Source organism: Enterococcus sp. DIV0240d, assembly GCF_051711245.1.
Lineage (GTDB): Bacteria > Bacillota > Bacilli > Lactobacillales > Enterococcaceae > Enterococcus_D > Enterococcus_D casseliflavus.
This window is the reverse complement of the sequence record NZ_JBIOMG010000001.1, coordinates 1,226,030-1,282,143: the sequence shown is the minus strand read 5'-3', so window position 1 is coordinate 1,282,143 and position 56,114 is coordinate 1,226,030. Positions and strand designations below refer to the sequence as shown.

The 56,114-nt window shown below is 44.0% G+C and carries 62 protein-coding genes (2 of these 62 running past the window's edge); 15 read left to right on the top strand and 47 right to left on the bottom strand.

The features are described 5' to 3' along the window. The 4 genes from IGJ25_RS06080 to IGJ25_RS06065 form a co-directional block, all read right to left on the bottom strand. Window positions 1–105, bottom strand: partial view of a DUF438 domain-containing protein gene (locus IGJ25_RS06080; RefSeq protein WP_225000985.1) — the start only. Its footprint begins 1,209 nt before the window's first position; only the first 105 of its 1,314 coding nucleotides appear in the window; it begins with the start codon at window positions 103–105; its stop codon lies beyond the left edge, outside the window. Further along, window positions 102–335 (bottom strand): DUF1858 domain-containing protein, encoded by a 234-nt coding sequence (locus IGJ25_RS06075; protein WP_010747746.1) that lies wholly within the window; start codon window positions 333–335, stop codon window positions 102–104. Before IGJ25_RS06075 ends, IGJ25_RS06080 begins: the two co-directional genes overlap by 4 nt. 113 nt (window positions 336–448) lie before the next feature. Further along, window positions 449–1,183, bottom strand: a complete 735-nt coding sequence (locus IGJ25_RS06070) for an ABC transporter permease (RefSeq protein WP_225000986.1) — start codon at window positions 1,181–1,183, stop codon at window positions 449–451. Further along, window positions 1,180–1,899, bottom strand: a complete 720-nt coding sequence (locus IGJ25_RS06065) for an ABC transporter ATP-binding protein (protein ID WP_225000987.1) — start codon at window positions 1,897–1,899, stop codon at window positions 1,180–1,182. Before IGJ25_RS06065 ends, IGJ25_RS06070 begins: the two co-directional genes overlap by 4 nt. 96 nt (window positions 1,900–1,995) lie before the next feature. On the opposite strand from IGJ25_RS06065, the gene IGJ25_RS06060 reads away from it, so the two are divergent. The 3 genes from IGJ25_RS06060 to IGJ25_RS06050 are packed head-to-tail and all read left to right on the top strand — an operon-like array spanning window position 1,996 to window position 4,178. Then, on the top strand, window positions 1,996–2,748 hold the full coding sequence (locus IGJ25_RS06060; RefSeq protein ID WP_225000988.1) for a polysaccharide deacetylase family protein: 753 nt from the start codon (window positions 1,996–1,998) through the stop codon (window positions 2,746–2,748). Continuing rightward, window positions 2,745–3,722 (top strand): ABC transporter substrate-binding protein, encoded by a 978-nt coding sequence (locus IGJ25_RS06055; protein ID WP_010747742.1) that lies wholly within the window; start codon window positions 2,745–2,747, stop codon window positions 3,720–3,722. The genes IGJ25_RS06060 and IGJ25_RS06055 overlap by 4 nt, the downstream gene beginning before the upstream one ends. Before the next feature lie 51 nt (window positions 3,723–3,773). Continuing rightward, window positions 3,774–4,178 (top strand): arsenic metallochaperone ArsD family protein, encoded by a 405-nt coding sequence (locus tag IGJ25_RS06050; protein WP_438779443.1) that lies wholly within the window; start codon window positions 3,774–3,776, stop codon window positions 4,176–4,178. A gap of 56 nt (window positions 4,179–4,234) precedes the next feature. Here the strand turns inward: IGJ25_RS06050 and IGJ25_RS06045 are convergent, their stop codons facing one another. Both IGJ25_RS06045 and IGJ25_RS06040 read right to left on the bottom strand, forming a co-directional pair. Then, window positions 4,235–5,497: a PTS sugar transporter subunit IIC gene (locus tag IGJ25_RS06045; protein WP_225000990.1), complete on the bottom strand. Its 1,263-nt coding sequence runs from the start codon at window positions 5,495–5,497 to the stop codon at window positions 4,235–4,237. Between the two features lie 109 nt (window positions 5,498–5,606). Next, on the bottom strand, window positions 5,607–6,263 hold the full coding sequence (locus IGJ25_RS06040; protein WP_225000991.1) for a YczE/YyaS/YitT family protein: 657 nt from the start codon (window positions 6,261–6,263) through the stop codon (window positions 5,607–5,609). Window positions 6,264–6,355: 92 nt separating this feature from the next. On the opposite strand from IGJ25_RS06040, the gene IGJ25_RS06035 reads away from it, so the two are divergent. After that, window positions 6,356–7,027: a cyclic nucleotide-binding domain-containing protein gene (locus IGJ25_RS06035; RefSeq protein WP_005225467.1), complete on the top strand. Its 672-nt coding sequence runs from the start codon at window positions 6,356–6,358 to the stop codon at window positions 7,025–7,027. Window positions 7,028–7,148: 121 nt separating this feature from the next. Here IGJ25_RS06035 and IGJ25_RS06030 read toward each other — a convergent pair whose 3' ends face one another. From IGJ25_RS06030 to IGJ25_RS06020, 3 genes are all read right to left on the bottom strand, one after another. Further along, complete coding sequence (locus IGJ25_RS06030; RefSeq protein ID WP_413158762.1) at window positions 7,149–8,591, bottom strand: glycoside hydrolase family 32 protein; 1,443 nt, start codon at window positions 8,589–8,591, stop codon at window positions 7,149–7,151. A 43-nt stretch (window positions 8,592–8,634) separates the two neighbouring features. Continuing rightward, window positions 8,635–10,011 carry a PTS transporter subunit EIIC gene (locus IGJ25_RS06025; RefSeq protein ID WP_096741465.1) on the bottom strand — a complete coding sequence of 459 codons (1,377 nt, stop codon included), beginning with the start codon at window positions 10,009–10,011 and terminating at the stop codon, window positions 8,635–8,637. Window positions 10,012–10,157: 146 nt separating this feature from the next. Then, window positions 10,158–11,153 carry a LacI family DNA-binding transcriptional regulator gene (locus tag IGJ25_RS06020; RefSeq protein ID WP_010747735.1) on the bottom strand — a complete coding sequence of 332 codons (996 nt, stop codon included), beginning with the start codon at window positions 11,151–11,153 and terminating at the stop codon, window positions 10,158–10,160. Between the two features lie 365 nt (window positions 11,154–11,518). Here IGJ25_RS06020 and mazE point away from each other — a divergent pair, with 365 nt between their 5' ends. After that, window positions 11,519–11,749 carry a type II toxin-antitoxin system PemI/MazE family antitoxin gene (gene mazE / locus IGJ25_RS06015; RefSeq protein ID WP_225000994.1) on the top strand — a complete coding sequence of 77 codons (231 nt, stop codon included), beginning with the start codon at window positions 11,519–11,521 and terminating at the stop codon, window positions 11,747–11,749. Beyond that, window positions 11,749–12,090: a type II toxin-antitoxin system PemK/MazF family toxin gene (locus IGJ25_RS06010; protein WP_087627127.1), complete on the top strand. Its 342-nt coding sequence runs from the start codon at window positions 11,749–11,751 to the stop codon at window positions 12,088–12,090. The genes mazE and IGJ25_RS06010 overlap by 1 nt, the downstream gene beginning before the upstream one ends. A 169-nt stretch (window positions 12,091–12,259) precedes the next feature. On the opposite strand, the gene IGJ25_RS06005 is transcribed toward IGJ25_RS06010, so the two are convergent. Beyond that, window positions 12,260–13,570, bottom strand: coding sequence for an NCS2 family permease (locus IGJ25_RS06005; RefSeq protein ID WP_081116571.1), 1,311 nt, complete (start codon window positions 13,568–13,570; stop codon window positions 12,260–12,262). Between the two features lie 160 nt (window positions 13,571–13,730). Next, window positions 13,731–14,330, bottom strand: a complete 600-nt coding sequence (locus IGJ25_RS06000) for an NUDIX hydrolase N-terminal domain-containing protein (protein WP_005225461.1) — start codon at window positions 14,328–14,330, stop codon at window positions 13,731–13,733. Window positions 14,331–14,519: 189 nt separating this feature from the next. Between IGJ25_RS06000 and IGJ25_RS05995 the strand changes: the two genes are divergently transcribed. Beyond that, complete coding sequence (locus IGJ25_RS05995) at window positions 14,520–15,524, top strand: DUF389 domain-containing protein (protein WP_225000995.1); 1,005 nt, start codon at window positions 14,520–14,522, stop codon at window positions 15,522–15,524. A 43-nt stretch (window positions 15,525–15,567) separates the two neighbouring features. On the opposite strand, the gene IGJ25_RS05990 is transcribed toward IGJ25_RS05995, so the two are convergent. From IGJ25_RS05990 to IGJ25_RS05900, 19 genes are all read right to left on the bottom strand, one after another. Further along, window positions 15,568–16,194, bottom strand: a complete 627-nt coding sequence (locus IGJ25_RS05990) for a zeta toxin family protein (protein WP_081116570.1) — start codon at window positions 16,192–16,194, stop codon at window positions 15,568–15,570. Then, window positions 16,195–17,061, bottom strand: coding sequence for a class II fructose-bisphosphate aldolase (locus IGJ25_RS05985; protein ID WP_438779159.1), 867 nt, complete (start codon window positions 17,059–17,061; stop codon window positions 16,195–16,197). It lies immediately after the preceding gene. A gap of 22 nt (window positions 17,062–17,083) precedes the next feature. Beyond that, window positions 17,084–17,476, bottom strand: a complete 393-nt coding sequence (locus IGJ25_RS05980) for a hypothetical protein (protein WP_005225457.1) — start codon at window positions 17,474–17,476, stop codon at window positions 17,084–17,086. A gap of 18 nt (window positions 17,477–17,494) precedes the next feature. Further along, window positions 17,495–18,784 carry a PTS sugar transporter subunit IIC gene (locus IGJ25_RS05975; RefSeq protein ID WP_005225456.1) on the bottom strand — a complete coding sequence of 430 codons (1,290 nt, stop codon included), beginning with the start codon at window positions 18,782–18,784 and terminating at the stop codon, window positions 17,495–17,497. A gap of 31 nt (window positions 18,785–18,815) precedes the next feature. Then, a complete protein-coding gene (locus tag IGJ25_RS05970; RefSeq protein ID WP_005225455.1) occupies window positions 18,816–19,118 on the bottom strand; it encodes a PTS sugar transporter subunit IIB in 303 nt (100 codons plus the stop codon). A 24-nt stretch (window positions 19,119–19,142) separates the two neighbouring features. Continuing rightward, on the bottom strand, window positions 19,143–21,212 hold the full coding sequence (locus IGJ25_RS05965; RefSeq protein WP_005225454.1) for a BglG family transcription antiterminator: 2,070 nt from the start codon (window positions 21,210–21,212) through the stop codon (window positions 19,143–19,145). Window positions 21,213–21,448: 236 nt separating this feature from the next. After that, the gene (locus IGJ25_RS05960) at window positions 21,449–22,498 is read right to left on the bottom strand and encodes an FUSC family protein (RefSeq protein ID WP_005225453.1); all 1,050 of its coding nucleotides are present in this window, start codon (window positions 22,496–22,498) and stop codon (window positions 21,449–21,451) included. 261 nt (window positions 22,499–22,759) lie between these two features. Further along, window positions 22,760–23,980, bottom strand: a complete 1,221-nt coding sequence (locus IGJ25_RS05955; RefSeq protein WP_034868375.1) for an NAD(P)H-dependent oxidoreductase — start codon at window positions 23,978–23,980, stop codon at window positions 22,760–22,762. Window positions 23,981–24,006: 26 nt separating this feature from the next. Next, window positions 24,007–24,612, bottom strand: a complete 606-nt coding sequence (locus tag IGJ25_RS05950; protein ID WP_005225450.1) for an NADPH-dependent FMN reductase — start codon at window positions 24,610–24,612, stop codon at window positions 24,007–24,009. Between the two features lie 24 nt (window positions 24,613–24,636). Further along, on the bottom strand, window positions 24,637–25,575 hold the full coding sequence (locus IGJ25_RS05945) for an FAD:protein FMN transferase (RefSeq protein ID WP_010747726.1): 939 nt from the start codon (window positions 25,573–25,575) through the stop codon (window positions 24,637–24,639). A 201-nt stretch (window positions 25,576–25,776) separates the two neighbouring features. Continuing rightward, window positions 25,777–26,628, bottom strand: coding sequence for a helix-turn-helix domain-containing protein (locus IGJ25_RS05940; RefSeq protein WP_142973744.1), 852 nt, complete (start codon window positions 26,626–26,628; stop codon window positions 25,777–25,779). Between the two features lie 66 nt (window positions 26,629–26,694). Beyond that, window positions 26,695–27,417, bottom strand: coding sequence for a deoxynucleoside kinase (locus IGJ25_RS05935; RefSeq protein WP_005225447.1), 723 nt, complete (start codon window positions 27,415–27,417; stop codon window positions 26,695–26,697). A gap of 15 nt (window positions 27,418–27,432) precedes the next feature. Then, complete coding sequence (locus IGJ25_RS05930; protein ID WP_438779158.1) at window positions 27,433–27,873, bottom strand: nucleoside 2-deoxyribosyltransferase; 441 nt, start codon at window positions 27,871–27,873, stop codon at window positions 27,433–27,435. Then, window positions 27,870–28,448, bottom strand: coding sequence for an LOG family protein (locus IGJ25_RS05925; RefSeq protein WP_010747723.1), 579 nt, complete (start codon window positions 28,446–28,448; stop codon window positions 27,870–27,872). Before IGJ25_RS05925 ends, IGJ25_RS05930 begins: the two co-directional genes overlap by 4 nt. Before the next feature lie 322 nt (window positions 28,449–28,770). Then, entirely contained in the window at window positions 28,771–29,178 is a 408-nt protein-coding gene (locus IGJ25_RS05920; RefSeq protein ID WP_005225444.1) for a helix-turn-helix domain-containing protein, read from the bottom strand. A 245-nt stretch (window positions 29,179–29,423) separates the two neighbouring features. Continuing rightward, on the bottom strand, window positions 29,424–30,647 hold the full coding sequence (locus tag IGJ25_RS05915) for an amidohydrolase family protein (protein WP_005225443.1): 1,224 nt from the start codon (window positions 30,645–30,647) through the stop codon (window positions 29,424–29,426). Window positions 30,648–30,663: 16 nt separating this feature from the next. Continuing rightward, entirely contained in the window at window positions 30,664–32,025 is a 1,362-nt protein-coding gene (locus IGJ25_RS05910) for a hypothetical protein (RefSeq protein ID WP_005225442.1), read from the bottom strand. A 349-nt stretch (window positions 32,026–32,374) separates the two neighbouring features. Beyond that, window positions 32,375–33,298 (bottom strand): peptide-methionine (S)-S-oxide reductase MsrA, encoded by a 924-nt coding sequence (gene msrA, locus IGJ25_RS05905; protein WP_438779157.1) that lies wholly within the window; start codon window positions 33,296–33,298, stop codon window positions 32,375–32,377. Window positions 33,299–33,622: 324 nt separating this feature from the next. Then, window positions 33,623–34,168 (bottom strand): cysteine hydrolase family protein, encoded by a 546-nt coding sequence (locus IGJ25_RS05900; protein ID WP_005225439.1) that lies wholly within the window; start codon window positions 34,166–34,168, stop codon window positions 33,623–33,625. A 120-nt stretch (window positions 34,169–34,288) separates the two neighbouring features. On the opposite strand from IGJ25_RS05900, the gene IGJ25_RS05895 reads away from it, so the two are divergent. Then, window positions 34,289–34,696, top strand: a complete 408-nt coding sequence (locus IGJ25_RS05895) for an Lrp/AsnC family transcriptional regulator (RefSeq protein ID WP_010747719.1) — start codon at window positions 34,289–34,291, stop codon at window positions 34,694–34,696. 224 nt (window positions 34,697–34,920) lie between these two features. On the opposite strand, the gene IGJ25_RS05890 is transcribed toward IGJ25_RS05895, so the two are convergent. The 4 genes from IGJ25_RS05890 to rlmH all read right to left on the bottom strand — a co-directional run bounded on the left by IGJ25_RS05890 (window position 34,921) and on the right by rlmH (window position 38,949). Then, a complete protein-coding gene (locus IGJ25_RS05890; RefSeq protein ID WP_438779156.1) occupies window positions 34,921–36,444 on the bottom strand; it encodes a C40 family peptidase in 1,524 nt (507 codons plus the stop codon). Window positions 36,445–36,865: 421 nt separating this feature from the next. After that, window positions 36,866–37,624, bottom strand: coding sequence for a type I methionyl aminopeptidase (map, locus tag IGJ25_RS05885; protein WP_005225436.1), 759 nt, complete (start codon window positions 37,622–37,624; stop codon window positions 36,866–36,868). 42 nt (window positions 37,625–37,666) lie between these two features. Beyond that, complete coding sequence (truA, locus tag IGJ25_RS05880) at window positions 37,667–38,404, bottom strand: tRNA pseudouridine(38-40) synthase TruA (RefSeq protein ID WP_005225435.1); 738 nt, start codon at window positions 38,402–38,404, stop codon at window positions 37,667–37,669. Between the two features lie 65 nt (window positions 38,405–38,469). After that, the gene (rlmH, locus tag IGJ25_RS05875; protein WP_010747717.1) at window positions 38,470–38,949 is read right to left on the bottom strand and encodes a 23S rRNA (pseudouridine(1915)-N(3))-methyltransferase RlmH; all 480 of its coding nucleotides are present in this window, start codon (window positions 38,947–38,949) and stop codon (window positions 38,470–38,472) included. Between the two features lie 374 nt (window positions 38,950–39,323). Here rlmH and IGJ25_RS05870 point away from each other — a divergent pair, with 374 nt between their 5' ends. After that, window positions 39,324–40,628: a S1C family serine protease gene (locus IGJ25_RS05870; protein ID WP_010747716.1), complete on the top strand. Its 1,305-nt coding sequence runs from the start codon at window positions 39,324–39,326 to the stop codon at window positions 40,626–40,628. A 68-nt stretch (window positions 40,629–40,696) separates the two neighbouring features. Here IGJ25_RS05870 and ytpR read toward each other — a convergent pair whose 3' ends face one another. The 4 genes from ytpR to pepA form a co-directional block, all read right to left on the bottom strand. After that, the gene (gene ytpR, locus IGJ25_RS05865; protein ID WP_005225431.1) at window positions 40,697–41,311 is read right to left on the bottom strand and encodes a YtpR family tRNA-binding protein; all 615 of its coding nucleotides are present in this window, start codon (window positions 41,309–41,311) and stop codon (window positions 40,697–40,699) included. 474 nt (window positions 41,312–41,785) lie between these two features. Continuing rightward, window positions 41,786–42,247 (bottom strand): universal stress protein, encoded by a 462-nt coding sequence (locus tag IGJ25_RS05860; RefSeq protein WP_005225429.1) that lies wholly within the window; start codon window positions 42,245–42,247, stop codon window positions 41,786–41,788. A gap of 12 nt (window positions 42,248–42,259) precedes the next feature. Next, a complete protein-coding gene (locus IGJ25_RS05855) occupies window positions 42,260–42,580 on the bottom strand; it encodes a thioredoxin family protein (RefSeq protein ID WP_005225428.1) in 321 nt (106 codons plus the stop codon). 133 nt (window positions 42,581–42,713) lie between these two features. Continuing rightward, window positions 42,714–43,790: a glutamyl aminopeptidase gene (gene pepA, locus IGJ25_RS05850; protein WP_005225427.1), complete on the bottom strand. Its 1,077-nt coding sequence runs from the start codon at window positions 43,788–43,790 to the stop codon at window positions 42,714–42,716. A gap of 292 nt (window positions 43,791–44,082) precedes the next feature. Between pepA and IGJ25_RS05845 the strand changes: the two genes are divergently transcribed. Continuing rightward, window positions 44,083–44,427 carry a peptidase gene (locus IGJ25_RS05845; protein ID WP_005225425.1) on the top strand — a complete coding sequence of 115 codons (345 nt, stop codon included), beginning with the start codon at window positions 44,083–44,085 and terminating at the stop codon, window positions 44,425–44,427. A 60-nt stretch (window positions 44,428–44,487) separates the two neighbouring features. Here IGJ25_RS05845 and IGJ25_RS05840 read toward each other — a convergent pair whose 3' ends face one another. From IGJ25_RS05840 to IGJ25_RS05830, 3 genes are all read right to left on the bottom strand, one after another. Continuing rightward, window positions 44,488–45,522 carry a hypothetical protein gene (locus IGJ25_RS05840; protein ID WP_438779155.1) on the bottom strand — a complete coding sequence of 345 codons (1,035 nt, stop codon included), beginning with the start codon at window positions 45,520–45,522 and terminating at the stop codon, window positions 44,488–44,490. 77 nt (window positions 45,523–45,599) lie between these two features. After that, on the bottom strand, window positions 45,600–46,001 hold the full coding sequence (locus tag IGJ25_RS05835; RefSeq protein WP_005225423.1) for an Ohr family peroxiredoxin: 402 nt from the start codon (window positions 45,999–46,001) through the stop codon (window positions 45,600–45,602). A 184-nt stretch (window positions 46,002–46,185) separates the two neighbouring features. Next, window positions 46,186–46,434, bottom strand: coding sequence for a GlsB/YeaQ/YmgE family stress response membrane protein (locus tag IGJ25_RS05830; protein ID WP_005225422.1), 249 nt, complete (start codon window positions 46,432–46,434; stop codon window positions 46,186–46,188). Window positions 46,435–46,840: 406 nt separating this feature from the next. On the opposite strand from IGJ25_RS05830, the gene IGJ25_RS05825 reads away from it, so the two are divergent. From IGJ25_RS05825 to IGJ25_RS05815, 3 genes are all read left to right on the top strand, one after another. Then, on the top strand, window positions 46,841–48,100 hold the full coding sequence (locus IGJ25_RS05825; RefSeq protein ID WP_010747713.1) for an ABC transporter substrate-binding protein: 1,260 nt from the start codon (window positions 46,841–46,843) through the stop codon (window positions 48,098–48,100). A 92-nt stretch (window positions 48,101–48,192) separates the two neighbouring features. Beyond that, window positions 48,193–49,065, top strand: coding sequence for a carbohydrate ABC transporter permease (locus tag IGJ25_RS05820; RefSeq protein ID WP_010747712.1), 873 nt, complete (start codon window positions 48,193–48,195; stop codon window positions 49,063–49,065). Further along, window positions 49,055–49,906, top strand: coding sequence for a carbohydrate ABC transporter permease (locus tag IGJ25_RS05815; protein ID WP_010747711.1), 852 nt, complete (start codon window positions 49,055–49,057; stop codon window positions 49,904–49,906). The genes IGJ25_RS05820 and IGJ25_RS05815 overlap by 11 nt, the downstream gene beginning before the upstream one ends. Before the next feature lie 73 nt (window positions 49,907–49,979). On the opposite strand, the gene IGJ25_RS05810 is transcribed toward IGJ25_RS05815, so the two are convergent. Further along, a complete protein-coding gene (locus IGJ25_RS05810; protein WP_010747710.1) occupies window positions 49,980–50,921 on the bottom strand; it encodes a magnesium transporter CorA family protein in 942 nt (313 codons plus the stop codon). A 185-nt stretch (window positions 50,922–51,106) separates the two neighbouring features. Here IGJ25_RS05810 and IGJ25_RS05805 point away from each other — a divergent pair, with 185 nt between their 5' ends. Next, window positions 51,107–51,934 carry a manganese catalase family protein gene (locus IGJ25_RS05805; protein ID WP_005225417.1) on the top strand — a complete coding sequence of 276 codons (828 nt, stop codon included), beginning with the start codon at window positions 51,107–51,109 and terminating at the stop codon, window positions 51,932–51,934. A 135-nt stretch (window positions 51,935–52,069) separates the two neighbouring features. Then, on the top strand, window positions 52,070–52,909 hold the full coding sequence (locus IGJ25_RS05800) for an aldo/keto reductase (RefSeq protein ID WP_005225416.1): 840 nt from the start codon (window positions 52,070–52,072) through the stop codon (window positions 52,907–52,909). A gap of 95 nt (window positions 52,910–53,004) precedes the next feature. Here the strand turns inward: IGJ25_RS05800 and IGJ25_RS05795 are convergent, their stop codons facing one another. The 5 genes in view from IGJ25_RS05795 to IGJ25_RS05775 are tightly spaced (at most 12 nt apart) and all read right to left on the bottom strand, a layout consistent with a single transcriptional unit that may run on beyond the window. Further along, on the bottom strand, window positions 53,005–53,742 hold the full coding sequence (locus IGJ25_RS05795) for an SIS domain-containing protein (RefSeq protein ID WP_005225415.1): 738 nt from the start codon (window positions 53,740–53,742) through the stop codon (window positions 53,005–53,007). Continuing rightward, window positions 53,743–54,993 carry a PTS ascorbate transporter subunit IIC gene (locus IGJ25_RS05790; protein ID WP_005225414.1) on the bottom strand — a complete coding sequence of 417 codons (1,251 nt, stop codon included), beginning with the start codon at window positions 54,991–54,993 and terminating at the stop codon, window positions 53,743–53,745. It abuts the gene before it with no gap. Between the two features lie 2 nt (window positions 54,994–54,995). Further along, entirely contained in the window at window positions 54,996–55,277 is a 282-nt protein-coding gene (locus tag IGJ25_RS05785) for a PTS sugar transporter subunit IIB (protein WP_005225413.1), read from the bottom strand. Window positions 55,278–55,289: 12 nt separating this feature from the next. After that, window positions 55,290–55,718: a PTS sugar transporter subunit IIA gene (locus IGJ25_RS05780; RefSeq protein ID WP_005225412.1), complete on the bottom strand. Its 429-nt coding sequence runs from the start codon at window positions 55,716–55,718 to the stop codon at window positions 55,290–55,292. Next, on the bottom strand, window positions 55,715–56,114 hold the 3' portion of the coding sequence (locus IGJ25_RS05775; RefSeq protein ID WP_005225411.1) for a BglG family transcription antiterminator. 1,241 nt of this gene lie beyond the right edge of the window; only the last 400 of its 1,641 coding nucleotides appear in the window; the start codon falls outside the window, past its right edge; it ends in the stop codon at window positions 55,715–55,717. Before IGJ25_RS05775 ends, IGJ25_RS05780 begins: the two co-directional genes overlap by 4 nt.

Sequence of the window (56,114 nt, the reverse complement as noted above, 5' to 3'; positions counted from 1 at the left end):
AAATTCTTCGTTAAATAAGCGTTTAGCCTCTTCAAAGGAACCGCCTTGGTGAAGCAAACTCAGTATTTCGACGATCCGTTCTTGTCTTTGACTATTGGTTTTCATTTCGTCGCTCCTTTCACAAGAAACCCTTGTTTTTCGAAAGCGAGACAAACCATTTCCAAGGGGATCTTCTTCATCTGAGCACCTTTGGGTATCGTCATATAACGTCCAGCAGTTTGCAGCATCCCTGGTTGATTGATCGCCGTAAACCCTAGTTGACTCATGATTTCTTGTATTTCAGGGTATTGTGCCACAAGTTCATAGAGCGTTTTTGACAGATCGATTTCTTTCATAGTATGGTCTTCCTTTCAGTGAGAATGATTCTCAATAAGATATCCTTAGTATAAATCATTTTGTTCAAAAATACACGAACTGCCGCAAACATTTATCAATCGATCATTTTTTTCTAAGATTGTCGGTAACGGCACACCACTTTTTCCAACCAATCGATACTAGCAAAAAGCAGATAGCCCATCAAAGCAATCAGGAGGATACCCGAAAGCATTTGTGGGTAGTCCATTTTTGACCACGCACTTAAGATCAGATAGCCGACACCATACGTCGTGTTATAGTTTTCGGCAAAAAAGAGGGAAGCCAACGCGATCCCGATACTGACCCGCACACTGGCAAAAAGCGCTGGCATGAGCGCGGGCAAAATAACGAAGCGCAAGACATGGCGCCATTGGTTGGTATAATTTTTCATGACCTGAAAATACGCTGGTGGGATCTTCGTGACTGCATCACGAATCGAGACGATCACTTGAATGACGATCACCGCAAAAATCAAGAGAATTTTTGAGAGATTGCCTAAGCCAAAGAAAATCATAAAGACGGGTAAAAACGCAACTTTCGGAATCGGATATAAAAAGTAAAGCAGTGGACCAAGCAGCCGATCCGCTCTTTGGGATCGCCCAATCAAGATTCCTAACGGCACCCCGACTAGCAACGCCCCACTCAACGCCGCAAATACCCGCAACAAACTGGCACCTGTGTGGATCAGTAAGACTTCTCGCAGTGCCCAAAAACGTTCGGCCGTTTCTAAAGGATTAGGCAGTGAGCGATTGTTGGTCACCCAGCTTACGCCCCACCAAACCAGGACAAACGAACAGAAGCCCCAAGCAAAAGATTTGATGGTTTTCATTGCCTCGCCTCCCTCATTTGTTCTTTTAACTGCAAGACGACTTCATAAAAAGCCAACGAGTCTCGTTCCTGCTGGCTGCCGTAAAAAGGATTACTGATCGGCGTAACGCCCTGATCTTTTAGCAGCAAAATCGTCTGCCCCAAAAACACTGCCTCTTCTGGATCGTGGGTCACCACGATCAAGCTGTTTTGTCTGCGCTGCTGTTGGGCAGCGATCATGGCTTGGGCGTTTGCTTTGGTTTCTTGGTCCAGCGAAGCAGTCGGCTCATCCAATAATAAAACATCGGGCTGTGTGATCAGTCCCCGCCCCATGGCGGTCCGCTGTTTTTGACCGCCGCTAAGCTGATGCGGATAGCGGTCCTGCACCTGCGTCAATCCCAACTCAGCCAAACAGCTGGCGACCCGTTTTTTACGGCGCTCACTGGGCGTTTGATTGATAATCAGCGGCATTTCCAGTGCTTGGTAGACTGTTTGCCAAGGAAACAAATGCAGTTCTTGGAAAACGACCTCGATGTTGTCAGGGGAACAGCCTTGGTAAGTGATCGTGCCCGATTGCGGTCGCTGCAACCCTTTGATCAAGGATAAAAGCGTGCTTTTGCCAATCCCCGATTCTCCCAGCAGCACATAAGTCGCGCCTTGTTCAAAACAAAACGAAAGGTTTTTAAAAATGGCGGTATCTCCATAGGTAAAGGAAACGGAATCGAATAAAATACTCATCAGAGAATAAACTTCTTTCTTCAAATTATTTGTGTTGGTTTTCACATTTTGTGCTATACTATTTTTTGCGTGATTGACAAGAAAGGATGGTTTATGATGTTTCAGACCCTCGTATTTCATGAAATACGTCCCGAAGCAGAACTTTATGATCAGGTTCGCCCGATCAAAGTCGCAGACGGGTATCAAGATGCCTTGCCTCTGCCCTTATTCAATAGCACTTCTCATTTTAAACAACAAATTGACTTTTTGAAAGCAGAAAATTACCATACGTTGACCCTTGCAGAAGTCAAAGATTTTTATTTCCAGCAGCAGCCGCTACCAGAAAAATCCGTGTTGCTGACCTTTGACGACTGCTATCAATCGATGAAAGAATATGCCTACCCACTGTTGAAAGAAGCTGGTTTCAAGGCAACAGCCTTTGTCGTGACTGGCTGGCTTTTTGATGCCCCTCAGCCTTACGAGCCAGAAGTTTCGCGGACATTGAGCAGCGCCGAATTAGCCGAAATGAGCGATGTCTTCGAATATGCCAACCATACCGATCATTTTCACGAACGCAAGGACCAGCAAGGGCGTTCAATGTGGGAAACACCAGCAGCCTTTGCGCAAGACTTACGAAGCTGCAATCAGCACATGGCCATCAAGGATGTTTTTGCCTATCCCTTTGGTTTTTATGATCAGCAGACGATCGCTACCTTGGAAAAGGAAGGCTTTGTTCTAGCATTTACCACCAAACCAGGTATCAACACGGCACAAACCAAGCCAATGGAACTCCATCGGGCCGTCATCCCGTTCTCACTACCAATGGCTGCTTTTGAACAACGATTTAGAAACGAGGAAATGAACCAATGAAAAAAACGATTTTAGCAAGTATCCTAGCACTATTCGCTGTTGGCGCTGCCGCCTGCGGCAACACTGGCGAAACAGCAAGTACCAGCAATTCCAGCACTAGCAGTACAGAAGCTGCGGTCACAGATCAACCATTGACGATCGGGGTGTTACCAGCAGAATCAGCGATTCCGATCATTCTAGCAAAAGAAGAAGGCTTTTTCGAAAAGCAAGGATTGACTGTGGAACTCAAATCCTTCACTTCCCCGAATGACCGCAATGTGGCGGTGCAGGCAGGCGAGCTGGATGGTACGATCAGCGATGTCATGACAGAAGCGACCTTCAAGCAAAACGGCATCGATATGACGATCACTTCTGATATTTTGGAAAACTTCAAGATTCTCGCTTCACCGAATTCAGGGATCACTGAGATGAAAGGGTTAGCGGATAAAAAAATCACCCTTGTACCGAATTTCATTTTAGAATACATCATGGACCAATTTGCACAGGAAAATGATTTTACCTATGACATCGTGGATATCGCTTCTTTTTCTGCCCGTTCCGAAGCGTTGCTCAATGACCAAGTCGATGGCGCTGTTTATACGGAACCGCAAGCCAGCATGTTGGCTGCCCAAGGGGCGATTGTTTTAGGCAGCTCTAAAGATGCTGGCATCAAAGGCGGCACACTGCAATTTATGGACGAAGTTATCCAAAATCGCCCGCAAGACCTAAAAGCATTCTACACTGCTTACAACGAAGCCATCGATTACATGAATGCTCATTCAGCAAAAGACTATGCCGACATCTTGGCAGACTATCAATTTCCCGATGCTATGAGTACCTACTTAGACAGCCAGGAAGACTATCCGTATGCCCAGGCAGTGCCGCAAGAGCAATTCGACGCAATCATTGCATGGACGAAAGACAAGGGTCAAATCGACCAAGCGTATTCTTACAACGAGTTGACCAATTTCGATTTTTTACCCGCTGACGAATAAGAGACAACAAAAAAGACGCATTTGCGTCTTTTTTTGTTGTTTCACTTCTTTTTGATACTCTTTTTTGCTCGTGGCAAGAAATTCAGGTATACTTTTGACAAATCAGCTGTCATGAAAGGATTTGATGCAATGCCAACGATCGCGGTTTATGCCGACCAGAAAGAAGATACTTGGGAAGCACACTTGATTCACCAGTTAAAAATAAATGAAGAAAGGACCCAGGCTCATCAAACATTTCATAACGAACCTTTACCGATCGACGAATACTTCTTTACAGAAGATTCTGCCCCTTTTCATACGAATCAAGCCGTCAGGCAGCAATTAGCAAGCAATGGCCGCAGCTGTCTGCCACTCGTTTATGTCGACGATCAGCTATTTTGCCAAGGTCGCTTGCCAACGATCCGTGAATGGGAACAATTGACGAAATCTGGGATCACTGTGCAATTTGATGCGTAGCAGCCACTGTTTTCTTTGCCAGACAAAACAACGCACCACGTGCCAATCATAAGCGTTTAGTTCTCCCCCTTCGCGGCAACTGCGTCGGTAACGCCTTTTTCTTCTTCCGTTAAACTTCGTTCGCTGATTTTAAAGAATGGATAGTAGATCGCCACACTAATCAGTAAGGAAGCGATACTCCAAAGAACAGCAGGGATATTGCCGCCGGTTGCAAGGTAAGTATTGATAAAGGGCGGTGTGGTCCACGGTGGATTGAACATGATTCGCCCAATGACATTGGTGACCGACAAGAAATACGTTCCGACACATAATACAAGGGGTGTCAGGATGAAAGGAATCATCATAATAGGGTTCATCACGATCGGAAACCCAAAAATGATTGGCTCATTGATACAAAAAATAGCAGAGGGCAAAGCCATCTTCCCTAGAGAACGATAGGCTTTTTTCTTTGAAACTAACATGTTGATGATCAGCCCCAGTGTTGAACCAGTACCTCCATAGCACAAAAACATGATATAAAACCCGCCTGCAAAAATGTTCGGTAACGGTTCGCCTGCAGTGTAGGCTTCGGTATTGGCTGCTAATAAAGCTAGAAAAATCGGATCGCCGATACTCCCCATCACATTGCTGCCATGAATCCCTAAACACCAAAGCAACAAAATCAAAAAGGTATACAACAGCATCCCAGGCAATGTGTTTAGACCAACTGCCAGCGGTGAAAAGATGGCTTGCACGAATTGATTGACATTAAATTCCAACAAGACCCGAATCACCCAGGCACCAGTGATGATGGCAGCTCCAGGAAGCAAGACCGAAAAACTCTTGGCAACTGCGGGCGGCACTCCTGCTGGCATCCGAATCACTAAGCGGTGCTTGAGAAAAAAGCGATGGATCACTACTGTCGCAATCGCTGTGACGATTCCTGTAAACAGACCAGACGCCCCCAAAGAAGCTGGATCGATCGTCCATTCTTCCCCTGCCTGCAGCAGCAAAAACGCGCAGACTGCCAACACGACAGAACCGATCCGATCGATCTCATACGAAGCCGCCAAATAGTAGGCGATCCCGATACAAGCGGCCAGTCCCAAAATTCCAAATGTAAAATTGCTGGCGGCGCCTAGTTTGACGCCAAATTCCCCGACAAACTCGGTCCAGCCAGGAAAAGGCAGATTGGCTAAAATCAAAAAGAGACTGCCGATTATCGTCAGCGGCATCGTAACGGCGACTCCGTTGCGCACGGCAACTAAAAACCGATTTTCACTGATCCTAACCAATTTTGGTGCAAAATTTTCCTGAAACCCTTCAATCAACCGATTCATCCTGTCTCCTCCTACTAAATATCTCGCTTTTTTAATAAGAGTAGCATAAAAAACGCTTTCTGCATTTTTAGAACACTCGACGCCTTCCCAATTCCAAGAATACTACTGGCTAACTGTTTCTTTGCCAAATGGGTAAAACCGCTGCCAAATCACGTTCCTTCGACCAAGCGATGGCACCTGACAGCAAAAAGAAACTAATGACCGTCCCTTCCCTCACCGCTAGCGGCAAGCCCAAACTGATCGCTAGCAAGAGTGCCCCCGAAATACAGACTGCATCAACGCCATAACGGTACTGCTTAAATGTCCAACGACTGCGTTGCGCCAGCAAATGACACCAGTGCTCGATTGGAAATTTCAAGACCTGCAACCGTAGGACTTGGCCCGTCGCCGTTCCAGAAATCAAGATCCCACCGATCAAAGCAGCTAGTTGGCTCCAATAATTCGTCAAGTGCAGCGATGCCAAGAAGTAGTAAACAAAGCCATTGATCAAATAGCCGAATGCCAGCGAAGCAAAAAACATAGTCAAGTACTCACTGCCTTTTTGTTTGAGGGACGTCTGCCGCCGATCCAATAGCCAACAGGCAGCTAAAAAGCCCAAGTTGATGGCTGTTGTGATGGTGCCGACTTTGATTCCTGACATCGTTGCCAGCGTAACATTCAAGGCATTAAAACTACTGACCCCAACGCTTGCTTTAATGGTCAAGCTGATCCCGAATGCACTCAGCCCATAAAAAATCCCTGATCCTATCCATTGCTTTTTATTCATTTTTTCTCCCACACTTTCTTTTTTGCTTTTCTAAGTATGTGCTATACTGACAAAAAACAAATAGGAGATTTCTCCTAGTTCGGAGGAAAAAAGTGAAAAAAACCGCTTATGCCTTGGCAATAAAGCAGGTACCAATCAAAGAAAGCTGCCCTTTGCCGATTCCTGAGGAGATTTTACAACAAAGTGCCCTCTGGACCTTTGATCATCGAGAAGCGATCCAAAAAGAAACGGTGCCGATGTCGGTCTTTTTCGTCCTATTGACTGGCAAAGCCAAGATCATTCAAACGCAAGAAAACGGCAAACGTGCCTTGCTGCAGTTTCTCCATCCTGGTGATTGCATTGGCGATCTCACGTTGATTGGCGCCGAAACAGTACCGAAAACCGTGGTTGCGATCGGTGAAACAACATGTCTGGGCATTCCGATGCAAGCAGCAGCTCACGGGCTCATGCAAGACCTGGCTTTCGTACAAACACTAGGCAAAACTATCGGTGAAAAATTGCTGCTGCGTATGGATCATTTTTCCGTCAATCAAACCTATCCCTTAGCTTGGCGCCTTGCTCATCTACTGTTGGAAGCTTCGATCGATGATCTTTTTCAAGAAAAATTGACGGAGACCGCAGAATACTTAGGCGTGAGCTATCGCCATTTAACGTATACCTTAAAAGATTTCAAAACGCAAAAACTAGTCACAAAAACTGCAGACGGCTATCGGATCGATGCGCCTGCGCTGCAGACCTTTATCCAAAACCAACAAAAGCAGTAACAAGCGAATAACGACAGCAAAATAGTTGGTATGATGCCCACCTAAAAGCCAGAGAAAAAGCTGACTCTTGGGGGTGCAACAAGAAAAACCAACTGTTTGCTGTCGTTTTCGGATCGTTGCTTTATTTTTTCGCCAATGCCCAAGCATTGACACAAACCGTGCCGGTTCCGCTGAGAGCGATCGCCTCGGTCCGTTTGGGATACACGCGAGAGGTCAAACAATATTGCCCGCCATTTAGGAAGATCTCAATCGAAGACGTATCGACGAAAATCTGCAGCTGCGTCAGTTCATCGACCTTGACACTGCGCTGTTTACGGCCGTAGCCAGAAATGCCATGATGGATCGTGAAGACACCAGCTTCATAAGCCAAAGTCGTATCTTGCAAAAGTCCAAGCTGGAACTGCTGCAATGGGGCTTCCGCCATAACTTGCAACTCATATGCCAATTCATCGAAAGACAAGTGCTGAGGTTTCTCTGAAAGCACAATTTTTTGGCTGACTTGCTTGTCCCGCAATTTTTGGAATTCTGGCAAAGTTTGTTGATACAACTGGTCATTTTTGACCGAAAGCTGTCTTGGCAGCGTTGCGGCATGCTGCCATCCGCGAGGGATCGTAGGATTGCTGTATTCAGGACTGGTATCCCCTAGCCCCATCCAGCCCCACAAGATCCGACGTTTCTGCTCATCTTCAAAGGTTTGCGGGGCATAGAAGTCAAACCCATAATCAAGTTCACGAAACGCAGAAGTTTCTTTAAACGTCAGGGTTTCCCAATCCACCTCACCAATCAGATACCCTGATTGATGAATATTTTGGTAGGCATGTTCTTTGGCTGCCAAGCCTTGCGGTGAGAAGACCAACACATCTTTGCCATCTAAATGGAAGTAGTCTGGACATTCCCACATGTAGCCTAGAGCATAGTCCTCACCGAAAAAGATTCCTCGATAGGTCCATTCATTTAAATCCGTCGATTCATAAATCAAAATTTTGCCTTCGTTTTCCAACGTACGCGCGCCTAGCAGCATATAGTAGGTGTCTTCGTGGGCAAAAACCTTTGGGTCACGAATATGATCGGTAAATCCTTCAGGGTAGTCCTCATGAGGAATCACGACTTCTTGCTTTTCGACGGTATAGCCGTCTTTGCTGATTACATGGACCGTGTTTTGTTCTCGTCCACTAAAGGTATAGTCATGATCACCAGGATGTTTGACATTCCCAGTATAGAAGAAATGGATCGCGTCATTCTCGATAAAGGCAGAGCCCGAGTAGACCCCGTCTTTGTCATAGTCGTGTTCGGGAGAAAGAAACAGCGCTTCTTCTTGAAACGTGACATAATCCGTCGACGTTTTGTGTCCCCAGTGGGGTGGTTCCCCGCCATGGGGCGTTTGCGGTACATATTGATGGTAAAAATGAACCACGCCTTTGAATTGGCAAAGACCGTTCGGGTCGTTCATCCATCCTGTTTCTGGCATCAAATGATAGTTCAAGCGCCACGCATCAGCACTGATTTTTTCTGCTAATTCGCTTTGGGTTTGGGCAAGCTGTGCCCAGTATTCCTTCGTTAACAATGTGGTACCTCTTTTCTCTTGCCGATGAGCAGCAAGGGATTATTTATTGGTTCAACTCTTTGGCTAGCGGTTTGCGCTGCAATTGGACACCAGCAAAACCGACACCAAAGGCAATCAAAATCACGACAACGTATTTCAGCATGGCACCGAAATCTCCAGTATACAACAACAGTCCTGGTATAAAAGTGATACCCATCCCAGTGGCAGCTAATTGGAAGACATACGTCGCAAACCCACCGACTGCGCCTCCCAGCATGCCTGCGCCAAAAATCCGCATCGAGCGTAAGTTGACCCCAAATAGTAAAGGTTCAGTGATCCCAAATAAGGTTGGAACCGCCGCACTGATGGCATTTGAGCGTTTGACTTTGTTTTTATAAATAAATGCCGCAGCGATCGCTGCCCCAAATTGTCCCGCCATACTTGCTGTACCTAAGACTTGTAGGACGTTTTCGCCTGTCGTGTTCAATAAACCTAACTCAATAATACTTAACGAATGGTGCAATCCAGTGATCACGATCACTTGCTGAACCCCTCCGTAAATGATATAACCGATGCCCAATGGTGCTTGCACCAAGTAGACGATACTGTTGATGACTGCTCTTTCAGCTACTTGCAAGATTGGTCCTAACGCAAACAAAATCAAACCTAAAGTAATGACAATCGTTAAGAATGGTGTCACGATCAAGTCCATCATTTGCGGAACAAATTTACGGAACCATTTTTCTAGCTTAGAAACTAAGAGCCCGACAATAATTGCTGGAAAAATCGACCCTTGATACCCAGAGATCGATAAACCGAATAAGTGCAGTGGCTCTGCATCCCCGCTGGCAACTGCCCAAGCGTTCGGCAATTGCGGTGCCACCATCATCAATCCTACCACGATCCCGATGATCGGATTACCGCCGAATTTTTTCGTCGCACTATAGGCGATCAAAACAGGTAAAAAGGCAAACGCTGTATCCGTTAACATTTCAAACATAGCTAACCAGTCAGCACTATAAGTGACCCCCAACTCGGTCAATAATCCCCGAATCCCCATCAAAAGCCCCGTCGTTACCAAAGCTGGAATCAATGGCACCAAGACATCTGACAACGTGCGGACGACTTTTTGGACGGGTGACAGATTCGAATAGACATCGTCTTTGAAGCCAGCTTTATCAGCGGAGGCGTCATTGCCCATTTCTGCTGCGAAGGCTTGATAAACTTCATTGACTTTTCCTGTTCCAAAAATGAACTGATGCTGTCCCGTGTTGAAAAAATAGCCCTTGCTGCCCTCAACTGCTTCCGCTTTGTCTTTATCTACTAACTGATCGTCTTTCAAAATCAAGCGCAAACGTGTGGCACAGTGTTCAAAGTTTTTGACATTTTCTTTGCCGCCAACAGCTTCTAACACTTGGTCGATCGTTTTTTGTTCCTTCATTTTTCCCACTCCTTTGATCGTCGGTCCATTTGTGGAACCGGTTCTACATTTGTAGATTAACAGAAACCGTTTGCAATTGCAAGCAAAGAAAATAAAAAAACAGAACGCCGCAACTGGACGTCCTGTTTTCTCTAAAAATATTTGCTTTATTTCTCCTGCTTGTCAAGCTTGGCAGTCGACTGTTTGACCACTAATCGATTCGGTAATTCGATCACCTCAGGAACCTCTTCCCCTTGCGTCAGTTTTTGGATCGTTAAGACGGCATCGATGCCTAATTGGACATAGGGATATTGGGTCGTTGTGATGGTCGGATAGACATAATCCGTCGAATCATAGCCGCCAAAGCCGTTCAAGGAAAAGTCTTGCGGCACTTGATACCCTAGTTCATGGGCGGCTTTCAATACAGCAACAGCAATATTGTCGGTAGCACAGGCGATGTACGTTGCCGATTGATCTTTCAAGAACACAAGGGCTTTTTGGTACGTTTCTCTTCTTGAAAAGGACGTTTCGATAAAGTCGACTTTGACGTTGGGCGTTTGTGCCAAGACATCAAGAAATCCTTTTTTCCGCAAGACACCTACCGCATAATCATTTTCGCTGACACCAACAAATAAATAACGTCGGTGGCCAGCGCTGACTGCATATTCTGCCATGGTTTTGCCAGCTTGATAATCTTCATGGACGATGGAATGAATGCCAGCTAACTGTTGACCTAATAATAAAACAGGCATAGGAACCTCTGCCAGCACCGCTTGCAGCTGCGGCGTGATTTTGCGCGCAAACAGGATCATCCCTGCTACTTTTTGTTTGACCAGCATTTCGATATTTTCTAATTCCCGTTCATCGCTTTGATCAGAGTTGGTGATCAGCATTTGATAGCCGTTTTCCCGTGCCGTCGTATCAATCCCTTTCAACACATCATTTGTCGATGGTGAATTCAGTCGAGGAATGATCACGCCCAGCAATTTCGTGTCTTGGGCTTTCAGCGAACGAGCAAATGTATTGGGGCGATAGCCAGTTTCAGCAATGATCTGATCAATTTTTTTGCGCTTTTCTTCACTGATATAGCCATTGTTCAGATAGCGGGAAACCGTACTTTTCGCTACTCCCGCCTTTTCAGCAATGTCCTTAATCGTTGTCATGATTTCCCACCTTTGCGTTTTCTTTTATTATAACAATAACTGAAAGAAAAGCGCAGGTTTTGCGTGAAAATTGTTGGGATGGGCGGTTTTGGAATGAAGCTTCACTTTTTCGTTGCTTTAATACCCTGATCATTGGTATGCCATAAATGATCCATCTAAAAAACTTCGTAATTCTGCTTAAAATCTAACATCTATTTTTCTGAGATGTTCATCCATCTTTTCAAACAATATTTCATTGCGGTTTATTATCTATCTTATGTAAAGTGCGTTTTGAACTTTTGATGTGTTCAAAATACATTAAATTCTTCCGTTAACATCGCGTTACTCAATGTTGTATGATATACTATAAATCAAGAGGTGATATTATGCTTATTACTAAATCAAGACTGCAAGGCAGTTCTGTCGTCATTACGCTTCCTTCTAATAACGGTAAGAAACCTTCTGAAAATCAAGAATACGTTGTCGTCTACGCAGAGGATGGGACGATCATTCTTGTTCCTAAAATTGAAGATCCTTTTCATGGTGGAGAAGAATCAGAGTTTTATGAAAAAGATGAGTGGGAAGACCTTTCACCTGAAGGGAGAGAAATTTTTTAATGATGAATGATCAAACTTACATTCCCAAAAAAGGGGATATCGTGTGGATCGACTTTGACCCTTCGGCTGGAAAGGAAATTCAAAAAAGACGTCCAGGATTAGTCGTCTCTCGCTATGAGTTTAATCGTAGAACGATGTTTGCGGTAATTTGTCCTATTACACATACAATTAGGAAATTTCCTACCCACTACACATTACCAGATAGCATAGATACAGATGGACAAGTGATTATCTCTCAATTAAAATCACTAGACTTTAAAGAAAGAAAACTGAAAAAAATTGAAAACCTCCCTTTACAAGATATGGCGAAAATCGATCAGATCATTGAGTATATTTTTTAAGCAATACAACGCCCTGATTCGTCGGCATATAAACCACGGATAGTAAATCCTTATTCAATTCTGAACATTTTTATAGCAAGCGACATATAATAAAAAACCAGCTAAGCCACGCTTAACTGGTTTTTTATTACTTGAAATCCTATCCTAAGTTTACATTAAAACGTCTCTCTCACACATTCAAAATCCACATAAACCCAAGAAAGACAAAGAACAAGCCGTACATGATTGGTGAGACTTCTTTGCCGCGTTTGGCTGCTAACATGGTGATTGGGTAAAAGATGAAGCCCAAGGCGATCCCATCGGAGATGCTGTAGGTCAACGGCATGCCTAGTAGAATCAAGAAGGCTGGGATTGCGATTTCCATTTCGTGCCATTTGATTTCTCGTAGCGATTGTGCCATCAGCACACCTACGACGATCAGAGCTGGTGCCGTCACTTGGGAAGTAACAACGGATAGCAATGGTGAAAAGAACAAGCCGAACAAGAAGAAAATTCCAGTCGTCACGGCAGTCAAGCCAGAGCGACCGCCCACGGCGATCCCAGCGGAGGATTCCACATATGCGCCTACTGGTGAGGTCCCTAATAAAGAACCAGCGAGCATGGCGGTGGAGTCAGAAGCAAGTGCTTTGCCGACCCGCGGCATTTTGTTGTCTTTCATAAAGCCCGCTTGATTGGCAAGTCCCACCAAGGTGCCTGCCGTATCAAAGAAAGTGACGAGTAAGAAAGTCAGTACTACGACCCACATTTGCAGGGAGTTGATGTCTCCTACATGGTTTAGCGCCACTAAGAATGTGGAAGAAATACTCGGTGCAGCAGAAACGATACTGGATGGTGCTTGGATCAAGCCAGTCAAAAGACCTAAAACAGTTGTTGCGGCCATCCCGATAAAAATTCCACCAGGAACTCTGCGAACCATCAAGACGGCAGTGATCACTAAACCAAAAATCGTCAGCCACGTCGTACCGACACTCAATGACCCTAGTGCCACAAGGGTCGAATCATCGGAAACGATGATCCCACCTTCGCTCAATCCCAAAAAGGCGATGAACAGACCGATCCCACCAGAGATGGCATATTTTAAATCAGCAGGAATCGCATCAATGATCAGCTCCCGTAATTTGAAGATCGTGATCACGATGAAAATCAGTGATGCCACAAACACACCCGCTAATGCTGTTTGCCATGGAACCCCCATTCCAATACAGACTGAATAAGAAAAGAAGGCGTTGATCCCTAATGCGGGTGCCGTAGCGATCGGGTATTTTGCTAAAACTCCCATCAAGATACAGCCCAATGCGCTGGCTAACGCCGTTGCCGTAAAGACGGCACCTTCGTCCATCCCAGATGCCCCAAGGACCGTTGGATTGACGAATAAAATATAGGCCATCGAGATAAAGGTGGTAAAACCAGCTAAGATTTCTCGTTTAACCGTTGTTTGTAAGGCATCCAGCCCAAAAAAGGAATTGATTTGATTCTTCATTTTTACTCCTCCAGCAATCAAGCAAAGGTATCGCCATTGCTTGATTTTTTATAATGAAAACGACGAAATCAATCATAAACCAACTTTATCTGCAAGTAAATATTATCCAGTTAAAAAAACCAATAAAACGCTTTTTCCAACATCTTACCCTTAGCTGTTTTTAATCAACGTGTAACGACTTCTCATTCACCAATTGCTCCAGTTGTTCCTTGGTGGTGCGCTTGATGGAAAGCTTCGGCAGCTCCTTCAACGAAAAGTAATCGCTGTTGGAGGTTTCACTGTTTTTGATGAAGTCCCCTGCCAAAACATCACAGACAAAGACCAGCTTATAGTATTGAAACACTTGCGGAATGTCTGGTCTTAGATTCGTATCAAAAATTGCTCGCAGCTCCTTGACCTCAACGAGTAAGCCAGTTTCTTCCAGCACTTCTTTTTTGATGTTTTCCCGTGGCGTCAAGCCAATTTCTGCATAGCCTCCTGGCAGTGACCATTCTTTCGTCAGGCTGTCTTCCACCAGCAAGATTTTTTCGTCTTTTTGGATCAATGCTCGTACATCGACTTTGGGCGTAGGATAGCCCTCATTTTTTTCTGTTAAAAGAGTCAACGCAGCTGCGTCTTGATCCACGACGGTACTCATCAAATGCAATGCCAACTCTTTGATCTCTTGGTAACGTTCCTTATCGTAGACATCTTTGCCATAGTACAAACCTGCTTCAGCGATCGATAACAGGCGTTTGTATTGCGCAAAATAATCTTTCATCCATTCCCCACCTTTTCCATTTATCTGATATGCTTCTTATTCTAGAGGAAATCGGCGGTTTTGCAAAAGATTGGCAACCCAATCATTGAATTCTCGTTGCTGCCATCGCCTGATAAACGCAGATTTTTGTAAAATCAGCCGATTTAAGGGACAATGAAAAGAGCCGAACGATTTTTCTCAGAAAGGATGATGAATGTGAACTTAACGCCTGATTTAGTTTCCAAAGAACAATTGATTGGAAAAATTCAAAAAGATATGGACCAAACGATGCTCGTCTATGCACTTTTAGTTTGTGCAACGCTGATTGCTTCGATTGGTTTGAACTACAACTCTACGACAACGATTATCGGGGCGATGTTGATTTCGCCACTTTTAAATGGGATCAACGGGATCGGCTTTGGTTTAGGTCTTTCCCACTTGCGCTTAGTCAAAAAAGGGCTGCTGGTCTTTAGCATCCAAGTCATCATCGTACTTATCATCTCATTCGCCTTTTTCTTACTCACGCCTGTCAAAGACACAACACCTGAGATCATCACCCAAACGTCTGCGACGATTTGGGATATTTGCGTCGCATTGATCGGTGGTTCCGCACTGGCTTTTGCCAAAGTCAGGGGCCGCGACAACGATGTTATTATCGGCGTCTCCATCGGGACGTCCCTGATTTTGCCGCTTTGTGTAACGGGTTATGGGCTGTCGATCAAAGACTATTCGATTTCATGGGAATCTGCTCAACTCTTTTTCACCAATTCCTTTTTGATTTGTTTTTCCTTGTTCATTACCATCTGGCTGTTGCAGTATGGGGATTTCCGTCACCAAAAATGGTGGAAGTTTGCCGTGGTTGCCTTACCGATCACGGTCATTGGGAGTTTCTTCGTTTATACGACGATCCAAACGACCATCGTGGAATACCATGCCAAGCGTTTTGTAGAAGCCAAACTGGGGGAACATTATTTGCTGGAGCAAACACTTAATGAGCAGAAACAATCCCTTGAATTAAAACTCGTCGGTGAACCACTCTCGAAACAAGCGGTCGCGCAGCTTGAAGCAAGTCTTGAAAACTATGCTTTGCCCGACTACCAGCTCAAGGTCAATGTCTATTCTGCCAATAAAGAGGGGCAATTTGATGCCAAAGTATTAGCCGAAATCCTCCAAGTCCAAAACCAAGGAACTTCGAAATTTTTGGGCTTAGACTAAAAAAACAGGCGCTGCCCTTTTCAGGTGTAGCGCCTGTTTTTCTTCAATTTAAGTCATTGAGTTGTTCAGCGATTCTCTCGATCAACGGGCGATAATCCACTTGCTCGTAATCTTCCACATTGACTTCGATAAGCGCTCCTAACTGAAAGTCATCGTAACGGCGATCAGTGATGATTTGCCGAAACGCTTCTTTGGTTATATGGTTGGTTGCAGCTTGTCTATCTTCCAGTACATCCCCGTAATGGTACCGTTCCATGATGAAACTTAAATGACGGTCATCCGCTCGATCACGTAAGAAGCGTCTTTCCCATAAGGTTTCAAAAGAAGCAGTCAAGCGAATGGTCAAGCACTCATAACCATAGCTTTGGGCGAGAAAAGTTAGCAATGGCTTCTGTTTTTCACTAAAAGGGTATTCCGAGACCACCAAGCGTTTTCCTAAAGACATGTACAAGCCCAATGCCTGATAGTAAAAAGGCCAAACATACTGCTTTTCGATCTGGGCTTTTTCTGCCAATGAATCAAAGCCGAGGGATTCGGCATAGCACTCTTTGATTTCATCTGGCGTAAGAGCGAAAAGATCAGGAAAACGTGTCTTCAACAGATCCAGTAAATAACTTTTTCCAGTTCCAGGGCTGCCTGCCAATAAAACAAGCATCTTTTTGCGTACCATCTATTTGCCGATCGCAGTCGGCGCTTTCGTATTCATGAAAAGGCCGATCTTATGCTTGACGATTTCTTTGATGGCTTCATTGGATGGGATCACGTTGTGGCGCAAAGATTTGTTGACTTCCGTTGCCCCAAAATTTTCTTTCGCAATCTTCGTCCAGTTCACCAACAATTCAGTACCTACATTAAACTTACGAATGCCGTTATTGATCAATTCGGGATAATCTTCTTCTTTGACGCCAGTTCCTCCATGAATGACTAGCGGCACGTCGACGACTGCATGGATCTCCTTCAATAACTCAACATTCACTTCGGTTTTGGAACGGAATTGGCCGTGATTGGTTCCGATAGCGATGGCTAGCGCATCGACGCCAGTAGCAGCGACAAATTCTACCGCATTTTCTGGGCGTGTGAAGACTTTATCGTCTTCTTCCACATGAATGCCTTCTTCTGTGCCGCCGATCGTTCCTAGTTCTCCTTCGACGGACACCCCATGGGCATGGGCGTATTCTACGACTGCGCGCGTTTTCAAAATGTTTTCTTTGAAGGGCAAATGCGAGCCATCATACATCACCGAGCTATAGCCGCTATCAATCGCTGCTTTGATCTCATCGAAATCTCTGGCATGGTCCAAATGCAAGACAGCGTCCACTAGCTCGTGATCGGCAATCGTTTTGACGACATTGACCAAGACATCATAGCCAATGTATTTCGCTGTATCGATACTTGTTTGAATGATGATGGGTGCCCCCATCTCTTTGGCTGCCCGCAGAATACTTGGCAGCATTTCTAAATTATGGGTATTAAAAGCCCCCACTGTAAAATTCAATGCTTCTGCTGTTTTCGTTACTTCTTTTAATGTTGTATACATCCTTGATTCCACCTCGTCTAGTTTAATTGCCGCTGATCGTAAGTTGTTTGGCGATTTGCCGCATTTCTTCCATTTTGTCCATGTAATAGTCGATCTTTGCATCGTCGCCGTTTCGTGCGGCGGCGGCACGCTGAGCATTGTAAAGGGACATCAGTTTTTTGTAGCCGTCCCCGATCGATTTTTTCGCCTGCAAGCTTTTTTCCAATGCGTCGATCGCTTCTTCTGTGCGGGAAAGTTTTGCCTGCGCTAAGCCTAACGCTTCATACAATTTTGCTTGTTCGTCGATGTCGGTTTCTGCTTGCAACTGACTTTCTAGATTTGCAATAAGCGCTTCTGCCTCTTGGCTTTCTTCAGCGGTCAAAGGAACCGCTGGTGTTTCTGTGGGCTTTTTTTCTTTTTTGAAAAAAGAGAACATGCGTCTTCCTCCTAGCGATTAAAAGTTTTTCAATAAGGGACTGATGATCCAAGCATATAGCAAGGCTGCCGTGACGGTATCCACATCAGTTGCCGTAGCGTTAACAAAGCCCATTTGATTGAAGATCGTTACAAGTAGGGCTGGCAGTAACGTAATGAAGAAGCCGTGAAAGATCCCTCCGATGATCGCCCCTCGACGTCCACCGACCGCATTGCCGAAGATCCCAGCGGTACCGCCTGCAAAGAAGTTCGTCAGCATCCCCGGCAAGATCATCGCCAAGCCAAAGACTGGTAAAACGAACATGGCGATGACTGTCCCAATCGTTGTAGTAATGAAGCCTAAAATAACTGCATTGGGGCTATATGGGAAGAACACTGGGCAATCGAGTGCTGGTTTTGCATCAGGCACCAATTTCATGGCGATCCCACGAAACGCAGGGACGATCTCGCCTAAGAGCAACCGAACGCCTGCTAACAAAACATAGACCCCAACCACGAATTGAATGGCTTGTAAGAAGGCATGCATGATGTAATTTTGATCACCAGAGAGCGTAGAAGCAAAGGTTTCTCCAGCAAACAAGACCGTCACGATATACAGTGGAACCATCACGACCATGACAGAAAGATAGGTATCTTGTAAAAATTCAAAAGAACGTGGCAGTTTGATGTCTTCGATCGATTTTTTCTTCTCGCCTCTTTCTCCAAACAGATAGGCAACGCCTGCTTCAAAGAGGTAGCCGATCGTACAGAAATGTCCGAGAGCAATGTCGTCTGACCCAGTGACTTTGCGGATGATGGGCTGAGCCATCGCTGGCATCGCTACGGCAAAGATCGCCCCAATCACCCCACCGACAAGAATCAAGACAACGCCGCGTAAACCAGCGAAATAGCCAAAGACCGTCGTCATGGTCGCCATCCATAAAATGGCTTGACCCGTTAAGAAAATATATTTCCATTTTGTAAAGCGTGCCAATAAAATATTAAAAACAAAGATAGCTAAAAATGTCAGCGCTATGTCCCGACCCAAGCCCAACTCATTCATCGCTTGCCCGTTGATGGCTTCGATGGAAGGAATTATGCCTTGCATGTCGAATCCTTCTGTGAAAATCTCGCCGAAATAGGTCAAACTACCGACGATGATGCTAGAACCAGCGCTTAAAACCTGGAAGCCCAATAGCGTCTTCAAACTTCCTGAAATGACTTGACCTGCTGACTTTTTCTGAAGCAGCAGCCCTAACATCGCGATCAAAGCGATCGTGATCGATGCCTGCGTTAAAATATTATCAATGATAAAATTGATGATGCCCATTTTTTCAAACTCCCTTCGTCATGCCTCTTCCTTACAGTGCGCCTTTTTCCGTTAATACCGGGGTGATTTTTTCTTCGATTTCTGGTTTTGAAACGATGTTGCGTAAATAAATGATTGCGGTTGTCGGGTCCAAGGCAAACTTTTCAAATTGCGTTCGGAAATTCTCTGCCGTAATGATGATGTCTGGTTTCATTGATACCGCTGATGAGATATCGACATGATCCAATTTCGCCTCCACTCCTAATTTCGTTAAGACATCTTCTGTTGACATCTGAGCCGCAAAGCTGCTGCCAAGACCTGCACCGCATACGAATAAGATCGATAATTTGTTCATGATTTTTTCCCCTTTTCTTGTTTTTTATGAAAATAGCAATGATTGAAAAGCTTCAATCGTGGAACAAGCCAGCAACTGCGTGACTTTTTTTTCATCATTGATCAATTCGATCAATTCCTTCATGATGGCAAGATGAGAGTAAGAGTCCACCGCAGCCAAGCAAAAAATGATTTTGACAGGGTCCATTTCTGGGTTCCCAAATGCGACTGGCGGCGCCAAGGTGAGGACACTCACACCCAACTGCTGGGCGCCATCTTCTGGTCGGGCATGCGCCAGCGCCAAATGTTTACCAATGACGATATAAGGACCGTATTCCTTCACCGCAGCAACCATTGCCTCGATATAGTGTTTTTCGATGATCTGTTCTTTTAATAGTGGCTGCGCCGAGCGTTCAATGGCTTCTTCCCAATTTTGAACAGGAACATTTAATTGAATATGACTAGCGGATAAAACATCTTTTAACATTGGCTGAATCTCCCTTGCATTAATGGCTAATTGATTTTGTTCAAACAAGTGTGTCAATTTGCGATAGGCGGCAGCATCGACCGTCCCACCGCTTTCTTCAATGACTGTAAGCAATTGATTGAAGAACAGCGTGGCATTTTTTTGGTCAAAGGCGATCCGCTTGAATTGTTCATTGTTTTTTAAGAAACGGCGGATCACTTGGTGATTTTCTTCATTGATGATCGGTGGGATCAGTAATACCGGCTTTTCTCGATAATCGATCTCATAGGTTGAAAAAACCAGATCCACATCGAATTTCGTGATCAAATTGACTTCTTGTGAATTCAAGACTGCCGCAACTTCTACTTCTGGAAACTTCTCCTTGAGGCTGGCTGCCAGCAGATTGCCGGTTGCCATTCCATGGTTACAGACGACGACCGCCTTATAGATCGTAATAATCTCGTGGTTCAATGAACTTAGGGCTGTAGAAAAATGGATCACGAGAAATGTCAGTTCATCTTCCGATAGTGGTTGACCGACGATCTCTTCGATCGTAGGAGCGAACCCCTTGACGGCTTGGTAGATTTGTCCATAATTTTTGCGAACGGTCTCTTTGATCGGATTGGGTACTTGAATACCGCTCTTGGCTCGAACGATCAGCGCTGCCATATGTTTATACAATCCCTCTAACAACTCTTCTTCCTTTTTACTAAAAGGGATCTTGGTTTGGCATTCCACAAATTGGATCAGCTGCAGCGACAAGAGTTGCGCATGCGCCCATTCGATGGAATTGGACAAATCTTTAAAATTCAGTGATTCGATGATGAAAGAAAGATAGTTGACTTCGATTTCTGGTGGCTCAATCGAAAAGGTTTCAGCGATCGCCTGGATATAGGCTGACCCTTGGAGCTGATTGCTGGAAGTAGACCAGTTCATGCGAGTGATAAATTCCTTCATTCTGATACGCATCAGCCAAATGGCGGTAAACAATAAAATTTGGCTGCTATACAACTCATTTTGATTTGGCGGCAACACTGCTTGCATCACTAGTTGGATCTGTTTGATTTCTTTTTGCGGCAAATAGCGATAAAGCAATTTCGTAAAGACTAAATCTGGGGTCTGTTTATCAAGTGGCAACCTACCGATCCGCTGATTGATGATGTCAAAAATCATCGTCCGAATCGCTCGTTCCGATCCATTCAACCGCAGTCCTTTTTTTCCTAGGCTGATGATCTCAATGCCATATTTATTGATGTCCGCCCGCAAACGGCGCATGTCTTCATCCATGCTGCTTTTTGATATCTGGTACGCTTCTTCTTTTTTATTCAACACCAGGATCTCTTTTGAAAAGGTCAGATGCAGCAGTAGATCAAAACGACGCTCTTCACGGGTCATATATTCCGACTGTTGTGCGTGTAATGCCTGCCAAACGATGGCTTGCTGTTTCGAGGTCAGTTTCAAAAGGATGCCCTTTCCTCGAAGGGTTTGGATCGGTCCGATGTGTAAGTCAGCAAGAAACGTGTTGATCTCATTCAAATCATTGCGGATCGTCCGCCCACTGGCTGCGGTCTCTTCTGCCAGTTGCTCAATGGATAGTGGATAATCAGTCACCAACAGGCGATGCAAAACATCTACGATTCGTTTTTTCACAACTTTCTCTCCTTCTCTGATTTGAGTATATGATTTCGCTTACAACAAAAAAAGTAGATGTTTCTGCCACTTTAGTTTGCAAAAATGTAAACGCTTCTATTTCAAAATAGGAACCTTTGCTCGATTATTTCATATTTCCCTTATTTTTCCTATCCGATGGAGATAACGTTTAGATAGAGGATCAAAGGCAAAAAAAAGCAAGAGCTACAGCTCTTGCTTATCGATGATGGTGCATTCTATTGTGTTTGATCCGTCGTGTCTTCTGGCTTACTTCCCAGCGCTTGCTCCATTTGCTTTACTGCCCAATCCATTAGAAAGATCAACAGCATTGCCAGCACACTGCCGATCAATGCCCCTGAAAAACGCAATGGGATCAATTTCAGCGGCGTAAAACTAGTACCGATGGTCATTAACAGCAGGACTTGCGGATTGGTAAAAAAATTAGCAACGGTATAATTGACTGGCATAAAAAACTCCGTCAATATGTTTAGAATGATCAATACCACTGCGATCGCTTCAAGGGGCATATGCAAGGACATCAATAAGAAACCCAGCAGCAGCCCCACGATTCCTCCCAGTACCCTACCAATCGTGCGATTTTTGATTTTTTCCATATGTTCTCCTGCCAAGACGGCAGCAGCAGAAATCAAGATCCAATAGCCGTTGCTGTCCCGCAACAGATAGGCAATGTAGGTCGCAATGAACAATATCAAAGAAAAGTGCAGCGCCTTGATGACCATTTCTGGTTGCTGAGATAATGCTAGCGAATATTTCTCGTGCAAGCTCAGTTGTTGAAAGGCCGTTTTTTCTTCTTTCAACGGCAGCTGTTCAGCCAAAGAAATCACCAGTCCAGCAAGCAGCGAGCCTGCGATGCCATAAAGCAAATAGGAACTGTGGTGCAAGATCTCTCCAAGGTGCGCTGCGTGAAAATTAAAGCCGGTGGCATAAAGCATCAACACGAAGAAATAATCGGGCTTGGGGATCCGCATCACTTTTGACAACAAAAACGCAGAAAACGATAACGCACCGATGATAAAAGGTGCGCTCCAAGGAATCAGTGCTGTCCCAGCGCCTAAAATAAATGCCAGCAGCAGCGCAGCGCCGTGGGTCAAAATGGCGCGCAGATTATAAAAAAGGGTCCGATGTTGAAAAGCCAAGTAGGAAAAAGCCCCCATCGCCCCCACAGAACTTATCAAAGGGTCCTGAACGAGGATCCCTATAAACAAAGGAACCGCCATCGCAAACCCTGATCCTAACGGACGCAAGACTTTTCGTTTGTCTTTCATGCAATTCCTCCTATCAAAAAATATGTACGATGATACAGCCGTTTTATAAGCAACGTCCTAAACTAGTATACGAAGCAAAAGATGAATATGCAAATTTTTTTCAGAAACTTTGTGAAATCCTCGCAACGATGTCCTTGATCAATTCAATCGCTCATAGAAAACCGTTCATTCATGAAAAAGCAGCAAAAAGAGAAGCATTCGCTTGGCAACTGATTGCAAGCGAATGCTTCTAGCGATTCCTTTTCTCCCTTTAGACAACCCTTATTTCACTGAAGCACTGGTGACCGCATCTGCTGCAGGTGCGTCATGAGTGCTGGCACTAGTGACCGCATCGGTCGGTTCTTGGCGCACAGAAGCACTGGAAATGGCGTCTTCATTGCCGACAAGTTTTTGACCGGTTTGTTGCAAATACCATTCGATGATTGGCTTGAAATCAAGGATGTATTCGTTGATCCCCGCATATTCGCCGTTTTCATCGTGCATCGCTTGATAATTGTGGACGATGTATTTTTCTGGCACCTGTTTCGGCACATGGACCCGAACCGCGTCGGTTGCCCCACTGCGCAGCTGTTGGATCACCCACTCAACATTTTTGAAGGATTTTTCAGGATGGCATTTTGCTAATGGATTGCCGACTTGTCCTGGCACACGTGCTGCCAGCATATTTTGGGCTTCTTCCCGCAGATTGTAATACAAGAATTGGTTGTTGCTATCGGCAAATGTCAATTCCATCGGCATCGAATCTAAGAAGTAATTAATCTGATCGACTGTCAGCAAGCCGCGATTTAGTTTGACGTAGGTATTGCCAGAAACGGCACCGACTGCTTCAGCGGCTTTTTCCAGCCATTGATCATCATACATATCCACTCCTTCTACGGTGGTTGCGATTTTCCCTGTGGCGTAGAGGTCTTCGGGCGGCAATTGTTTGGGACCCGCTAAGGCAGAAACGACTTTGATAAATTGCAAGAAGCTGTTGATCGTCGCATCTAAAAAAGCAACCGTTCGGGCATCGATCAAATCACCCGCTTCATCGAAAGCTTCTTTGGCTTTGCCCAACAAAAACTCATTCCCTGGCATCACTAAAGCATTGACTCCCGGTGCGTCCAAAATTTGGCGCAGATGTAGCTGGGCCCTTGAAGTTCCTTGATCATAGTAAGAGGCACCCACGATCATTACTGGTTTGTTTTCCAGAGGATGGATCTTGAATGAAAGCCATTCTAGCAAGCTTTTCAGTCCTGCCGTCACGGTATGGTTGTGCTCTGGTGTAGCAATGATCACACCGTCTGCCATCAATAATTGCCGATTCAAACGCTGGATGGCTGGGCTTTGGGTTTGATCTTCCTCTTGATTAAAGAGAGGAAAGTCTTTGATCTCTACAAGTTCTAACGTGAATTCCTTTTTGTATTGCTTTTTGATAAAGTTCAGCAGCTGACGATTGGTGGAGACTTCAGCGGCTGATCCGACGATTCCGATCAATTTCATTGTCTTTACGCTCCTATCTTTTGCGGTTAGATGGTTTCCCATGAAAATTCAGCAGCTTCTTTTTGATTGGCGGCATGGGCGTGCTGCAACTGGCTGGTAATTTTTACAAATAAAAGAAAATCGTTGAACAGTCCTTGCAGTTTTTGGGTCTGCTCTTCATCGATCAAGTTGCCTTGCTCGTCAAACGCTTGCAGCGAATGACCTAAGAGAAATTCAGAGCTAGGCATGATCCGTGCTTTTAACTCTGGAGAATCCAGAATCTGTCTTAGATGGGCTTGGGCACGAGAAGAACCTAACGTCCCATAAGAAGCACCAGTGATCATCACTGGCTTGTCAACAAAAGGGAAAATTCCATAGGACAACCAGTTCAGGGCATTGATCAACGCTGCGGGTACGGCATGATCGTATTCTGGTGTACTGATGATCACACCGTCTGCTGCCGCGATTTTTTCGGCAAGCTGGGTTACTTGTACGGGCAACTCCTTTGATTCTGGTTTGTTGAACATTGGAAGATCTTTGATCTCGACTAGTTCGATCTCTGCCTCATTGGCAAACATTTTTTTCATAAATTGCAACAACGTGCGATTGGTGGAACGAGTGGCATTGGTTCCTACGAATCCGATAAATTTCATCCTGTCTCTTCCTTTCTGGTTGGGCTATCTTAAAAGTCTTGCCTGAATGCCTTTAGAGGCAATGACTTCATTTTCTTTGGTTACGATGATTCCTTCGATTTCTGGCTGCTGCTGAATCTCTTGCAAAACAACTGGAATGGGCTTGCCAAACAAGCGCGAAGTCCAGATTTCCCCCAGTAACGATGTCGCTGCAACGATCGTGATGCTCAAATACCCACATTCGATGGGAAAGCCACTCTGAGGATCAATCAAATGATGATACGTTCCTTCAGCGGTGGTCAAGACCCGCTCATAGATCCCCGAAGTGACGACGGTTTGATCCTTGATTGGCAGAATGCCCAAGGTGTCTGCCCGACCGCCTTTGGGATCTCGGATCCCGATCCGCCAATGCCCGTCCGAATGATTTGGTGCAGCGCCGAAACAGACAATATTTCCGCCTAAGTTGATCAATCCATACGCTGCTCCACGGGCTTGGCAATGGGTGCGTAACTTATCAGCGATGTAGCCTTTTGCTAATGCTCCGAGGTCGATCCTCATTCCAGCTTTTTTCAAAAAAACCTTGCCTGCTGCCAATTGGATCTGTTGCGGGTCTGTTAGCGCAAGCAATTCTTTGACCTGCGTCTTTGATACGATGCGGGCATCTTCAAACCCGATGCGCCATGCTTGGACCAGTGGACCGATGGCAATATTCAGCTGACTGTGGGGAGCACAGCTATGATGTTTGCCGATTTCGATCAGCTGGTACAATTCTGGATCAAGCACAAGCCCCTTTTGTCCTGCTAACTGATTCAGCTGATTCAATTCCGATCGCGGATCATTGGCACTAAAGCGATGGTCGTATACTTTCAGTTGGGTCTCCAGCTCGTCCAGTACACTTTCTGGTTTTGTATGAGCAACTTTTAACTCAATGGACGTGCCCATCCGCTGAATCGCGCGAGCGGCTTCTCTCACTGCTGTCTTCATAAAATCCCTTCTCCTAAAAACGATATACCTCAAATTATGTTAGTTTTTTCACAATTAAAGAATACTCCCGATATATTTTTTTGTCAACACGATTATATATTTTTTTATATAAAGAAAATTCAAAAAAGCAGTCCCTTCGTCGAAAGGACTGCTAGTTATCAAGCATTTGCGCAACAAAACTTTTTTGTCGAAAATATATTTTTAATCAATCGTTTCTTCGACCGCTTTTAAATGCGCCAATAATTTTACATTTTTATTGATTTTGGCATACGCTCGTGCATCGTGTAACATTTCCAAAATTGTTTCTTTCGGCTGTTGTTCACGAATGGCATTTTCGGTCAGTTGGGCTGCCGCGCGAGCCAAGTAGTAGGTCAAATGATTGTCGGAACAAATCGCCAACACATAATTCAACAAGGTATCACTAGTTTCCAAATCATCGACTTTCGCATAAAAGACGCCGCAATGAAAGACGATGTTCAACACCCGCCACGTGTCTTCGATCGTTTTGATCGGATAGGTATAAATTTTCTCAAAGACCTTCGTCACATAAAACTCAGCCTTTGCCCATTCTTCTTCTCTGGCATACACCAAACCGATCCCAGTATACGCTAAGAGATCAAACAATTCCTCCGCCGTTTCATTCATCAATAACTGATCGAATTGAAACAAGACATCGGTAATCGCAGCTTCATTAAAAATCATTTCAAAGCCTTTTAAATAATCATATTGCGCTTTTAATGCTGGTTCATCGATCAGCTTCACTTCGATTTGACTTAGCAATGCAGCCAACTGTTCATACTCGCTCGTGATCAAGTAGAATTCGGCTTTTGCCAATTCTTCTTTGATTTTGGTCGTTGCGACATTCATGGAAGAAAACAAGTCGACCAATGGCAAGCCGATCCGATTACACAATTTGATCAAAATTTTGAGGGACGGTGCCTGACCGTTGTTTTCAAATTTACTCAAAGTGGCTTGCGTACAGATTCCTTCCGAAAGTTCTTGCTGCGAGAAGCCCGCCTGTTTCCTCGCTTCAATAAATCGTTCAACATTCATCGCCTTGCTCCCTCCCATTGTCGATAAGACACTTGTTTTTTCCCTAAGCTGTCCTCAACTGCTGGGTCAGCTTGTCACAGATGCTGCGTTTTTCTTAGAAAAATCACCTTTTGCGATGGCTTTGTCCGTACAATAGTGGCCTTTGCCATGGGTCTGACGGACTTCCGCCAGTTTTTCTTGGATCATCTCGAGGATCACCATGAGGTTGTCTTCATTGGCAACAAAGTCCAATTGATCCCCATCAATTTGCATTTTCGGACAAACGTCAAAGTTTTCATACCATTCATCGTACCGCTGATTTAATTCTTTGTAATAGTCGTACAATGTCGGATCGTTGGCAATTTGTTCATAGGAACGACCACGTTTGTTGATCCGTTCAATCATTGTATCCAATGAAACCTTGATATGAACCATTAGATCTGGATGCTTCAACGGCGCTGATTCTTCCAATTCCCGCAGCATCGTGTTCAACAGGTTATCGTATTGTTCGACTTCCATCGGTGCGATGCGACCTAGATCCGCATTTAGATGAAACATCAAGCTATCCTCATAGATGGAGCGGTCAATGACATTGTCATCATTGGACAAAGCTTCCCGCATCCCTAAAAAGCTTTTGTTTAAGAAAAAAATCTGCAATAAAAAGGCGTATCGTTCTGGATTGGAATAAAACAATGGCAGAACATCGTTGTCCTCCACGTTTTCATAGAAAGGCTTTGACGCCATTTCCTTCGATAAAAAATCAGTCAAACTGCTTTTTCCTGCCCCGATCGTTCCTGCGATTAGTAACACATTCATCATCCTTTATTAAATATAGTCACCGACAAAGGCTCGGTGCGCCATCGCTTCAAAATCATACGCTGTTCGTGCCGCCAGATCAGTCAAATACGCTTGCACCGACTCCGTCAACATCAGATTGACCGCCGCGGCTTTTTCCTGAAAAGCGATTACTGGTTTATTTCGTACGTGTGCTGCGCCGATTTCAAAGGCTGTTCCCGGATCGGCGATCCCTTCATGGTCATCCAAAACGGCAACGACGACGTCGGCTCGTGTCAATTCCAGCATGTCTTTTTCAAAAACTTCTCTCGCCCATTCCGGTGTATAGGGTTCAGATGAACTTTCTTGATACAAGCGTGGCGCATAGACCGCCAAGGGCTGCGGGTCTTCAGCTAAACAGCTTTCTACTTGCTTGAGTCGTTCGATTGGTTCGTTTGAAAAAAACGGTCCCGCTAAATAGACATGCTTCATCCTGCCAAGCACTCCTTTTTTGAACCCTTCGCCGCCAATCGCTGGATCAACGTCTCAACGTCAGATAGGACAAAGAGCGTTTCCGACAGTTCAGCCCAAGCAAAGCTGGAAGCTTCAAACATAGTTAGCAGCGGCTTCAGTCCATCCTTCAAGCCTTCGTTCATTAACACACCTATGGGCTTGACTGGCAATTTCCCAAGAGTCATAAAAGAGCATACTGATGACAACTCCTCTAGTGTACCAAATCCACCAGGTAATACAAGGTAGGCATCGCTCATTTCCAGCAATTGTTGCGTTTGTTCCTCCCTCGTATCCGTATAGAACTCGGTGTATGTGCTTGATCCAGTGATGATTGGCGGCAAATCTTCTGCAAAGGAACCTGATGGATAGATCCCCGTCACTGCGCCTTCTTTTTCAAAGACCCCTTTCACGATCTCCCTCATCAAGCCAGCCAAAGGGCCGCAATAAACCAACTCGATGTGATTTTTTGCTAAGGCATTGCCGATGGCACGAGCGGTCTTTGCCAACTTTTCCGCATTTTCTAAACGGGTGCCGCAATATACAGTTACTCTCAAAAAAAACAGCTCCTTTTTCACTACACCTGCTATTTTACACAATCTCTTAAAAAAGTAAATACTACATATTGTGCTTCATTTAGATAAAAATCGATCTATTCACTATATATTGTATATAGCCTTCTGCATCTTTTCGCTTACCCTTAATCGTTACAAATCTTGAAAATAGCAGAAAAGAAAAAGTAGAATCAGCTTCCATCGATTGCCTCATCCCTCTTTCATCCCACAAAAAAAACACGACGCAGCTAGGATCGTGTTTTTTTATCCATCGCTTTTTTTTCTCTTGTCCAAGCAAAATTTAGCAAAAAACTGTATAAAAAAATTATTTGTCGTCGGTGGCTGCTTTCAGCTTTTTCAAATCCTCTTGCTCGACAAAAAAGGTCACTTCTCCTGTTTCTAAATCGACGGATGCTTTGACTTCAACCCCTCGTGGGAAAAACTTGCTGGCATCAGTCTCAATTTTCAAACGCATCGTTCCGTCTTTCAATCCAGCACCATAGGTCATCGTACGAAAATTCTTTTTCATTCCTGCTCGCTCCTTTTTTAATAGCTCATCGACACTGCACCCATAAAGGGTACTCAGTTTCAATAAATTCAAACTGTCTGGTACCGTCTTGCCGGTTTCCCAATTTGAGATCGATGTGCGGGTCACTAAAATTTTTGTTGCTACTTCTTCTTGGCTCATTTGCTGTGTGACTCGATGGTTCTTTAGTGCTTCCCCAATCGTCATCTTGGCCTCCTTCTCCTACCTTAACGCAGACCTGCTGTGGTTTCTGCTCAAATCCATTGATATCATGGCGTTGTCAAACAGTTTTGACAGGATTTTCTTAAACGAACTCTCCGTGATAGCGGTTTTCTTTCTATCATAGATGAAAAAAGAACAAATGACTAGAAAATGATTTTTTTATTTCGACTATATTACGACAAAAAAGTAGCACGAATAAATCGTACTACTTGAGAAAACATGATCTGTTGTTAACGGTGGATCGTCACTTCTTTTTTGACTTCCACGGTGATGCGGCCATTTTTGATGACCATCAAACGTTCAGGAATATCGATCAGCACATCGGCTTTTTTCTGGGTATCTAAAAGAATCAAATCTGCGCGGTTGCCAACAGCGATTCCATAGTCTTTGATATTTAACGCTTTTGCGGTATTGGTCGTAATCATTGGCAAGACTGTCGGCAAGTCATCGGCGCCGCCTAAGTGTGCCACTGGCACAGCCAGCATAGCGATTTGGATCAAATCCCCATTGCCATAGGGCGTAAAGGCGTTTCGGATATTGTTGCTGCCTAAGCAAATATTTACACCAGCATCACGTAACTTGCGAATCGGTGTCACGGCACGACGAACATTGTAAGCATCGTTTCTGGCACCTAAATGCAAGTCGGTCGCAGGCAACGGCATCACATTGATTTGGGCTTTGACCATCAAATCGATGACTTCTGCCAGCTGATCCGGTTCCATGGCGTGCAGCGCAGTCAAATGTCCTACTGATACCCGACCTTGGTAGCCTTCTGCGATGGTTTTTTCACACAGATAGACGATCGATGTATCGTCTGCTTCGTCAGCAAAATCTTGATGCAAGTCAATGTCTTTATCAAATCGTTTGGCGATCTCAAAGATCAAGTCGATGTGCTCATTGGCTGGCGCATCATTGTAAGGAATCCCGCCAACGACATCGGCGCCTTTCTCCATCGCTTCGATCATCATCTTATCCGTCCCTGGGGCCTTAAAAATCCCTTCTTGCGGAAAGGCAACGACCTGAATATCGATCAAGTCGCGGTATTCTTCTTTTAAGCGCATAATGGTATCAAAACCAGTGAAGCCTTGCGCCGGATCAAATTCGGCATGGGTGCGAACAGCAGTCGTGCCGTGCAGGATCAGCATTTCTAATGCGCGTTTCGCCCGATCATAAATGTCTTCTTCGGTAAAGGTCGGTTTGAGCTTTGCCGTAACTTGGATCGCTTCTTGCAATGTTCCTGAATTATTGGGCTCACGATCGGCGATCAAGGCTTTGTCTAAGTGGATATGGCTTTCGATCAATCCAGGGATCACCACTTTGCCTTTCGCCTCAATCGTTGTTGCTGCTGATTCTTCAATGTTGGGTGCAACTGCGGTGATTTTTCCTTCTGAAATTGCAATGTCTACTAATTCTGCATCGTCTTCAAGACGTGCTTGCTTGATCAATAAATCCATGTTTTCCTCCTATCCATCAGCCAAACACTAAGCCGATGACTAATAATAATACGGCTGCTAAACTCAACCACTTCACGTTTCCTTTGACTACATCCAGAATCGGAATTTGGAAACCAGAAGATAAAGCTTGCATCGTAATGTTGACAAAACTCATTTGACTGCCGAGGCCAACCCCCATCGTTACAAAGCCAAGAGCTAAGACTGGGAAGCCTAATGAAACGGCAACTGGTAGCACGAGTGTTAAAACGGAGCCGACATAGGCACCTGCGGGAATCCCAATCAAGACACCCGTCAAGATCGCCACGGGAACGACGATCGCTGCGGGGGCATTTTGTGCCGCACCTGCAATTACAGCAAACGTCCCAGTTTCAGCGATCACGTTGATGAAGGCTAAAAAGATCCCCACTTGGAACAAGCGGGTCAAAATATACGTGGATCCGTCCACCATCGCTTCCACCGATTGATTCATGGAAAAGTCGGTACAAACAAAAATCAACGCTAACGTGACCACCATATAAACTAGCGGTGTAAAGAGGACAAAGCCGATCAGGTCATTGATCAACGGTCCAAAGATGACCGCAAAAAGCAAGAAGATCGCAGGCAGTGTCGTTTTGAATAACTCGCCATTGCTTTTGTTTTCGTACTCTTGGTTGGCTGATTCTTTGAAGCCCAGATGACGACGCTTGGTCCCGAAGAATGCCAATAAAATCGCCAAACCAACGAATAACAACCAAAATGGGCGCATTTGATCGACATAAGAAGCGACACTAAAACCGCCTAGTTCAGACACGATACTAGATTCCAAAGAGGCAGGAGAAGTCGTAAAGGAGACCGCTGCCGCTAACGACATCGCTGCGATCAATTCGGGTACCACCCCAACTGCCGCAAATGCTAACGGTGCGATCACCATCGCACTCCCGCCGCCGATTCCAGACATATAAGTCGCTGCTGCCAATAAGATGACAATAAAACCAGCCACATATTCCACTTTTCCTTTGGTTCCTCTTTTGGCTAAGGTTAAGGCCGCCGTATAACTGCCCGCTTTGAAGACCGCCATCGCTACAGCGGAATTGATGATTGGCACCGTAATACTCAACATCGTCGGAATAGCTTCCAACAGTTGCGAATTGGCTTCAGCTAAACTGATCCCGCCAATAATCATCGCCAAGATCCCAGCAATCAAGCCAGCAATGATCATATCTACTTTTTTAAAGAGCAAAACCAGCACTAACACTAATGGAATCAGTACTAGAAATGCTTTAACTCCTGTTGGTGCGACGATCTCATTGATCGCTTCTGCCGCAAACACTGTTCTTTCTGAAAAGATAAAAAGAATGAGAGCCATAAACAGTGAGACGAACGTTCCCTTTTTTTTCATCACATTTCTCCTAACTTATATGAACCTTCATATAATAAATGTTGTGTTGCTATGGGGTGTTGCCGATTGATTTTTCCGCTGATTTTTCTCTGGTGTTTCCCACCTTCTTTCCTCGAAGAAAGGAATCAAGCAAAAGACACCTGCTTTTTCGACCTTTTTCGCCACTTTTTCTTTCTCTATTATAATTCTTGTTGTTAACGCTTTCTTTGGACATTATTCTAAAATAAATCTACGTTTTTTATCCAATTGGCTAAAAGCGCAGAAAAAAGCGCGGCTTGTGGAGAAAAGAGCCTTCATTTGATTCTTTTCCCCTTTTCTCGGAGCCCCGCTTTTTTTAGTGATCCTCTGTTTATGATCGTTTTTTTCCTCGGTTTGTCCAGCGTTTCAGCCGATAAAAAAGCATCAGTTGTTTGCGCGCTCGCTTGATCCGCTGGTAGCGCTTTGGCTGTTTCTTGTAAAATGCTTGATGGTAGTTTTCCGCTGGCCAAAACTGCGTGGCCTTGCGGATCTCGGTCACGATGGGTTGCTGATAATAACCAGATTGGGCTAGTTCCTTTTTGGCTTCTTGCGCAAGCACTTCCTGTTCAGCAGTCGTATAGAAAATGATTGGGCGATAAAAATTGCCGCGATCTTGAAATTGTCCGAAAGCATCTGTCGGGTCTGTCACTTGCCAGTACAACTGCAACAAGTCCTGATAGGTGATGATTTTGGGATCAAAAACGATCTCTACCGCTTCGACATGCCCTGTTGTTCCGCTTAGTACTTGATCATACGTCGGATTCGGGACTGTTCCCCCAGTATACCCCGACAAGACGGAAAGAATGCCCGGCTGGTCTTCAAAAGGCTCTACCATACACCAAAAGCAGCCGCCAGCAAAAATAGCCACTTCTTGTGCTTTTTCACCTGTTTCGTTCGGCTCCACGGAAACTTCTACTGGTTGGACTTTGCTTGTTTCTTCATTCCTTGCCTTTTTCGGTGCTGACTGGCTGATTGTTTGATAAAACTCTGCGACATTCGGGGTCAGATTGTTTCTCAGTGCCAAAGGACGCAACAACGCTTCTAGTTTTTCCAAAACCCGCTTGGTCTGTTGGTCTTCAAGGCTATTTGACGATTCTTTTTCGTGTTTGCCTGCTTTTTGTTTGGTCGCCAGCTGAGTTTCCAGTGTATTTTTTGCTTGCACCAGTTGTTCTCGTTCCCACTGTCTTGTGCCAGGATGCAAGATCAAATTATAGATTTCTGACAGCCACGCCATCGTTTTTTGCTTCATCACCATTGCCCCTTTGCCTCATGAAGGAGCGACTTTCGCTCCTTGTTTGGTTGCACTGTACCATAGTTTCGCCGATTCGCCCAATTTGATGCCCAAAAAACGTTCGAGAAAAATCCTCGAACGTTTTTGGCTTTTGTATGGGTTGGTGCGTAATTGGTTCGCATGCATCCTCTGAAGAATCAGCTCAGTAGAATTGGTGGGTACGCAACTGGGCATTCATTTTTTTAGAAACATTGAAGCGGAATGAGTTAGGATCACCAATTTCAAAGAGTGATCAAGAACCACTCAATGCAAATGAACGTTGCCTTTGTTGGTAAATACGCAATTTTTCTACAATCCGTTTAAATAGTCATCGGTTTTCATCACCGTAGAGAAGGTTTCCAAGGCCGATAAAAACGCTCGTTGAACAGCTTCCGCAGGAATTTCGTGTGCTTCAAATGTTAATGCTTTCGTTGCCGTGGCATCAGAAATCAGTATGGGCTGATAACCGAGTTCTTTACTAGCTCTTGTGGTTGAATCGATGCACATATGCGTCATCATCCCAGTGATGATAACTTGTTGGACACCTAAAGAGTCTAACGTTTCTTTTAAATTTGTTTCAATGAACGAGTTAGGAAAGTGCTTTTCGATAATAATAGAAGAATGCGTTGTTTTTAACTGTTCATGCAGCCGTACGCCTTTGGTCCCTCGTTCAAAAAAATCAGCCGCTTCTTGATCGTTGATGTGTTGGATATAGATGATCGGGAGTTGCTTTTCGATAAAAGACGCTTCTAGTTTATTTATGTTTGCAAGCGCCTGTTCAGGGGAATGAAGGGCCATTCTTCCTTCTTTAAAATAGTCATTTTGGACATCAATAATTACTAAAGCTTTTTTCATAGAATCACCATTTCTTTTCTTATTTGTTATAATCCAGTATAAATACATATGACCCTACAACAAAGCGTCTCTTGAAAAAGATAAAGTCAATTTACTTTCATTATGAAAGGAGGAACCCTTATGGACATCATCGATGAACAAATCCTAGCTATCCTGAAACACAACAGCAAATTATCGAATAAAGAAATCGGCGAAATGGTCCACCTGACGGGACAAGCTGTAGGCAATCGGATCCTGAAATTGCAAGATGAAGGAATCATTCAGCGATTTAGTATTGTAGTAAACTATCCAAGTACGCAATACATCCGGTTTTTTATGGATTCAAATCGCTATACAGATTTTGAAGCCTTCGTGAATCAATACAAAGAAATTGAAGTCTTTCATAAAGTTTCAGGTCAAGCTTGTTATCTCTTGGTCAGTCATTTTACAGATGTAACCTTCCCTTTGTTTATAGAGAGTCTCTCAAAATGGGGCAGGTATAGTGTAGAAACCTTTGTTGCTGATAAACTCAATCATGGGGATGATTGATGTGCTTGCTAAAGGGTTGTTGAATAAAGCTTTCACTGGAGCGGTGAGAGGGATAAGAAAAAGGGGCAAAACGATTTGAGTTTTTTGCTTTTAAATGAATTGTTCGAAATTCATTGTCCTAATTATATTAATTAAACTTGAGAAAGCAAAAAGCGAATCAAGTGTGGATTCGCTTTTTGCTTTCATCTAGGATAATAAAAAATATTGATAATTTTTGCGAGAACTTATTTAACACTTGTACCTTGAGTGTTAACATATCCAATCCATGTATTTGTATTATCATATAAGGAATAGAAGGTCTTTCCATTTCCTAATGTATATTTTACTTTAGCAGTGTAACTATTACCATACAACTGACCTGCTTCGAATTTTTTACTAGTCCAATAAAAATTGTTCCACATAGGATAGTTTTTGCTAGTAATCTGTACTCCTATGTTAATATTTTCAGTTCTTAAATCTTCAGTAGCATCAGAATTAATATAACCTATCCATGTGTCGCCTTGATATATAGAATAAAATATCTTTCCATTTGACAGAGTATATTTATATTTTGCTTTATAGACCAGACCACTCGAATAATTTTCTGTACTTCCTAATTTACTCGTCCAATATAGGTTTCCCCAAATCGGATAATTCTTCGTCGCACTGACAAATTTATCAATATTTTCAGCCTTCAAATCAATAACCGCTTCAGCATTGATATAACCAAACCATTGATCACCACGATAGAGAGAATAAAACTTTTTACCATTTGTTAAAGTATAACTAACAGATGTATAGTACACTGGATTATCGGCGAAATCAGAAGTATCGCCTAGTTTACTAGTCCAATAGAGATTTCCCCATCTTGGATAATTTTTAGTTGCCATAATATTTTTATTCTCGCTTGTAGCGGTTAATTCTTCAACTGCTACAGTATTAATAAATCCTACAAAGGAATCTCCACGATATAGTTCATAAAACGTTCTACCATCACTAAAAGAGATTTGATTTTTCGCATAATAAACTAAACCATCTTGAAAATTAGAAGTATTTCCATTTTGAGAAGTAAATTCTAAGTTGTTCCATATTGGATAATTACTGACCGCCATAACCGTTTTTCCATAAGGCACTGTTTGGTATTCTGATAGATCCATCCGGATGGCAAATGATGGATAGAAACTGTCCCAGATTGGAGATAATTCAACCGTTCTTCCAAAAGTTGGAGCATGAATATACTGATTATTTCCAATATAAATGGCAGTATGACTCGTTTTCCCTCTACTTCCCCAAAAAAGTAAGTCACCTGGTTTAGCCTCAGAGATAGGAATTTGCTTTCCAGCATACTCTTGCTCCCACGTCAATTTTCCGACATCTTTTCCTGTAACTTGATTAAAAACATAATAAACTAAGCCAGAACAATCAAATTTGTCAGGTCCCAATCTATCAGGATTTGTTTGAGTATATGGTTTACCTATATGTTTTTTTGCTTCTGCTACAATTTGCTCTCTTTGACTCAAATTACCGCCTGATAATGAACGAGATACGACCTCTCTTGTTAGTTGATTATTTTGAGAATTAATTTCATTGATGAATTCTACATATTCTTCATATGTCATAACTGAACTACGATTATCCTTTGAATAGTCTTCAAAAGTCACCTGCCCATCGTCAAACTCATCTGCTTGTACAGATTGGAATGTGAAATTATGAACAAAAAAAAAACAACCAATTCCTAATAATAAAATACCCCATACACGTTTTTTCACTTTATCTCTCCTTTATATTTTTATCTTAAAAGTATATCACGGTTTTTTCAGTAAATAAAGGCTATAAAGAGATAAATATAGATGAATAAAAACTTCTAAATTTAACGATTCTGATTTTTCCGAGAATTTTTTTCGTTCTCTCAAAACTATAACGATATTTTAAAAAGGAAATAACAAAAAAATACTTCGATACTGACTCTTCTTATATCCAGCTTTTATATCTTTTAATGTTTACTCCAAAAAGCTTCTACTGGAAGTAGTTTGATTGTTTCATAATCATTTCCTAAAAAGACCTACTTTTCTTCCTATTTGAATGTGCTATACCCTAGCTTCGCAACTTCGACAAGTAAATGCAAAAAATCGTTCGTGTAGAAACACTCGAACGATTTTCGTATTTTCTTCTATTCTATCGGCCTTGTGTTCACGTTTCTTCCTTTTGCAACGTCATGATAATAGGACCTTCTTTGGTGATGGCGATCGAATGTTCATATTGGGCACAATAACTGCCGTCAATGGTGCGTGCTGTCCAGCCGTTCGGGTCCATCTTCATGCGCCAAGTGCCTGTCGTGATCATCGGTTCGATGGTGATCGTCATACCTTCTTTCAACCGAATTCCTTTGCCAGGTAACCCGAAATGAGGAAAGAATGGTTCTTCATGAATGGTTGGGCCAATGCCGTGAGCAATAAAGTCCCGCACGACACCATACCCTTTTTCTTCAGCGAAGCTTTGGATCGCATAACCAATATCGCCAACTCGGTTGCCGACCTGTGCTTGCTCGATTCCTCTCATCAAGGCTTCTTTCGTGACTTCCATCAGTGCTTGATGTTCTGGTGAAATCTCTCCTACCGCATACGTCCAACAGCTGTCAGAGATTGCCCCTTTGTAATCGACACAAAAATCGACTTTAATGACATCGCCTGATTTTAAAACATATTCTGAAGGGAAACCATGACAAATCTCTTCATTGACACTGATACACGTCGCAAATTCATAGCCTTCAAACCCGATTTGCGCGGCTGTTGCCCCTGCAGCTTCTATCTGTTGATGGACAAAGGCGTTGATTTGGTTCGTGGTGATACCGGGAACGATTTTCTCTCGTAGCTGTTCGTGAATACTTGCCAAGATACGACCAGAAGTTTTCATTTGTTCGATCTCTCGTGGGGATTTTAATGTGATCAATAGATGATCTCCTTTCCTTAAATAGCCATTACCATGTTTCTTTTAATAATACACCTCATCTAGAAATAAGCCATGAGAAGGCACTGTTTCACCAGCTGCTTGTCGTACTTTATCGGCTAACACTTGATCGATCACTTCTGGTGGCAGTGTGCCATCGCCAATGGCAATCAGTGTGCCTGTCAAGATTCGGACCATTTTATGCAAAAAGCCGTTGCCTTTGAAGGTAAACCGCAATAGGTCGCCTTCTGGTGTGATGGTGATTTCATCGATCGTGCGCACCGTTGATTTTTTTGATTTTTTCAATGCAGAAAAGCCGATAAAATCATGGGTGCCGATCAACTTCTCAGCCGCTTGCTGCATTTTTTCCAAATCAAGGGGCTGCGGGCAATGAAAACTAGTATTGCGAGCAAAGACCGATGGGATCGCGTTGTTCCAAACATAATAGCTATATTGCTTGCCTTTGGCGTGATAGCGTGCATGGAAGCGCTCAGGCACCTCTTCAATCTTGTTGACGACGATGTCTTGCGGCAAATAGCGGTTAAAGAACTGCTGCATCTCTGGCAAACTCATTTGATGGGTCGTCTTGAAATTCGCCACTTGTCCTCGAGCATGCGTGCCCGCATCGGTTCTGCCAGAACCGACGATCTCAATTTCTTCTCCCGTCAATAATTTGATGACCCCTTCAACTTTTTCTTGGATTGTTTTTTCAGAATCTCCTAGTCGTTGCCACCCTAAGTAGCGCTTGCCGTCATATTCAATCGTTAATTTGATATTTCGCATGGTTGTTGCTCCTTTTTACCGGTAGTACCGGTGGATAATTTTTTCTATTATATTGCTTGAGATATTTACTTATGATACGGCGCCCCCGTATTGATTCGATACGCGCGATAGATTTGCTCCAATAAGATCAGTTTCATGAGTTGGTGGGGGTAGGTCATTTTGCCAAAAGAGATCTTGGCATCACTGCGGGTCATGACTTCTTGGCTTAAGCCTAGGGAGCCGCCGATGACGAAGGTCAGTTGGCTTTTTCCTTGGATGCCGAGCTGATCGATTTGTTTGGCGAAGGCTTCGCTGGTGGGGTTAGTGCCTTCGATCGCTAAGGCAAAGACATATTCGGTGTCTTTGATTTTGGCTAAAATGCGCTGCCCTTCTTTTTCTTTGATTTGCAGCATTTGGGCTTCACTCAAGGTTTCTGGTGCTTTTTCATCCGATACTTCGACAAACTCAAGCTTTGCGTATGCCCCCAATCGCTTGGCGTACTCGTTGATTCCTTGAACGAGGTACTTTTCTTTTAATTTTCCTACCGTGACGACTTTGATTTTCATAGGTTCCTCCTCGTTATCCCCTTATTTTATGAAAATGTGGACAATGCTATCCACAACCTTTTACACACTTTGACTTTCTTTGAAATTCTTCTATTCCTATCTATAAAACCGCGACACTTCAAGGGTTTCTTCATCCACCCAACCAAAGCTTTCAAGTTTGTCCACACACTGTGGATAAACAGACCTTTGCTTCTCCCCAGATTCCCCTGCTATTTTTATTCAAAAATGAACGGGTTTTGCGAAGAAAATTTCATCGTTTGAAACAGATTCTTACGCAACTTCTTCATATTTTTTTCAAAATCTCTTAGTAGACTAATCTCAGATAGAAGGAATATACTGATTATAACGAATTATTCATTAAGGGGGAAATAGTAATGGCAAGAAAATATGTCACACCAGGCAAGAAAACTTCTCCTGGTTTATTAAAACGATTAGGTATTGGGATTTTAGGCGGTATGGTCGGCGGTTTATTGACCTTCGGCGGTCTGTATCTGGCAATGGGTTCCTCTTTGACTTCAACACCAGAAACCACGACCAACAGCGGGGTCCAAGATTCTAACGGACAAACCCAAGTATCCAATGTAAAACTTGATGTGACTAGCGATGTCACTGAGGCAGTTGAAAAAGTACAAGATTCTGTCGTTTCCATCATTAATCTACAACAAAGTCAAAGCAACGACTGGAACAGCCTCTTTGGTCAGCAAGGCGGACAAAGTGAAGGCGATAGCCAAAGCGACGACGACAGTGCTTTAGAAGCTTCTTCTGAAGGGAGTGGAGTCATCTACAAAATCGATGGCGACGATGCCTATGTTGTAACCAACAACCACGTCGTAGAAGGTCAAGACGGTTTGGAAGTTGTTTTAGCAGACGGTACGAAAGTTAAAGCTGAATTGGTCGGTACTGACGCTTACACAGACTTAGCTGTATTGAAAATCTCTTCAGAGCATGTGACGACTGCCGCAACATTTGGTGATTCAAGTGCCTTGAAAGTCGGCGAACCAGCCATCGCGATCGGTTCACCTCTCGGCTCTGACTACGCAAACTCTGTGACACAAGGGATCGTTTCTTCCTTGAATCGTCAAGTAACAAGCCAAAACGAATCTGGTGGTACGATCAGCATCAATGCGATCCAAACGGATGCTGCGATCAACCCAGGGAACTCTGGTGGTCCACTGATCAACGTTGATGGTCAAGTGATTGGGATCAACTCAAGTAAAATCGCCAGCACCTCTGGCTCTGCTTCAGGTGTTAGTGTCGAAGGGATGGGCTTTGCGATCCCAAGTAACGATGTCGTTGAAATCATCAATCAACTAGAAGCAGACGGCAAAGTGGTCCGCCCTGCACTAGGTATCCAAACGATCGATTTAGGTTCCATCACATCACAACAACAAGAACAAATCTTGAAAGTTCCTTCATCCGTAACTTCAGGCGTTGTGATCTATTCAGTCAACAATGCAACACCAGCAGAACAAGCAGGATTGCAACAATATGATGTTATCACGAAGATCGATGATACAGAAGTCAGCACAACAACGGATCTACAATCTGCGTTGTACAAACACAAAGTCGGTGACACGATCACTGTAACCTTCTATCGTGGCGATGAAGAAAAAACGGCAGAAGTAAAACTTTCCGTTGATACATCGATCAACGAACAATCAACAGACAGCAGCAACTAATCACCAAAACCAATCGAAACAATCAAAAAATGAACTGCCGCAAAAACAGGAAGCGGCAGTTCATTTTTTTAGGCTTTACCGACTGGAAAAGCTTCACCTACAACGGCATCTTGAGGCAGCTCAAGGATGCCTTTTTTCATTGGTGCACCTTCTAAATGCAGTTCTTTAGCAGAGCAGATCATTCCGAAGCTTTCTACGCCACGAAGCGTACCCGGCCAAATCATCAAGCCATCTGGCATCATTGCCCCAGGTTTTGCGACAACGACTTTCAAGCCTTTACGGATATTGGCAGCACCACAGACGATTTGCAAAACTTCCCCATCCCCGACTTCTGTTTCCGTGATAGACAGATGGTCGCTGTCTGGATGTTCCACACATGATTTCACATAGCCAACGACGATTTTTGGTTCTGTATCTGCTGGCAGTTCTTCGCTGAATCCTGCTTCTTTGATCATGGTGTTCAATTGTTGGATTTGTTCTTTCGTCAACGTCACTTGGCCACGGCCTTCGATCGTCATCACTTCTGAGATCGCAAAAAAGTTCCAGCCGACGATCGTGCCTTCTTCATTTTTGATTTGGGCAACATTGCCTTTGCGTTCGACGGTTTGTTCTAATCCTTTATCATCTGCTGTGATGGCAAGCAGTGTATCACTGACATATTCTTTGTTATAAGCAAAAATCACGTTTTTTCCTCCTTAGGTACTTACACATTCCGCCCATAATCTTAACAAATTTTTCGGCATCCGTCATGGAATTTCTTTGTTTTCCTTGAAATTCTAGTTATTTTCAAAGACAAAAAACGCCTGAGAACCAACTTCTGCTGGCTGACTTAGGTTGAAAATTGGCGAAGGAGCAGAACCCGCGGCTTATTAGCTAAGACGCTGCTTTACTAACGAGCCGATAAACGCTGGTTCTAAAAACTTCTGTTTGGCACTACTACCTATGTAACAAGACAACAGCGACAGATGTCTTCCCTCAAAACGAGCAAAAAAGCCTGAGAACCAGCTGCAGTTCATCAGCGAAAGACGGTGCTTTGCTAACAAGTGAAACATCGCTGGTTCTCAGGAACTTTCTTTTAACCCTTGTCTGCTTTTGCTGCCATCTTCTTTAAGTAAAAGAACTCGGCAACGACAAGCTTATTTTTTCAAAAAATGACCTTAGGCTTTTGTTTCTTCAGGCGATACGATCAGCACGTCGCACCGGGCTTCACGGATAACGAAGCTGGCGACACTCCCCATCATGAAGCGTTCCACGGCATTCAGCCCAGATTGCCCCACCATGATCAAATCGATGTCGTATTGATCTGGTAATTGAGTGGCAAGGGCGTCTTTGATGGAGCCGTAAGCGACGATGCCTTCAACTAGATCAAAATCCACTGATTTTGCATAAGCTTTGCAGTCGTCGATCAGATTTTTCGCCGTATCTTTTTCTTGTTCCAAGATCGAACTATCCAAAGGTGCATAGCCCATCATGGTCGGCACTTGCTGGTCGATGATCGTTGCGGCATAGACCTTCCCTTGATTTCGACGAGCGACTTCCACTGCTTTTTTGAAGGCAGACATCGCTTGATCTGAACCGTCGATCCCTACTAAAATGTTTTGATATCTTTGTGCTTCCATCTTTTTCCCCTCCTATGCTGATTGTACGCTGGTTAAAAAGGCTTCGATCTCTTCTTTGGTTTTGCGATCCTTGTTGACTAACCGTCCCAGCTCCTTGCCGTCTTCGATAACGACGAGGCTAGGAATACCAAAAATGTTCCATTCAACCGCTACATCCATGTATTCATCACGGTCGACTTCGATAAATTGAAAATCTGGAAAGTCCGCTTCGATCTCAGGCAATTGCGGTTTGATGTAGCGGCAATCGCCACACCAATCGGCGGTGAAAAAGAAGACATTTTTGCCTTTCTCCACATATGTTGCTAACTCTGCTAAATCTTTTGGAATAATCAAATGCTCACCACTTTCTTTTCTTTCAGTATACACCTTTCTTTCAGGGACTACCAACTGACATGCTGATCTTGCAAACCCCTGCAGAAAAAAAGAGACAACGGGTTGCTGTCTCTTTGCTTTCGTTCGTTCTCGCTTATTGTCCTGCCAAAATCGTATCAACGGTTGAACGATCCAAACCTTTCAAGACTTGAATCACCATTTCCCGTGCCGCTTCATAATCAGCGATACTGAATAATGTTTGGTGAGTATGGATGTAACGTCCAGGAACACCGATAACTGAACTTGGGATTCCTTCATTTGCCATGTGTGCCGCACCAGCGTCGGTACCACCTTTTGAAACAAAGTATTGGTAAGGAATGTTGTTGCTTTCTGCTGTATCCAACAAGAATTCTTTCATCCGTGGCAACATGATCATGCCCGGATCATAGATTCGCATCAAAGTCCCTGCCCCTAGATGACCAAAGGTACCATTTTTGGTGACTGTGTCATCTGCTGGCGAGCAATCGACCGCAAAGAACAAGTCGGGTTTGAATTTCGTCACAGACGGACGAGAACCTCGTAAGCCGACTTCTTCTTGAACGTTGGCACCAGCAATCAGCGTATGGCCTAACGTTTCCTCTTTCAAGGCTTCAAGTGCTTCTAAGACGACTGCACAGCCGTAACGGTTGTCCCAAGCCTTCGAGATGATGTTTTTCCCATTGGCTGTTTTGATGGTTTCCACTTGTGGGACGATCGTATCGCCAGGACGTACCCCAAAGCTTTCTGCTTCTTCTTTTGATTCAAACCCAGCATCAAACAAAATATCTGTGACTTCGACATTTTTTTGACCGCTGCTTCCTCGCAACAAATGTGGCGGTACTGAAGAAGAAACACATGGATAATCGCCTTTTGCTGTTTTCAATGTAAAGCGTTGAGCAGAAACCACATAAGGGTTCCATCCGCCCAAAGGAGTGACTTTGAATAAGCCGCGATCGGTGATCGTCGTCAATAAGAAACCAACTTCATCCATGTGAGCAGCTACCATCACTCGTGGTGCATCTGCTTCTTGGTGGTGACGCAAACCGAAGATGCCGCCTAAGCCGTCTTGTTGGATCTCGTCCACCAAGGGGGTCATCGCTTCACGCATATACGCCCGCACGTCGTGTTCAAACCCACTGGTTCCTTGTAACTCCGTTAGTTCTTTGATGCGTTGAAATGTTTTTTCTTCCATGATCATTCGAGAAACACGTATCGGTTGTTTGCTGCCCTAAAGAAACAAAGCTGCTTTTTTTGAAAAAGCAACGCTTGCTGTTGCTGTGTTTTCCAGCAATTTTTGGGCGAAACAACGGATGTGCTCTCTTCCTCCTTATTCCTACTGATATTCTTTATTATAGCGCAAATTTCTATTGTTGGTTATTTTTCTTATAGAATATTTCTAAACTATGGTAAACTATTGTTAAGAGAACCTGTGCTTTCACCGAGATCAAAACATTCGGGAAAACTTACTTTAGGAGGGACATTAGATGGAGAATGAGCATCCATTGCATTATTTTAAAAATGGACTGACCATCGGTTTAGGTCTTGGCTTTGCAGGAGGGATTTTTTCAACGATCTGGTTGAAGAAAAGGCAAGCCATGAATGCCGATGATGTCTTAGACAATATAAAAGCGGCGTTTATCAAAGAAGGACCGATCGAAGGTTCTTGGATCAATTTCGAAAAACAACCTTTGCGCAAATTTGCGATCACTTCCCAAGGATATACTGGCGGCATCACCCGCACCGAAGACGGGCAGCTTGTCACCTATGAATTTTTGGCAGATGCTCATACAGGCACCGTCTTAGATATCCAACGAGCAATCGTGGACTAATCACTGCACTTACGACCAGCTTCTTAAGAGGCTGGTCTTTTTTCTTTTTAAGTAGTGCTTTTACTGGAGCAAGGTCGCAAGGTCCAATACCACGACTTCATCGATGCTGCCGCCTTTTTGCCGATACGCCCATGCCCCACTTTCAAACAAGCAGTACAGCTGTCCTTTTTCTATCACGATCTGTTCAAGGTAATGGGGAAACTTGATGCGCCGCAACGCATGTTTGCGGGTCAGCACCGTTGCATCCTTTGAAAAGACCCATAACTCCGCCGACCCTGGTCCAAAGGAACGTGCCAGCAACATGTATTCAGTGGTAAAGGCGATACTTTGGACTTTCGTGGTGGTGACCCTTCTCTTACTAGGCTTGATGCGATGAGGCGCTTTGCGACCGCTGGCTGAAAGAACAGGCAGCGGATAATTCGCCACCACGCCTCCTTGTTTCAAGGCAAAAGTCCCCGAGACAAGTTCCTCGCCATCGGCTGCCAAATAGGAGCTGTGAGTGATGCCTGCCAATTCGATGACTTGCTGATAAGCGATAGACTGATTGGTTGCCAAGGAATCGTCTTCCAGCAGTGCTTGTAGAGAAACACACGCCACGCGCCCCATTCCTTTCCCTGTAATGGTTAGCCACAGCATTTGCGTTGCTCGATCAAAGACTAGCCCACCGACATGGGGGCGTTTTGGCAGAACCACCGTTTTCAGATGCCGCCCGCTCGTTCTTTCTATTATATAAAGCTGTGAGTGATGTTCCTGCTGCGAACAATACGCTGAGATGAACAAATAGTCCTCTGAAACGGCCAACCCTTGCGGGGTCATTGCTTCACACTGATCCGCATGCTTGTGCAGCCTCGTTTCTGCTTTCGCCGTTGCCGTCGTTGCCACTGCGGCAGTGGCTTCTTTTAAACCTGGAACCAAAAGGACTGCTTCCCTGTTTGCCCCGGCTGCCAGCCACGCTTGCCGCACGCTGGGATAACGCTTCAGTTGAGCTGCCAGTGCTTGGTTGTGGCGCGCCTGTCGGTGCTTTTTTAGCCAGTACACCACAAAAAGGCCAACCACAAACACGCCCAAAAGCAGCAAGCTCTCTGTTTGTCTCATTGATTGGCCTCCTTGATGAATTCCCTCTTGTCGGCTGATTTACCAACCGCTTATTGTTTGTCTATTCGTAATACTGCTTAGACTACTTGAACTTCGACATCAATGTTGCCGCGAGTGGCACGAGAATACGGACAAAAATCGTGGGCTTCTTCTGCGATTTTCTCTGCCTCGGCTTTTTCAACGCCTGGTAACGATACCTCTAAAATCACGCCGATTTGGTAACTGCCGTCCTCATGCTGATACAAAGACACTCTTGCTTTAACTTCGGATTCGGATTCGATGTTATGCTCTTTCAGCATATGCTGTACGGCACCGTTGAAGCATGAAGCATAGCCTGCGGCAAATAATTGCTCTGGATTGGTCCCTTCACTATGAAGACCTGGCTTGTCGATTTTCAGGTGAAAACTACCGTTTGGTGCTTCGACCTCTCCGACACGTCCGCCTCGATTGATCATCGCTGTTTCATATTGCTTTTTCATTGAACCTCTTCCTTTCTTTTTTTGACCTACTTCAAGTGTAACGACAATTTTCTAATCTGACAAAGGGATTGCTTATGCATCCTTTTAAAAAACAAAAAAGGCAAACCCAGAAACTCTGGATTTGCCTGTCTATTCAAGGTAGTTCCTACCCGAAATAAATGAATGAAAACAATTGCTGAATGGACTAGCCGTTTGAACGTCCTAAGAAGAATGAAACAACAGCAACTACAATAACCGCACCAATAATTGATGGGACGATTGCCATTCCAGCAAGTGATGGACCCCAAGAACCTAAGATCGCTTGTCCAATAGCTGAACCTACTAAACCTGCAACGATGTTGGCGATCCAACCCATTGATCCACCTTTATTTGTGATAGCTCCGGCGATCAAACCGATAATAGCTCCTACGATTAATACCCATAACCAATGCATATTTTTCTCCTTCTTTCTTTTAAGTAGTTATTACACATATTATGTTACGCTTAATCCCCGTTTTAGACAAAAGATTTGCACTCAATTTGCAAAAAAAATTTTCAAACCTTGTTATATTAACGTTTATCAGCACTTCCTAATTATCGTTGTAAGAGCTTTAATTCGTTTTTTTTAGTATTGGTGCATTTTTTGAAATCGTTTTATTTTGTATTTTGCATCTTATCCGCTAAACTGAGGGAGAACAACTCTTATTTTGTCAGATAATTGGCACTTTTCACTCCTCAATCAGTCGTAGGACTGCTATCTTTTCAGTACATCAGCTATTTTTCATTGGGGGACGTTTCGATCGTTTTCGATTGGAAACGTTTTTTTGAACAAAAATCATTCAATAAAGGAGAGGAACAAAATGAACAAAAAAATAGGTTATTCAATTTTGTCTTTGGCGGCAGTGATGTTAGGGGTCGCTGGCTGCGGCAGTGGTGACAGTGCCAGCGAGAACAAGCAGATCCGTATGTTCGTTTCTGGAGATACCAGTGAAGGCGGCGCTTATTCGAAAATGGCGGAAAAATACAAGGAAGAAACTGGTGTGACTGTCGAAGTCACCGATGTGCCTTATGCGGACTTGCTGACAAAGATCACCAAAGCTGTTCAAGCGGATGATGCGCCAGAAGTCGTGCGGGTTTCTACCGTTCAACCTGACTGGAATGACTATCTGATGGATCTATCAGACATTGCCAGTGAGGCAAACACATTGGAATCGATGACGATCAAAGATGAAGCAGATGTCGTCAAAGCACTCCCTTCTGATGTCACTGCCACTGGGTTGTTTATCAATACGGATTTGTTTGACGAAGCTGGTGTGACCTACCCCACTTCGGAAGAGGATATTTGGACTTGGGATGAATTTTTAACTGCGATCAATGAAGTCGTTGAAAAAACCGATGCCAAATACGGCATGGTCATGGATGCGTCGGATCACCGTTTACGGGCTTTCACTTATCAATACGGGGGACAAGATTTCTTTTTAGATGACAGCGGTGATTCTTACACGACCGATGATGCTACGAAAGCGGCTTTGCAAAAATTTGTTGATTTGAACAATGACGAAGTGATGCCAAAATCGGTTTGGACCTCTGGAGAAGATGCTTCTGCTATGTTCAAGAGCGGCCGTGTTCCAGCTTACTTTTCTGGCAGCTGGCAGATCGTTGATTTTTCTACCAACATCAGCAACTTTAACTGGCAATCGACCTATTCTCCTTATGAAGAGACCCGCGCGGTCAATATGGGCGGCAACTTCATCACTGGCTTCAACAACAGTAAAAACAGTGAAGAAGGCGAAAAATTCATCAAATGGTTGTACGAAGAAGAAAATTACAAACAGCTTTGTACCTATGCTGGTTACTTACCTGCGGTGGAAGATTTGACGGTCGACTATGAACAAGGCCAGGATGCTTATGAAATCTACAACCAAGAGATCGCAGCCGCTGCTCAACCAATCAGCAGCAAGCAAACTACCGATCAAGTGACGATGAGTATGAAAGGCTACACTGGATTGACAGGGGCTTACCGTGATGCCATCGTGCAAGTGTTAAATGATGAAATTACATTAGATGAGGCAATCGACAAGACGATCAAGGATTACAATGATGGGTTTTTGAAGAAATAAACAGACGTTCAACCACAAAGAACCCATAGTCTGGCTTTTTGCAGACTGCGGGTTCTTTGTTGCTGATACGATCGTCGGAGGAGGAATTTTCTGTGAGTACTTTACAAAAAAACAAATGGCCGTTGCTATTCACTGGCGCAAGCATCATTTTGTTCATTATCTTCTTTTTGATTCCAGCACTCTTAGGACTTTATTACTCGTTAACCGACTATAAAGGCTTTGCGACAGCCAATTTTATCGGCTTGGCGAACTATCAAGAATTGTTTCAAGACGCCAGCTTCTATAAAGCACTATTTCGTACATTTCGTTATGTGATCATTCTGGTCCCAAGTATCTATGTCGTTTCTCTCGCCGTCGCTTTGATGTTGAACAGTCAGCTGGCGAAAGGCAAATTTTTCGCAAAGATCATTTTTTTCTTACCATGGACCATCTCTGGGATCATCGCTGGGGTTATCTGGAAATGGCTGTTTGGTGAAAACTTTGGCTTTATCAACTTTATTCTAGAGCAAGCGGGACAACAAACTGTCCCGTGGTTTACCGACTCGAATGCTGCCTTTTCTGTTATTATTTTGGCTGCCATCTGGGGCGGGACTGCCTTTAACATGCTGCAATTTACTGCAGCTTTGAAAAATATCCCCCGCTCGTTGTATGAAGCTGCCGAGATCGACGGCGCCAGCTTTGGGCATAAATTACGCTACATCACCTTGCCTATGCTGCGGCCGACTTCCTTTATGGTCATCTTATTGGCTTCGATCGGCGCCATGAAAGAGTTCGCCCTCGTGCAATCGCTGACCAATGGTGGTCCAGGAACCGACAACATGTTGATCGTGCAATATATCTATACGACTGGGTTTGACAAAATGCGGGTCGGCTATGCCAGTGCTGCCTCCATGGTACTTTTCGTGATTCTTTTACTGTTAGGCTTAGCACAAATGAAGATTGGAGGCGGCAAGAATGACATCTAAGACCATCAAAACCAAACGACCTGTCACAAGAAAGTCAGCGATGTTTTTTTTAACGCTGGCACTGATCATCACTTCCCTGCTGTACCTTTTTCCACTACTTTGGTTCTTATTGAGTGCCTTTAAACCAGGGACTGAATTATTTGCTTATCCCTTGAAAATCATTCCTGAAAATCCAACCATTCAAAACTTTATTGATGCTTGGACAACATTGGATTTCTTTCGTTACTTCAATAATACGTTGATTTCAGCGGTGGTCACCACTTTATTGACGATCCTAGTCAGCGCCGCCTGTGGCTATGCCTTTGCAAAATATGATGCGAAATGGCTGCGTTTTTTCTTCATCTGTATCATCGCCACCACCATGCTGCCGACGGAAGTTATCATGAACCCAACGTTTTCTGTCATTCGTTCACTAGGCTTATATGATAACTTATTGGGGATCATCATCCCTTCCATCAATACAGCAACAGGTATCTTTATGTTCCGAACCTTTTTCGTCTCCGTTCCTGACGATCTGATTGAATCAGCCCGCATCGATGGCGCTTCGGATGGGATGATCTTTTTGAAAATCATGCTGCCGATTGCCCGACCAATCATTATGACACTGGGGATCTTTTCCTTCCAGTGGCGGTGGAATGATTATATCTGGCCCTTGATCGTCTTGAATGATCCGAAAAAATACACCTTGCAAGTGGCGATCCGCAGCTTGGTGGGCGCGGAAAATATCAATTGGACGATTTTGATCGCTGCCTCGGTAATTTCCATTTTGCCTTTGCTGCTGGTCTTCCTCGCCTTTCAGCGCTGGATTCTCGACAGCAATTTAGACAGCGGGCTAAAATAAAAAAAAGTGCCGACTGCTTCGTCGCACCTTTCTCCTTTTATGGATGAACGGTGCCACAGAGCAGCGGCGCTTTTTATTTTGAAAAGTCTTTTCGTGACAAGTAGACGGCAGTTAAAATGCCGACTAAAATAGCCAAGCCAAAGACGACGATCGTACCGATCGCATTGTCTTTTCCTGGCAGTCCTCCGGTGTTGATCCCCCATAGCCCCGCGATCAAGGACGGCACTGCCACCACTAATGCTGCAGAGTCTAAGTATTTCATCAGATGGTTTAGATTGTTGTCCATCATATCGGAGAACAAGCCACCGATGGTTTCTAACAAGTCGCGATAGATAGTGACCATTTTCATGGCAAATTTTTGCCGCAGCTTGATGTCATAAACGAGTGCTTCATTATCCAAACGATCCAAAAATTCTTTGCGATCCATCAAACGATCGACGGTATGGTTTTGGTCCCGCAAGGTGTGATCAAGATAGACCATGTCTCGCTCGGTATCGGCTAAGTTAAACAATTCCTTGTTTTCTGTCGTTTTACGGGCTGCTTGATCCAAATCATCGATTTGCTTCTTCATCTCCTGCAGACCTTTGATGTAATGGGTGTAGATCATCAACGTCGAATAGGCAACGATATCTTCATACCGCTGGATATCTTGCTCATGCTTTTCGATCAATCGTTTGATCAGATTGGATTGATGAGAGACATACGTGATCAATAGATCTTTGGTGTAGATAAAAGTCACAGGCTCAAGACGGTCTTCGATTCGATCCTCAGTCACTTCCGACAAATCGATCAAGGTATAGAGAATCGGATGATTTAACTTGGTGTTGCGCAAGTATTCCAACCGTGACACTTCTTCCGGTTCATTGGCGCCAATAAAAATATCTTCAGGCAGTTGATACTTATCTAACAAGTGTCGTTGTTCCTCTGGATCTGTGCCAGAAACCACTAGCCAATTGTAATCCTCCTCCGAAGATTTGCTTATTTTTCGGTCTTCCATTTTGTAATACTGAAACATGGTGACTCGCTCCTTTTCTAATTCTCTCTTAATTTAACTATCTAACGCTTCAGGCTTTTTGTCAAAATAAATGGCTTTTCTTTTCGATGCTTTTTTCATTTTGTCAAAGTGCGTTTTATTAGACGAACGTTTCGATTCATGAGAAACTTTTTATGGGCCCAATAAAAAATTTTAGGAGGAATAGTATGTTTCGTCATCAGAAAGAATTACAGTTTGAAGCTAAACCAGAAAAACCAAATCCGTTAGTTGCGAAATACCTTCAAGAATTAATCGGTGGACAATATGGAGAGATGAGTGTTGCCATGCAATACTTATTCCAAGGATGGAGCTGCCGTGGGGAAGAAAAATACAAAGACATGTTAATGGATATCGCTACTGAAGAGCTTGGACACGTTGAAATGTTAGCAACGATGGTTGCACGTCTACTGGAAGGTGCACCTGTGGAAGATCAAGAAGCGGCTATGAAAAAAGACCCAACGATCGGTGCGATCATTTCTGGAATGAATCCGCAACATGCCATCGTTGCAGGCTTAGGACCACGTCCTGCTGATAGCGTCGGCAATCCATGGTCAGGTGCGTATATCATTGCTAGTGGCAACTTACTTGCTGATTTCCGTGCCAACTTAAATGCGGAATCACAAGGTCGTCTGCAAGTAGCACGCATCTATGAAATGATCGATGACCGTGGGGTCAAAGACTTACTTTCAGTTTTATTAGCACGTGATAGCTACCACCAAAATCTCTGGGCAGCTGCCGTGAAAGAATTGGAAGAAAACGAAGGCTCAATTTTAGTGCCGACTACCTTTGACCGCAAAAACGAACGCTTAGATATCGCTTATGATTTCTATAACTTCTCAGAAGGCGACCAAAGTAAAGAAGGCTCTTGGGCGAAAGGCAAAGCCCTTGATGGTGAAGGCGAATACCAATGGCTAGACGAACCAAAAGTCGAAGGAAAAGCGCCAAAACTCGATCAAGTCACACCAAAAATGTATGGCACACCGCCTGAAAAATAATTTGATCAAAAAGAGCAATTGTTTCTGAAACAGAAACCGTTGCTCTTTTTTCTTTGTCTGTTTGAGCAAGTTGGTTACGTTCCTGTCAAAAAAGCGTTAGAGTAGAATGTAGAAAAGAAAAGGAGGAATCATTTTATGAAAGCACCTTTACTGACATTAAACGACGGCAATTTACGCCCCGCATTGGGCATCGGTACCTATCAGATCCGTGGTGGCGAAGGATTGAGCCAGCTGCAAGCAGCGATCGCCGACGGGTATCGCTTGATCGATTCTTCAACCAATTATGACAATGAAGGCATTGTCGGCAAAGCGATCCGTCGCTCGGGTATCCCACGTTCAGAATTTTATATCACCTCAAAATTACCAGGAAAATACCATGGCTATGATGATGCCTTAACCAGCATTCAAGAATCCCTTGCTCGCATGGGGCTCGACTACTTCGATGCCTTTTTGATCCACTGGCCATTACCAAAACGCGGCAAATATGTCGAAGCTTGGCAAGCCTTAGTGACCGCCCAAAAATTAGGCTTGATCCGTTCCATCGGCGTTTCCAATTTTGAACCAGAACATTTGGATGCCATCATTGAAGCAACTGGTGTGACTCCTGCATTAAATCAAATTGAGATCCATCCTTACTGGGTCCAAGAACGGATGGTCGCAGAAAACAAAAAGCGCGGCATCGTAACGGAAGCTTGGAGCCCATTAGGTCGTGGCAGCGATGCCCTGAAAGAACCACTGATCACTGAATTAGCTGAGAAATACCAAAAATCAGCTGGTCAAATCATCTTGCGCTGGCATGTGGATCGTGGCATTTTGCCCCTTCCAAAATCAAGAAACCTCGCCCATCAACGAGAAAATCTTGCAATCTTCGACTTTGAACTGACTGAAGATGAAATCAATCAAATCAATCAGTTAAACAAAGCAGACGGCCGCATCGATGGTCAAGACCCAAATGAGTATGAAGAATTTGAATAAACAATGATACCTAAAAAACATCATCTGCTACTCCTTGATCGACGGAGCAACAGATGATGTTTTAATATCAATAATAAACGAATTTGCTTCCCTACTTACAGCTGATAATGGATCGCTTCTTGGTACTTTTCAAACAGGGACTGGTTCAATTCATCCCCGCCGTCTAGGTTCGCTGAGTAAAAAATCGGCGGATAGTCGACACCGGCTTCTTTTAGTTTTTGGCAAACTTCAACGATGATCGCATTTAAGATCGTTGCACCGACTACGGTGGATGTGGGGCCGACTTTTTGTTCGACGTCAGGAATCGTACACGCTGCATCGCCAATCTCCCCATGATTGTCGATGACGATATCCGCCGTTTCAAACAAACGCAAGCCTGAAGTATGGCGGCTGGTGACTGTTTTTGAATAGGTAAGATTCGTTAATGCGATGATCTTGACCCCCTTTTCTTTGGCATGAAGCGCCATATCGATGATAACTGGGTTTCGCCCAGACACCGAATGCAAGATCAGCACATCACCTGCTGTAAAGGGTTGGGTCGCCGCCAAGGCACTACCGTAGCCTTCTAAGCGCTCCATTTTACTAGTGAAGGTGATTGGGCTGCGATCAAGCATCAGTTCTCTTCCAAAGATCGCGTTGATGGTCATCATGCCGCCTGCTCGATAATACATCTCTTCGGCTAAGATCCCAGCGTGACTTGCGCCAAAAATGTAGATGGCTTTTTTGGTCAAGTTGGCTTGCGTCAGCAATTCAATGGCTTGCTCAATCGCTGGTGCTTCTTTTTCTTCTACAATAGACAATAGTTCTTTTGCTTTTTCAAAGTATTGAAACATTTAAACCCCTCCAAACAGCTTGCCGATCAATTCACCAAGGATGCCCCATAGAGATAAATCGTTCCCACCGAAAATCAAGATCCAGTTTTGAATCGTCGTTGAGAACATCGCTGCAGAGATCCCAACGAGTGCTACCATAACGACAGAAGCTGTGATCGTACCAATAATGGCACCTCGCAAGCCCCCTTGTCCTTCGCCGATCACCGCAGCACCGCCACATTCAAAGAAGCTGGTGATAACTAAAGGAACGATCAAAATGCCAAAGACGTTGGTCGTATTGGCAATGACCACTAAAATCGTTGAGGTGATCATCGCCACGATAAAGCCGATGATTACAGCATTTGGACGATAGTTGAACAAGATTGGTACATCAAAAGCTGGTTTCGCTCCAGGAACGACTTTTTCTGCGATCCCTTGAAAGGCGGGAATGATTTGGTTGATCAATAGACGTACCCCATACAACATGATCAATAATCCTGCACCGAAGTTCAAGCCAGCATCAACCGCAAACATCACCAAGTTGCCCCCTTCAGGAACTAATACGGGCGCAATCAAACCGATAACGATATTCATCAAAAACATCACTAACGCGCCAGTAATCGATATTTCACGGAAAAACGAGAGATTTTCTGGCACTTTCAAATCTTCCGTCGATTTTTCTTTGTTTCCGACCCGTTTTGCAACAAAGCCTGAAACCAATGACAAGATCCCCGTTGGATGACCGATCAAGAATGAATCATCGCCTGTGGCATCCCACACATATTTACGCATGATCCATGGCATGAAGGACCAGTAACAAGCAGATAGAACCGCCCCTAAAATCAACAATGGGATTCCGGTAAGTCCGCCTTCAACGCCCCCAGCGACGATGACGAACGGGAACCACCACAACATGTGACCGGTGAGGAAAATCGTCTTCACAGGTGTAAAGCGAGCAATCAATAAATGAATGACAAGTCCGAAAAACATCGCTAAACCTACTGTTCCGCCGTATTCTGCCGTAAAGGTGATGTCAGAGAGCCCATCTGACACAGCAACGCCTAATTGGGTTTGAACCGCTGCATTGATCGGTGCGATCGTTCCCACCAACATATTTACCCCAGCCGTCAATGCCACCATCCCGAAGGAAGCTGTTAAGGTTCCTTTAACGACTTCTGCAAAAGGTTTTCTTTGTACCAATAACCCAATCATGGCAATGATCCCCAGTAGGACTGGCGGATTTTTTAAAATATAATCCGTGACAAAATTCATGATTATCCCTCTCTTTCAGCTAAAAATTTTTCCATTTGCTGTTTGACTTCTTCTTTATCCATATACTTTTTGATTGGATAAACGGGTGCTTTCACGGATGCTTTTAACTCATTTAATAATTCATTACTCGTAAAATAAACATCTGCTGGTGTCGCTTTTGCCGTTGATAAATCAGTATTCTCGGCAGTTGCCGTCAACCCTAACTCTTTGATCACCTTGTCGATCGTCATTTTCAATACCATTGAGCTTCCTACACCAAATCCACATACTGCTAAAATTTTCATATCCTTTTCCTCCTATTGGAATAATTGACAAATTTGTTCCCGATCGCCATTTAATATCACGTTGTATTTTTCTTCATCCATAAAGATTGCCATGATCTCTTTCAAGCTTTCTAGATGGCTTTGACTATCTGCGGCGGCTAAGACAAGAAATATCCGCACCGGTTTGCCCTCAAGATCGATGGGCTGTTTCGTTACTAAAAGGCTCATACTTTGTTCCAAAACCCCTTCTCCAGGACGTGCATGCATCAGCGCAAAGTAATCCGCCAACACCATGTAAGGACCATTTTCTTCCACGCTTTGAATCATCGCTTCGATGTAAGCTGACGTGATCAGCGCTTCATCCAGCAAGGGCTGGCTGGCTAATTTTACGGCTGAGCGCCAATCTGTCACTGTCTCATCCGTTTGTATATGCTTTTCAGGCAAAGAATCCTTCACTTTCATTCTGATTTAACCTCCAACATTTTTGATAGGAACCATTCTTTGTTTTCGATTCCTTGCATGATCAATTTCATCATTGGTTCCACCTTTTGCGTCTCATCCTCTCGGATCATCAATAAAATAATGATGTCGGCTTTTTGGTTGCCCCATTCTACTGGCTGATCCAAAAGCAAAATCGAGATGGCTGTTTTTTCGACATAATTCGGATTGCCATGAGGGATGGCAAAGCCATTATCTAAATAGGTTGATTGTAGCTGCTCTCTTTCAATGACGGATTGCTGAAACTGCGCTTTTCGTTTTTCATCACTAAAAGGGGTTTGTTCGATCAAAAAATTGATGGCTTCTGTTTTGCTGGCAAATCGTTCGAAAAAGACGGTTGGCTGGATCATCGATTGGGCT

What these genes read in the sequence shown, in the direction of transcription:
- IGJ25_RS06075 (WP_010747746.1), bottom strand. Translation starts at nt 335, where the DNA reads ATGAAAGAAATCGATCTGTCAAAAACGCTCTATGAACTTGTGGCACAA.
- IGJ25_RS06070 (WP_225000986.1), bottom strand. Translation starts at nt 1,183, where the DNA reads ATGAAAACCATCAAATCTTTTGCTTGGGGCTTCTGTTCGTTTGTCCTG.
- IGJ25_RS06065 (WP_225000987.1), bottom strand. Translation starts at nt 1,899, where the DNA reads ATGAGTATTTTATTCGATTCCGTTTCCTTTACCTATGGAGATACCGCC.
- IGJ25_RS06060 (WP_225000988.1), top strand. Translation starts at nt 1,996, where the DNA reads ATGTTTCAGACCCTCGTATTTCATGAAATACGTCCCGAAGCAGAACTT.
- IGJ25_RS06055 (WP_010747742.1), top strand. Translation starts at nt 2,745, where the DNA reads ATGAAAAAAACGATTTTAGCAAGTATCCTAGCACTATTCGCTGTTGGC.
- IGJ25_RS06045 (WP_225000990.1), bottom strand. Translation starts at nt 5,497, where the DNA reads ATGAATCGGTTGATTGAAGGGTTTCAGGAAAATTTTGCACCAAAATTG.
- IGJ25_RS06040 (WP_225000991.1), bottom strand. Translation starts at nt 6,263, where the DNA reads ATGAATAAAAAGCAATGGATAGGATCAGGGATTTTTTATGGGCTGAGT.
- IGJ25_RS06025 (WP_096741465.1), bottom strand. Translation starts at nt 10,011, where the DNA reads ATGAAGGAACAAAAAACGATCGACCAAGTGTTAGAAGCTGTTGGCGGC.
- IGJ25_RS06020 (WP_010747735.1), bottom strand. Translation starts at nt 11,153, where the DNA reads ATGACAACGATTAAGGACATTGCTGAAAAGGCGGGAGTAGCGAAAAGT.
- mazE (WP_225000994.1), top strand. Translation starts at nt 11,519, where the DNA reads ATGCTTATTACTAAATCAAGACTGCAAGGCAGTTCTGTCGTCATTACG.
- IGJ25_RS06010 (WP_087627127.1), top strand. Translation starts at nt 11,749, where the DNA reads ATGATGAATGATCAAACTTACATTCCCAAAAAAGGGGATATCGTGTGG.
- IGJ25_RS06005 (WP_081116571.1), bottom strand. Translation starts at nt 13,570, where the DNA reads ATGAAGAATCAAATCAATTCCTTTTTTGGGCTGGATGCCTTACAAACA.
- IGJ25_RS06000 (WP_005225461.1), bottom strand. Translation starts at nt 14,330, where the DNA reads ATGAAAGATTATTTTGCGCAATACAAACGCCTGTTATCGATCGCTGAA.
- IGJ25_RS05995 (WP_225000995.1), top strand. Translation starts at nt 14,520, where the DNA reads ATGAATGTGAACTTAACGCCTGATTTAGTTTCCAAAGAACAATTGATT.
- IGJ25_RS05990 (WP_081116570.1), bottom strand. Translation starts at nt 16,194, where the DNA reads ATGGTACGCAAAAAGATGCTTGTTTTATTGGCAGGCAGCCCTGGAACT.
- IGJ25_RS05985 (WP_438779159.1), bottom strand. Translation starts at nt 17,061, where the DNA reads ATGTATACAACATTAAAAGAAGTAACGAAAACAGCAGAAGCATTGAAT.
- IGJ25_RS05980 (WP_005225457.1), bottom strand. Translation starts at nt 17,476, where the DNA reads ATGTTCTCTTTTTTCAAAAAAGAAAAAAAGCCCACAGAAACACCAGCG.
- IGJ25_RS05975 (WP_005225456.1), bottom strand. Translation starts at nt 18,784, where the DNA reads ATGGGCATCATCAATTTTATCATTGATAATATTTTAACGCAGGCATCG.
- IGJ25_RS05970 (WP_005225455.1), bottom strand. Translation starts at nt 19,118, where the DNA reads ATGAACAAATTATCGATCTTATTCGTATGCGGTGCAGGTCTTGGCAGC.
- IGJ25_RS05960 (WP_005225453.1), bottom strand. Translation starts at nt 22,498, where the DNA reads ATGAAAGACAAACGAAAAGTCTTGCGTCCGTTAGGATCAGGGTTTGCG.
- IGJ25_RS05955 (WP_034868375.1), bottom strand. Translation starts at nt 23,980, where the DNA reads ATGAAATTGATCGGAATCGTCGGATCAGCCGCTGAAGTCTCCACCAAT.
- IGJ25_RS05950 (WP_005225450.1), bottom strand. Translation starts at nt 24,612, where the DNA reads ATGAAATTTATCGGATTCGTAGGAACCAATGCCACTCGTTCCACCAAT.
- IGJ25_RS05945 (WP_010747726.1), bottom strand. Translation starts at nt 25,575, where the DNA reads ATGAAGACAGCAGTGAGAGAAGCCGCTCGCGCGATTCAGCGGATGGGC.
- IGJ25_RS05940 (WP_142973744.1), bottom strand. Translation starts at nt 26,628, where the DNA reads ATGAATGTTGAACGATTTATTGAAGCGAGGAAACAGGCGGGCTTCTCG.
- IGJ25_RS05930 (WP_438779158.1), bottom strand. Translation starts at nt 27,873, where the DNA reads ATGAAGCATGTCTATTTAGCGGGACCGTTTTTTTCAAACGAACCAATC.
- IGJ25_RS05920 (WP_005225444.1), bottom strand. Translation starts at nt 29,178, where the DNA reads ATGACGATTGGGGAAGCACTAAAGAACCATCGAGTCACACAGCAAATG.
- IGJ25_RS05915 (WP_005225443.1), bottom strand. Translation starts at nt 30,647, where the DNA reads ATGGATTTATTGATCAAGCAAGCACGTCTTGAAGACGATGCAGAATTA.
- IGJ25_RS05910 (WP_005225442.1), bottom strand. Translation starts at nt 32,025, where the DNA reads ATGAAAAAAAAGGGAACGTTCGTCTCACTGTTTATGGCTCTCATTCTT.
- msrA (WP_438779157.1), bottom strand. Translation starts at nt 33,298, where the DNA reads ATGGTGATGAAGCAAAAAACGATGGCGTGGCTGTCAGAAATCTATAAT.
- IGJ25_RS05900 (WP_005225439.1), bottom strand. Translation starts at nt 34,168, where the DNA reads ATGAAAAAAGCTTTAGTAATTATTGATGTCCAAAATGACTATTTTAAA.
- IGJ25_RS05895 (WP_010747719.1), top strand. Translation starts at nt 34,289, where the DNA reads ATGGACATCATCGATGAACAAATCCTAGCTATCCTGAAACACAACAGC.
- truA (WP_005225435.1), bottom strand. Translation starts at nt 38,404, where the DNA reads ATGCGAAATATCAAATTAACGATTGAATATGACGGCAAGCGCTACTTA.
- rlmH (WP_010747717.1), bottom strand. Translation starts at nt 38,949, where the DNA reads ATGAAAATCAAAGTCGTCACGGTAGGAAAATTAAAAGAAAAGTACCTC.
- IGJ25_RS05870 (WP_010747716.1), top strand. Translation starts at nt 39,324, where the DNA reads ATGGCAAGAAAATATGTCACACCAGGCAAGAAAACTTCTCCTGGTTTA.
- IGJ25_RS05860 (WP_005225429.1), bottom strand. Translation starts at nt 42,247, where the DNA reads ATGGAAGCACAAAGATATCAAAACATTTTAGTAGGGATCGACGGTTCA.
- pepA (WP_005225427.1), bottom strand. Translation starts at nt 43,790, where the DNA reads ATGGAAGAAAAAACATTTCAACGCATCAAAGAACTAACGGAGTTACAA.
- IGJ25_RS05845 (WP_005225425.1), top strand. Translation starts at nt 44,083, where the DNA reads ATGGAGAATGAGCATCCATTGCATTATTTTAAAAATGGACTGACCATC.
- IGJ25_RS05840 (WP_438779155.1), bottom strand. Translation starts at nt 45,522, where the DNA reads ATGAGACAAACAGAGAGCTTGCTGCTTTTGGGCGTGTTTGTGGTTGGC.
- IGJ25_RS05835 (WP_005225423.1), bottom strand. Translation starts at nt 46,001, where the DNA reads ATGAAAAAGCAATATGAAACAGCGATGATCAATCGAGGCGGACGTGTC.
- IGJ25_RS05830 (WP_005225422.1), bottom strand. Translation starts at nt 46,434, where the DNA reads ATGCATTGGTTATGGGTATTAATCGTAGGAGCTATTATCGGTTTGATC.
- IGJ25_RS05825 (WP_010747713.1), top strand. Translation starts at nt 46,841, where the DNA reads ATGAACAAAAAAATAGGTTATTCAATTTTGTCTTTGGCGGCAGTGATG.
- IGJ25_RS05815 (WP_010747711.1), top strand. Translation starts at nt 49,055, where the DNA reads ATGACATCTAAGACCATCAAAACCAAACGACCTGTCACAAGAAAGTCA.
- IGJ25_RS05810 (WP_010747710.1), bottom strand. Translation starts at nt 50,921, where the DNA reads ATGTTTCAGTATTACAAAATGGAAGACCGAAAAATAAGCAAATCTTCG.
- IGJ25_RS05805 (WP_005225417.1), top strand. Translation starts at nt 51,107, where the DNA reads ATGTTTCGTCATCAGAAAGAATTACAGTTTGAAGCTAAACCAGAAAAA.
- IGJ25_RS05800 (WP_005225416.1), top strand. Translation starts at nt 52,070, where the DNA reads ATGAAAGCACCTTTACTGACATTAAACGACGGCAATTTACGCCCCGCA.
- IGJ25_RS05795 (WP_005225415.1), bottom strand. Translation starts at nt 53,742, where the DNA reads ATGTTTCAATACTTTGAAAAAGCAAAAGAACTATTGTCTATTGTAGAA.
- IGJ25_RS05790 (WP_005225414.1), bottom strand. Translation starts at nt 54,993, where the DNA reads ATGAATTTTGTCACGGATTATATTTTAAAAAATCCGCCAGTCCTACTG.
- IGJ25_RS05785 (WP_005225413.1), bottom strand. Translation starts at nt 55,277, where the DNA reads ATGAAAATTTTAGCAGTATGTGGATTTGGTGTAGGAAGCTCAATGGTA.
- IGJ25_RS05780 (WP_005225412.1), bottom strand. Translation starts at nt 55,718, where the DNA reads ATGAAAGTGAAGGATTCTTTGCCTGAAAAGCATATACAAACGGATGAG.